General features: G+C 72.8%; 56 protein-coding genes and 1 riboswitch (1 of these 57 cut by a window edge). Of the genes, 32 read left to right on the top strand and 24 right to left on the bottom strand.

What is annotated here, in order from left to right:
- Positions 1–311: the 5' end (the start) of a mycothiol synthase gene (gene mshD, locus ACLJT4_RS38315; protein WP_103377279.1), read on the bottom strand. The gene continues 607 nt to the left of window position 1, outside the view; the window shows 311 of its 918 coding nt (coding positions 1–311); it begins with the start codon at positions 309–311; its stop codon lies beyond the left edge, outside the window.
- 186 nt (positions 312–497) lie between these two features.
- On the opposite strand from mshD, the gene ACLJT4_RS38310 reads away from it, so the two are divergent.
- Together ACLJT4_RS38310 and ACLJT4_RS38305 are read left to right on the top strand one after the other, a co-directional pair.
- Complete coding sequence (locus ACLJT4_RS38310) at positions 498–2345, top strand: bifunctional metallophosphatase/5'-nucleotidase (protein WP_411129680.1); 1848 nt, start codon at positions 498–500, stop codon at positions 2343–2345.
- Positions 2346–2611: 266 nt separating this feature from the next.
- Complete coding sequence (locus ACLJT4_RS38305) at positions 2612–4021, top strand: DUF2993 domain-containing protein (RefSeq protein ID WP_411129679.1); 1410 nt, start codon at positions 2612–2614, stop codon at positions 4019–4021.
- A 46-nt stretch (positions 4022–4067) separates the two neighbouring features.
- On the opposite strand, the gene ACLJT4_RS38300 is transcribed toward ACLJT4_RS38305, so the two are convergent.
- The 7 genes from ACLJT4_RS38300 to ACLJT4_RS38270 all read right to left on the bottom strand — a co-directional run bounded on the left by ACLJT4_RS38300 (position 4068) and on the right by ACLJT4_RS38270 (position 14401).
- The gene (locus ACLJT4_RS38300) at positions 4068–5639 is read right to left on the bottom strand and encodes a sensor histidine kinase (RefSeq protein ID WP_411129678.1); all 1572 of its coding nucleotides are present in this window, start codon (positions 5637–5639) and stop codon (positions 4068–4070) included.
- Positions 5636–6376, bottom strand: a complete 741-nt coding sequence (locus ACLJT4_RS38295; RefSeq protein ID WP_411129677.1) for a response regulator transcription factor — start codon at positions 6374–6376, stop codon at positions 5636–5638. The genes ACLJT4_RS38300 and ACLJT4_RS38295 overlap by 4 nt, the downstream gene beginning before the upstream one ends.
- 214 nt (positions 6377–6590) lie before the next feature.
- Positions 6591–7712, bottom strand: a complete 1122-nt coding sequence (locus ACLJT4_RS38290; protein ID WP_411129676.1) for a S1C family serine protease — start codon at positions 7710–7712, stop codon at positions 6591–6593.
- A 166-nt stretch (positions 7713–7878) separates the two neighbouring features.
- Positions 7879–8904, bottom strand: a complete 1026-nt coding sequence (locus tag ACLJT4_RS38285; RefSeq protein WP_016573422.1) for a LacI family DNA-binding transcriptional regulator — start codon at positions 8902–8904, stop codon at positions 7879–7881.
- A 24-nt stretch (positions 8905–8928) separates the two neighbouring features.
- Positions 8929–9753, bottom strand: a complete 825-nt coding sequence (locus ACLJT4_RS38280; protein WP_411129675.1) for a winged helix-turn-helix domain-containing protein — start codon at positions 9751–9753, stop codon at positions 8929–8931.
- Positions 9754–10637: 884 nt separating this feature from the next.
- Positions 10638–12671 carry an ABC transporter ATP-binding protein gene (locus ACLJT4_RS38275; protein ID WP_411129674.1) on the bottom strand — a complete coding sequence of 678 codons (2034 nt, stop codon included), beginning with the start codon at positions 12669–12671 and terminating at the stop codon, positions 10638–10640.
- Positions 12668–14401 (bottom strand): ABC transporter ATP-binding protein, encoded by a 1734-nt coding sequence (locus ACLJT4_RS38270; RefSeq protein ID WP_411129673.1) that lies wholly within the window; start codon positions 14399–14401, stop codon positions 12668–12670. Before ACLJT4_RS38270 ends, ACLJT4_RS38275 begins: the two co-directional genes overlap by 4 nt.
- A gap of 186 nt (positions 14402–14587) precedes the next feature.
- Here ACLJT4_RS38270 and ACLJT4_RS38265 point away from each other — a divergent pair, with 186 nt between their 5' ends.
- From ACLJT4_RS38265 to ACLJT4_RS38235, 7 genes are all read left to right on the top strand, one after another.
- A complete protein-coding gene (locus ACLJT4_RS38265) occupies positions 14588–14833 on the top strand; it encodes a MoaD/ThiS family protein (protein WP_016579057.1) in 246 nt (81 codons plus the stop codon).
- 10 nt (positions 14834–14843) lie between these two features.
- Entirely contained in the window at positions 14844–16082 is a 1239-nt protein-coding gene (locus tag ACLJT4_RS38260) for a hypothetical protein (protein ID WP_411129672.1), read from the top strand.
- Positions 16083–16288: 206 nt separating this feature from the next.
- Positions 16289–16990, top strand: coding sequence for a DUF2993 domain-containing protein (locus tag ACLJT4_RS38255; RefSeq protein ID WP_411129671.1), 702 nt, complete (start codon positions 16289–16291; stop codon positions 16988–16990).
- Positions 16991–17223: 233 nt separating this feature from the next.
- Positions 17224–17331 (top strand): Ms5788A family Cys-rich leader peptide, encoded by a 108-nt coding sequence (locus tag ACLJT4_RS38250; RefSeq protein ID WP_351473977.1) that lies wholly within the window; start codon positions 17224–17226, stop codon positions 17329–17331.
- 211 nt (positions 17332–17542) lie between these two features.
- Positions 17543–18388, top strand: coding sequence for a sulfurtransferase (locus ACLJT4_RS38245; protein WP_411129670.1), 846 nt, complete (start codon positions 17543–17545; stop codon positions 18386–18388).
- A gap of 40 nt (positions 18389–18428) precedes the next feature.
- The gene (locus ACLJT4_RS38240) at positions 18429–18716 is read left to right on the top strand and encodes a DUF1416 domain-containing protein (protein ID WP_016579053.1); all 288 of its coding nucleotides are present in this window, start codon (positions 18429–18431) and stop codon (positions 18714–18716) included.
- Positions 18717–18894: 178 nt separating this feature from the next.
- A complete protein-coding gene (locus ACLJT4_RS38235; protein WP_411129669.1) occupies positions 18895–19194 on the top strand; it encodes a DUF3099 domain-containing protein in 300 nt (99 codons plus the stop codon).
- Between the two features lie 42 nt (positions 19195–19236).
- Here ACLJT4_RS38235 and ACLJT4_RS38230 read toward each other — a convergent pair whose 3' ends face one another.
- Positions 19237–19602 carry a DsrE family protein gene (locus ACLJT4_RS38230; protein ID WP_016574259.1) on the bottom strand — a complete coding sequence of 122 codons (366 nt, stop codon included), beginning with the start codon at positions 19600–19602 and terminating at the stop codon, positions 19237–19239.
- A 348-nt stretch (positions 19603–19950) separates the two neighbouring features.
- Here ACLJT4_RS38230 and ACLJT4_RS38225 point away from each other — a divergent pair, with 348 nt between their 5' ends.
- The 6 genes from ACLJT4_RS38225 to ACLJT4_RS38200 all read left to right on the top strand — a co-directional run bounded on the left by ACLJT4_RS38225 (position 19951) and on the right by ACLJT4_RS38200 (position 25269).
- Positions 19951–20538, top strand: a complete 588-nt coding sequence (locus tag ACLJT4_RS38225; protein WP_016574257.1) for an FABP family protein — start codon at positions 19951–19953, stop codon at positions 20536–20538.
- Positions 20539–20615: 77 nt separating this feature from the next.
- A riboswitch (cobalamin riboswitch) is annotated at positions 20616–20701 on the top strand.
- Positions 20702–20876: 175 nt separating this feature from the next.
- Positions 20877–21920, top strand: a complete 1044-nt coding sequence (locus ACLJT4_RS38220; RefSeq protein ID WP_233658647.1) for a FecCD family ABC transporter permease — start codon at positions 20877–20879, stop codon at positions 21918–21920.
- Positions 21920–22714, top strand: coding sequence for an ABC transporter ATP-binding protein (locus ACLJT4_RS38215; RefSeq protein WP_411129668.1), 795 nt, complete (start codon positions 21920–21922; stop codon positions 22712–22714). The genes ACLJT4_RS38220 and ACLJT4_RS38215 overlap by 1 nt, the downstream gene beginning before the upstream one ends.
- A 17-nt stretch (positions 22715–22731) precedes the next feature.
- Positions 22732–23781: an ABC transporter substrate-binding protein gene (locus ACLJT4_RS38210; RefSeq protein WP_411129667.1), complete on the top strand. Its 1050-nt coding sequence runs from the start codon at positions 22732–22734 to the stop codon at positions 23779–23781.
- A gap of 21 nt (positions 23782–23802) precedes the next feature.
- Positions 23803–24258, top strand: coding sequence for a Fur family transcriptional regulator (locus tag ACLJT4_RS38205; RefSeq protein ID WP_044370803.1), 456 nt, complete (start codon positions 23803–23805; stop codon positions 24256–24258).
- 30 nt (positions 24259–24288) lie between these two features.
- Positions 24289–25269, top strand: a complete 981-nt coding sequence (locus tag ACLJT4_RS38200) for a YgfZ/GcvT domain-containing protein (RefSeq protein ID WP_411129665.1) — start codon at positions 24289–24291, stop codon at positions 25267–25269.
- A gap of 77 nt (positions 25270–25346) precedes the next feature.
- Here the strand turns inward: ACLJT4_RS38200 and dtd are convergent, their stop codons facing one another.
- Positions 25347–25772: a D-aminoacyl-tRNA deacylase gene (dtd, locus tag ACLJT4_RS38195; protein WP_233658652.1), complete on the bottom strand. Its 426-nt coding sequence runs from the start codon at positions 25770–25772 to the stop codon at positions 25347–25349.
- A gap of 386 nt (positions 25773–26158) precedes the next feature.
- On the opposite strand from dtd, the gene ACLJT4_RS38190 reads away from it, so the two are divergent.
- From ACLJT4_RS38190 to ACLJT4_RS38170, 5 genes are all read left to right on the top strand, one after another.
- Complete coding sequence (locus tag ACLJT4_RS38190; protein ID WP_037633333.1) at positions 26159–26704, top strand: hypothetical protein; 546 nt, start codon at positions 26159–26161, stop codon at positions 26702–26704.
- Between the two features lie 53 nt (positions 26705–26757).
- A complete protein-coding gene (locus tag ACLJT4_RS38185) occupies positions 26758–27783 on the top strand; it encodes an asparaginase (RefSeq protein ID WP_374206823.1) in 1026 nt (341 codons plus the stop codon).
- Positions 27784–28006: 223 nt separating this feature from the next.
- The gene (locus ACLJT4_RS38180; RefSeq protein ID WP_016571812.1) at positions 28007–28438 is read left to right on the top strand and encodes an ankyrin repeat domain-containing protein; all 432 of its coding nucleotides are present in this window, start codon (positions 28007–28009) and stop codon (positions 28436–28438) included.
- Between the two features lie 126 nt (positions 28439–28564).
- A complete protein-coding gene (locus ACLJT4_RS38175) occupies positions 28565–29134 on the top strand; it encodes an NADPH-dependent FMN reductase (RefSeq protein ID WP_016571811.1) in 570 nt (189 codons plus the stop codon).
- Between the two features lie 95 nt (positions 29135–29229).
- Positions 29230–29589 carry a winged helix-turn-helix transcriptional regulator gene (locus ACLJT4_RS38170; RefSeq protein ID WP_233658655.1) on the top strand — a complete coding sequence of 120 codons (360 nt, stop codon included), beginning with the start codon at positions 29230–29232 and terminating at the stop codon, positions 29587–29589.
- Between the two features lie 53 nt (positions 29590–29642).
- Here ACLJT4_RS38170 and ACLJT4_RS38165 read toward each other — a convergent pair whose 3' ends face one another.
- Complete coding sequence (locus tag ACLJT4_RS38165; RefSeq protein ID WP_411129661.1) at positions 29643–30065, bottom strand: VOC family protein; 423 nt, start codon at positions 30063–30065, stop codon at positions 29643–29645.
- 234 nt (positions 30066–30299) lie between these two features.
- Here ACLJT4_RS38165 and ACLJT4_RS38160 point away from each other — a divergent pair, with 234 nt between their 5' ends.
- Positions 30300–30881 carry a TetR/AcrR family transcriptional regulator gene (locus ACLJT4_RS38160; protein ID WP_411129691.1) on the top strand — a complete coding sequence of 194 codons (582 nt, stop codon included), beginning with the start codon at positions 30300–30302 and terminating at the stop codon, positions 30879–30881.
- Positions 30882–31099: 218 nt separating this feature from the next.
- On the opposite strand, the gene ACLJT4_RS38155 is transcribed toward ACLJT4_RS38160, so the two are convergent.
- Positions 31100–32086 (bottom strand): aldo/keto reductase, encoded by a 987-nt coding sequence (locus ACLJT4_RS38155; protein WP_411129659.1) that lies wholly within the window; start codon positions 32084–32086, stop codon positions 31100–31102.
- 563 nt (positions 32087–32649) lie between these two features.
- On the opposite strand from ACLJT4_RS38155, the gene ACLJT4_RS38150 reads away from it, so the two are divergent.
- A complete protein-coding gene (locus tag ACLJT4_RS38150) occupies positions 32650–33537 on the top strand; it encodes a putative protein N(5)-glutamine methyltransferase (RefSeq protein ID WP_411129657.1) in 888 nt (295 codons plus the stop codon).
- A gap of 34 nt (positions 33538–33571) precedes the next feature.
- Here ACLJT4_RS38150 and thrS read toward each other — a convergent pair whose 3' ends face one another.
- From thrS to ACLJT4_RS38120, 6 genes are all read right to left on the bottom strand, one after another.
- Complete coding sequence (thrS, locus tag ACLJT4_RS38145) at positions 33572–34807, bottom strand: threonine--tRNA ligase (RefSeq protein WP_411129655.1); 1236 nt, start codon at positions 34805–34807, stop codon at positions 33572–33574.
- A 196-nt stretch (positions 34808–35003) separates the two neighbouring features.
- Positions 35004–36188, bottom strand: a complete 1185-nt coding sequence (locus ACLJT4_RS38140; protein ID WP_411129653.1) for a glutathionylspermidine synthase family protein — start codon at positions 36186–36188, stop codon at positions 35004–35006.
- Positions 36189–36195: 7 nt separating this feature from the next.
- Positions 36196–36546, bottom strand: coding sequence for a hypothetical protein (locus ACLJT4_RS38135; protein WP_411129651.1), 351 nt, complete (start codon positions 36544–36546; stop codon positions 36196–36198).
- 140 nt (positions 36547–36686) lie between these two features.
- Entirely contained in the window at positions 36687–37634 is a 948-nt protein-coding gene (locus ACLJT4_RS38130) for an SDR family NAD(P)-dependent oxidoreductase (protein ID WP_411129649.1), read from the bottom strand.
- A gap of 121 nt (positions 37635–37755) precedes the next feature.
- Positions 37756–38667, bottom strand: a complete 912-nt coding sequence (locus ACLJT4_RS38125) for an RNA polymerase sigma-70 factor (RefSeq protein WP_411129647.1) — start codon at positions 38665–38667, stop codon at positions 37756–37758.
- A complete protein-coding gene (locus ACLJT4_RS38120; RefSeq protein ID WP_411129645.1) occupies positions 38664–39887 on the bottom strand; it encodes an NAD(P)/FAD-dependent oxidoreductase in 1224 nt (407 codons plus the stop codon). The genes ACLJT4_RS38125 and ACLJT4_RS38120 overlap by 4 nt, the downstream gene beginning before the upstream one ends.
- 174 nt (positions 39888–40061) lie before the next feature.
- Here ACLJT4_RS38120 and ACLJT4_RS38115 point away from each other — a divergent pair, with 174 nt between their 5' ends.
- The 3 genes from ACLJT4_RS38115 to ACLJT4_RS38105 all read left to right on the top strand — a co-directional run bounded on the left by ACLJT4_RS38115 (position 40062) and on the right by ACLJT4_RS38105 (position 41692).
- Complete coding sequence (locus ACLJT4_RS38115) at positions 40062–40517, top strand: helix-turn-helix domain-containing protein (RefSeq protein ID WP_016578749.1); 456 nt, start codon at positions 40062–40064, stop codon at positions 40515–40517.
- 32 nt (positions 40518–40549) lie between these two features.
- Entirely contained in the window at positions 40550–41188 is a 639-nt protein-coding gene (locus ACLJT4_RS38110) for a hypothetical protein (RefSeq protein ID WP_411129643.1), read from the top strand.
- 159 nt (positions 41189–41347) lie between these two features.
- Positions 41348–41692, top strand: coding sequence for a DUF2516 family protein (locus tag ACLJT4_RS38105; protein ID WP_411129641.1), 345 nt, complete (start codon positions 41348–41350; stop codon positions 41690–41692).
- Positions 41693–41740: 48 nt separating this feature from the next.
- Here the strand turns inward: ACLJT4_RS38105 and ACLJT4_RS38100 are convergent, their stop codons facing one another.
- Both ACLJT4_RS38100 and ACLJT4_RS38095 read right to left on the bottom strand, forming a co-directional pair.
- A complete protein-coding gene (locus tag ACLJT4_RS38100; protein ID WP_411129639.1) occupies positions 41741–43264 on the bottom strand; it encodes a SpoIIE family protein phosphatase in 1524 nt (507 codons plus the stop codon).
- A gap of 460 nt (positions 43265–43724) precedes the next feature.
- The gene (locus tag ACLJT4_RS38095) at positions 43725–44810 is read right to left on the bottom strand and encodes an NlpC/P60 family protein (protein ID WP_411129637.1); all 1086 of its coding nucleotides are present in this window, start codon (positions 44808–44810) and stop codon (positions 43725–43727) included.
- 465 nt (positions 44811–45275) lie between these two features.
- Here ACLJT4_RS38095 and pstS point away from each other — a divergent pair, with 465 nt between their 5' ends.
- The 4 genes from pstS (at position 45276) to pstB (ending at position 49381) form a co-directional block, all read left to right on the top strand.
- Positions 45276–46403, top strand: a complete 1128-nt coding sequence (pstS, locus tag ACLJT4_RS38090) for a phosphate ABC transporter substrate-binding protein PstS (protein ID WP_411129635.1) — start codon at positions 45276–45278, stop codon at positions 46401–46403.
- Positions 46404–46502: 99 nt separating this feature from the next.
- Positions 46503–47495 carry a phosphate ABC transporter permease subunit PstC gene (pstC, locus tag ACLJT4_RS38085; RefSeq protein ID WP_411129633.1) on the top strand — a complete coding sequence of 331 codons (993 nt, stop codon included), beginning with the start codon at positions 46503–46505 and terminating at the stop codon, positions 47493–47495.
- Positions 47492–48571, top strand: coding sequence for a phosphate ABC transporter permease PstA (gene pstA / locus ACLJT4_RS38080; RefSeq protein ID WP_411129631.1), 1080 nt, complete (start codon positions 47492–47494; stop codon positions 48569–48571). Before pstC ends, pstA begins: the two co-directional genes overlap by 4 nt.
- A 33-nt stretch (positions 48572–48604) precedes the next feature.
- Positions 48605–49381 carry a phosphate ABC transporter ATP-binding protein PstB gene (gene pstB / locus ACLJT4_RS38075; RefSeq protein WP_016570946.1) on the top strand — a complete coding sequence of 259 codons (777 nt, stop codon included), beginning with the start codon at positions 48605–48607 and terminating at the stop codon, positions 49379–49381.
- A gap of 116 nt (positions 49382–49497) precedes the next feature.
- Here the strand turns inward: pstB and ACLJT4_RS38070 are convergent, their stop codons facing one another.
- Complete coding sequence (locus ACLJT4_RS38070) at positions 49498–50496, bottom strand: inorganic phosphate transporter (RefSeq protein ID WP_016570947.1); 999 nt, start codon at positions 50494–50496, stop codon at positions 49498–49500.
- A gap of 9 nt (positions 50497–50505) precedes the next feature.
- Positions 50506–51126 (bottom strand): DUF47 domain-containing protein, encoded by a 621-nt coding sequence (locus ACLJT4_RS38065; protein WP_411129628.1) that lies wholly within the window; start codon positions 51124–51126, stop codon positions 50506–50508.
- Between the two features lie 203 nt (positions 51127–51329).
- Between ACLJT4_RS38065 and ACLJT4_RS38060 the strand changes: the two genes are divergently transcribed.
- Positions 51330–51746 carry a metal-sensitive transcriptional regulator gene (locus ACLJT4_RS38060; RefSeq protein ID WP_020963595.1) on the top strand — a complete coding sequence of 139 codons (417 nt, stop codon included), beginning with the start codon at positions 51330–51332 and terminating at the stop codon, positions 51744–51746.
- A 20-nt stretch (positions 51747–51766) separates the two neighbouring features.
- Here the strand turns inward: ACLJT4_RS38060 and ACLJT4_RS38055 are convergent, their stop codons facing one another.
- Together ACLJT4_RS38055 and ACLJT4_RS38050 are read right to left on the bottom strand one after the other, a co-directional pair.
- The gene (locus ACLJT4_RS38055; RefSeq protein WP_411129626.1) at positions 51767–51970 is read right to left on the bottom strand and encodes a hypothetical protein; all 204 of its coding nucleotides are present in this window, start codon (positions 51968–51970) and stop codon (positions 51767–51769) included.
- 117 nt (positions 51971–52087) lie between these two features.
- Positions 52088–52948, bottom strand: a complete 861-nt coding sequence (locus ACLJT4_RS38050) for a hypothetical protein (RefSeq protein WP_411129624.1) — start codon at positions 52946–52948, stop codon at positions 52088–52090.
- Positions 52949–53119: 171 nt separating this feature from the next.
- Here ACLJT4_RS38050 and ACLJT4_RS38045 point away from each other — a divergent pair, with 171 nt between their 5' ends.
- Positions 53120–53305: a hypothetical protein gene (locus ACLJT4_RS38045; RefSeq protein ID WP_411129622.1), complete on the top strand. Its 186-nt coding sequence runs from the start codon at positions 53120–53122 to the stop codon at positions 53303–53305.
- Positions 53306–53534: 229 nt separating this feature from the next.
- Positions 53535–55118: an FAD-binding oxidoreductase gene (locus tag ACLJT4_RS38040; protein ID WP_411129620.1), complete on the top strand. Its 1584-nt coding sequence runs from the start codon at positions 53535–53537 to the stop codon at positions 55116–55118.
- Positions 55119–55336 lie beyond the last annotated feature (218 nt).

Below are 55336 nucleotides of genomic sequence, written 5' to 3'. Positions count from 1 at the left end.
CCCAGCGCCCGGCCGTGCCCGCGGCCGCGGTGACCCGGGTGGACGACCAGCTCGGCGGCCGGCGCCTCCACCGGGTCGGTGTCCTCCAGCTGCCCGTACCCGACCAGTTCCTCGCCGCCCTCCCCCGGCGCGAACACCAGCAGATGCCGCACGCCGTCCCGCCGGCCGCCCCGCAGTTGGAGCCGGCCCTGCTCGGACACGGCCGGTTGCCCGTCCGTCCGTGCGGCCCGTTCGATCAGCTCCAGGACGGCCGCGGCCCCGTCCGGCGCGAGCTCGTCGACCACCTGGATCCTGCGGCCGGTCCGACCCATCTCCTGTGCAGCGTCAGTCATGTCTGAAGCGTACGACGCGGTCGCGGCCGCACGCGGGTACCGCGGACGCCGGCGCGATCCCCACGGCCACCGGACGGCCACCGAGCCGTCACCGCGGACCCCTATCCCTCTACGCGCGTCGACAATATGCTGCCGTCCGCTCAGCACCATCCACGGAGGGGAACCATGCCACCTGCACCTCAACGGGGCCGTCTCGCCCGAAGATTGGCGGCCTGCGCGGCCGTGCTCGCCACCGCCACGGGCGTCGCCCTGACCGCCACCGCGCCGCCCGCCGGCGCCGACGGCGCCCGCCGCCCCGCCGGCACGGTCGACGTCCAGTTGCTCTCCTTCAACGACTTCCACGGCAACCTCGAACCGCCGCAGGGCTCCTCCGGCACCGTCGAGGAGCTCCAGGCCGACGGCACCAAGAAGACCATCCCGGCCGGCGGCGTCGAGTACCTGGCGCAGTCCCTGCGCACCGCCCGCAAGGGCCACCCCTACTCCGTCACCGCGGCGGCCGGCGACATGATCGGCGCCAGCCCGCTGCTGTCCGGCCTCTTCCACGACGAGCCGACCATCGAGGCGATGAACGGGCTCGGCCTCGACGTCACCTCCGTCGGCAACCACGAATTCGACGAGGGCCGCACCGAGTTGACGCGGATGCAGCGCGGCGGCTGCCACCCCAAGGACGGCTGCTACGAGAAGGGCAAGACCTTCCGGGGCGCGGACTTCCCGTACCTGGCGGCCAACGTCACCGACGACAGGACCGGCAAGCCGATCCTCAAGCCGTACACCGTCTGGCAGCACAAGGGTGTCAAGATCGGCTTCATCGGCGTGACGCTCAAGGGCACCCCGGACATCGTCAACGCCGACGGCGTCAAGGGCCTGACCTTCCACGGCGAGGTCGAAACGATCAACAAGTACGCCAAGGTCCTCGACCGCCAGGGCGTCAAGGCGATCGTCGCCCTCATCCACGAGGGCGGGATGCCCGCCTCCACGTCGTACAACGGCGACTGCGACAGCCCCGGTCCAGGGTGGGGGTCCCCCCGGTCGAGCGAAGCCGAGACTGGGGGAGGCATCTCGGGGCCGATCGTCGACATCGCCAAGCGCGTCAGCCCCCAGGTCGACGCCCTCGTCACCGGCCACACCCACCAGTCCTACACCTGCACCATCCCCGACCCGGCCGGCCACCCCCGCACGGTCACCTCGGCCGCGTCCTACGGCCGCCTCTACACCGACACCACCCTCACCTACGACCGCCGGAGCCACGACATCGTGCGCACCGCGGTCCACGGCCCGCACGCGGTCAACCACGTGGTGGACCGCACCCAGCCGAAGGCCACGGACATGACGTCCCTGATCGGCCGCTGGAACAAGCTGGCCGCCCCGATCGCCGACAAGCCCGTCGGCTACCTCTCCGCCGACATCAACGGCCGTGGCGCCGGCACCCCCGAGGAGCCCCTGGGCGACCTCATCGCCGACGCCCAGTTGGCGGCCACCCAGGACCCCGGCAAGGGAGGCGCCCAGCTCGCGCTGATGAACCCCGGCGGCATCCGCTCCGACCTCGCCTACAAGGCGTCGGGCGGCGAGGGCGACGGCGTCGTCACCTATGCCGAGGCGTTCACCGTCCAGCCGTTCACCAACATGACCAACGTCGTCGACCTGACCGGCGCCCAGTTGCTGACCGCCCTCCAACAGCAGGTCAGCGGCCCCAACGAGGCATCCCCCAAGATCCTCCAGATCTCGCATGGCCTCACCTACACGCTCGACATGACCAAGACCGGCGCCGCCCGCGTCGTCGCCGACTCCGTCAAGCTCGACGGCGCCGCCCTGGACCCCGCCAAGACCTACCGGGTCGCCATGAACGAGTTCCTGGCCGGCGGTGGCGACGGCTTCCCCGCCCTGAAGCAGGGCACCAACAAGTACGTCGGCCCGTCCGACCTGGACGCCCTCACCGCCTACCTCACGGCGCACTCCACCCCGACCAGCCCGCTGGCACCGCCCACAGCGGACCGGATCACGCTCGTGAAGTGACGCCCGCGCGGCCGTCGTCCCGCGGCCGGCGACGCCCCCGTACCGCGTGCGGGGGCGTCGCCGTCGGGAGTTGACGAGCCGGACGGCCGCCCGTCGGCGGACACGAACGAGGGGCGGCGGGACCCCACCAGCGTGTCTGACGGCGGTTCAGCGGCGTCCAAGGGCGCGGCAAGATTTCGCCAAGGACGGCGGGACGTCTTTCGCGTTCCTCACATTCCGCGGGCGGGACTTGCGCCGCCGGGTCCTGCTCGTGGTGGGATGTGCGGATGCGAACCCCCACACGCATAGCTTCACCCTCGTCCCCGCCCGCCCGTCCGACCGGCTCCGCCCCCGAGGCCGGCGACCGGCCCCACATAGCCGGCCGGCCGGACGATCCGCAGGGTGACACCCGAGAGCTGCCGTCGGTCAACTCCGGCAATCCGTACGCGGATCTGGCCTCGCTCGCCGATCCGGAGCCGGCCCCCGAGCCTCCCGGCGCCGCACCGGCGGACGCGGAGTACGCCCCGTCGCCGGCGCGACGCGGCTACCTCAACGAGCGGGACGCCACCGACGATCCGCTGGGCCTGGGCCTGCGCTCGGACGAGGACGACGAGGACGCCTGGGCGCCGCCGAACCACCGGAAGACGAGACGGGGCATCAGTCGCTTCGCGGCCGTGCCGCGCACCGTCAAGGCGCTGGTCGCCCTGGCGGCCTGCGCGGGAACGCTGGCGCTCGCCGACCGGTTCGCCGTGCTGTACGCGCAGAACAAGGCCGAGGAGCAGGTCAAGACCGCTCTGCACCTGCATGCCCGGCCCGAGGTGGACATCCACGGCTTCCCGTTCCTCACCCAGGTCTTGGACAAGCGGCTCGACCGGGTGGACGTGGTGATCCCGGACGTCGCCGCGGACCGGGTCTCGCTGGCGAAGGTGGCGGCCACCGCCCGGAACATCCAGCTCGACGGCGACCTGCCGTCCGCCATCAAGGGCGCCACCATCGGCCAGATGCACGGCAGCGTGCTGCTCGCCTTCGACGACATGAACCGCGAACTCGGCGCCTCGCAGGTCAAGTTCAGCGGGGTGGGAAACAACGGGGTACGCGCGGTCGGCGAGCTGCCGATCGCCGGGCACACCCTGCGGGTCCGGGCCGAAGCGCGCATCCAGCGCAACGGCGAGCGGGGGATCTCCACCGACATCGGGCAGATGCAACTGGACATCGGCGGCGTCGCGATCTACCGCCCGGGCACCGGCGAGGAGGAGGGCCTGCGGCTCACCCGCAAGGGCGCGGCCGAACTCAGCCGGCAGGCCGCCAAGGTCAAGTCCATGCTCAGCATCCCGGCCATCGCCGAGCGGATCGGCATCCCCAAGGAGTACATCGACGACGCCCTGCGCAGCGACGACAAGCTGCACGAGCTGATCGGTTCGCCGCGCTTCGTCCACCAGCTGATGAACGTCAACCTCGTCGACGTGGTGATGGACCACCCGTGGCTGCTCCAGAAGGTCGGCATCGACGCGAAGATGCTCGGCGCCCTCACCGAACTGACGAAGCCTCAGCTCGCCGACCGGCTGTCGCTCTCCTTCCAACTCCCCAAGACACCGGGTGACGTGCGGCTGCGCAACATCACCGTGGAGAGCGACGGCATCCACGCCGACCTGACCGGCTCGAACCTGCCGTTCGGCGACGCGGCGAAGGGGAAGTAGACCGGCGGGAACCGGCTCCCCGGCGGGCCCGCCGGGGAGCCCGGGCCTATCCCTCCGGCGTCCCCGGGCCCCCCGGCGCGGCGTCCGGCCCGGTCTCCCCCGGCGTCGCCGACCGGCCCGCCGCACCTCCCGCACCGGCCTCGCCCGCCGGCACGTCCGGGGGCGGCGTGGCCGCGCCCGGCAGGGTCAGCAGGGCCTCCGTGCCGCCGCCGGGGGCGTTCCGCAGGCGCACGCCGCCGCCGGACTGCTCGGCGGTGCGGGCCACGATGGACAGGCCCAGTCCGCTGCCGGGGAGGCTGCGGGCGGAGGGGGAACGCCAGAAGCGCTCGAAGACGTGCGGGAGTTCGTCCGGCGGGATGCCGGGACCGTGGTCCCGGACGGTCAGCGCGCCACCGGCCAACCGCACCTCGACCGTGCCACCGGACGGGCTGAACTTCACCGCGTTGTCGAGGAGGTTGACCACCGCGCGCTCCAGGGCGGCGGGCTCGGCCCGGACGTACCAGGGGGCGAGCTCGGCGGTGATGGTGAGGGACGGGCCGCGCAACCGGGCTCGTTCGAGGGCGGTGCCGACGGTGTCGTGGAGGGCGACCACCCGGAGGTCCGACGCGCTGCCGGAGCCCGTCTCCGGCGTGCGGGAGAGCACCTGGAGGTCGCCGATCAGCGCCGCCAGCTCGCCCATCTGGGCCTTCACCGAGGTGAGCAGGGCCTCCTTGTCGGCGGCCGGGATCGGACGGCCGGAGCGCTCGCTGCGCTCCAGCAGGTCGATGTTGGTCCGCAGCGACGTCAGGGGCGTGCGGAGCTCGTGTCCGGCGTCGGCGATGAGCTGCTGCTGGAGGTCGCGGGAGGCGGCCAGCGCGGCGGTCATCGCGTTGAACGACCGGGACAGCCGGGCGATCTCGTCCTCGCCGTCGGTGGGGATGCGGATGGTCAGGTCCTGGGTGCGGGCGACGTGCTCGACGGCGGCGGTCAGTCGGTCGACGGGCTTCAGGGCCGCCCGGGCCACCCACAGGCCGGCGGTCGCCGCGCCCAGCACCCCCACTCCGGCGACCACCAGCAGCACCAGCGCGAGCTGGTTGAGCGGGTCGGTGACCTGGTCCATCGGCGCGGCGACGGAGATCGCCAGCCGGTTGCCCTGGGCGTCGGCGATCGGGCCGCGGTAGGGGACGGTCGAGACCCGCATCGAGGCGCCGTGCTCGTCCTTGGTGGTGTGCACGGCGCTGGCCAGCCGCCCGTCGGCGACCGCCTGGTCCACGCGCTGTGCGGGGATGGACGCCTTGTTGGGCGAGGTGCAGACGTAGCCGCTGGGCGACACCAGCTGGATGGTGTACGGCGTGGGCTGGAAGCGGACGTTCAGCGGGCTGCCGGCGCAGAGCGCGCTGATCGCCTGGACGTAGTCGGAGTTCACCTCGACGGTGCTCAGGCTGGTGTCGAGCTGCTCGGTGAGCCGGTCGCGGGTGATCAACCAGCAGGCGGCCGCCGACAGCGCCACCGCGAAGGCGACCGCGACCGCGATGAGCAGCGCCAGCCGGGAGCGCAGCGGCAGTTGGTGGAACCTGGTCAGGCCGGACGCCGGCGGCGTGGCGTCGGGCCGCGCGGGGGCGTCGCCGGGGGCGCTCATTCCGCGCCGCCTTCCAGGCGCAGGACGTAGCCCACCCCGCGCACGGTGTGCACCAGCCGCGGCTCGCCGCCCGCCTCCGTCTTGCGGCGGAGGTACATCACGTACACGTCGAGGGAGTTCGAGGTCGGCTCGAAGTCGAAGCCCCAGACGGCCTTGAGGATCTGCTCGCGGGTGAGGACCTGCCGCGGATGGGCCAGGAACATCTCCAGCAGCGTGAACTCCGTGCGGGTCAGATCGACCGGGCGGTGGCCGCGGGTCACCTCGCGGGTGGCGAGGTTCATCCGCAGGTCGGCGAAGGTCAGCAGCTCGCTGTCGTCGGGCGGGACGGCGCCGGCCGCCGCGGCGTACGAGCTGCGGCGCAGCAGGGCGCGGATCCGGGCCAGCAGTTCGTCCAGCTCGAAGGGTTTGACGAGGTAGTCGTCGGCGCCGGCGTCCAGGCCGGTGACCCGGTCGCCGACGGTGTCCCTGGCGGTCAGCATCAGGATCGGGACGGTCACCCCGGACGCCCGCAGCCGGCGGGCGGCGGTCAGGCCGTCCATCCGCGGCATCAGCACGTCCAGCACGATCAGTTCGGGGTCGTAGGCGGCGACCTTCTCCACCGCGTCCAGCCCGTCGACGGCCTGCTCGGTTCCGTACCCCTCGAAGGCGAGCGAACGCTGCAGCGCCTCGCGGACCGCGGGCTCGTCGTCGACGATCAGGATGCGGGCGGGGTGATCACCGTGCTCGGCGGGGCTCATGTGCGTGACTACCTCGGGTTGCGTGACGGACGGCCGACTGGGCCTCTTCTGCTTCAGCCTGACACGGATGCCGCACCGGCGGACGCCCTGTGGACAACCGCCGCTGGCGGGCCGCCGCCCGGCGCCGGCCCCGTTTCGAAGGCGCCGTTCGGGCGGCCGCCCGGGTCCCGCGCGCAGGACGGCCGCCGCCCGCCCGGCCCGCGCGCGGGTCCGGTCAGACCCCGCTGTTGCTGCCGCCGCTGCCGCCGCCGCGCAGCGCGGCGAGGTCGGCCTTGACGGTGTTGATCGGTATCGCGAAGCCGAGGCCGACGCTGCCCGCCTGGCTGCTGTCGGAGGAACCCGGCGCGTACATGGCCGAGTTGATGCCGATGATCTGGCCCTGCATGTCGATCAGGGCGCCGCCGGAGTTGCCCGGGTTGAGCGCGGCGTCGGTCTGTATCGCCTTGTAGGTGGTCTTGGACGATCCGGTGTCGCCGTTGTACTGGTTGCCGCCGAACTCGAACGGCCAGCCACCGCCGCCACCGCCGCCGAAGAAGCCGCGGCCCTGACCCTGATCTTGGCCCTGCCCCTGGTCCTGGCCCTGGCCCTGGCTCTGGCCGTCCTCCTTGGGCACCGAGACGTCGCGGTTGAGCGCGGAGACGATGCCGCTGGTCACCGAGCCGGAGAGGCCCTCGGGCGAGCCGATCGCGACGACCGGGTCGCCGACCGCGAGCTTGCTGGAGTCGCCGAGCACCGCGTGGGTCAGGCCCTTGGCGCCGTCGACCTTGATCAGCGCCAGGTCCTTGTCCGGGTCGGTGCCGACGACCGTCGCGGTCTTCTTGCTGCCGTCGCTGAAGGTGACGCTCACCTTGCGGGTACCGGCCACCACGTGGTTGTTGGTGACGATCTCGCCGCTGCTGGTGATGACCACGCCGGAACCGGTGGACTGGCCGCCCTGCGTCCGCGCCTGGATCTCCACGATGGCCGGGCTGACCGCCTTGGCGACCCCGGCGACCCCGGAGCCGTTGCCGGTGTTCTGCCCGGCGTTGACGAGCGGGGTCGAGATGCCGCCGGAGGTGCCGCCCTGCTGGGTGGCGCCGGCGATGAGCGCCGCGCTGCCACCGCCGATCAGACCCGAGGCCAGTGCCACCGCCGCGATCAGCGCGATCGGCCGGCGGGCCCGGCGCCGCGGCTCCGGCGCACCGGCTCCGCCCTGGTCCGCCGCGCCCGGCCCGTACGGGGGCGGCGGCGGTACGTCGCCCCCGTACGCGCCGTGGCCGGTGCCGTGTTCGGTGCCGTAGGCGTACGGCCGGTCCTGGGGCATCTCTTCGCCGCTACGGCGGTAGCTCTCGGTCATGGTCACGACTCTGCGGCCGCTGCATGAGAACCGTCTGAGAACGCCCTGAGAGACCCAACAGAAGTGGGTATGCCCGGTATAAGGAAGCCCCCGCTTCGACGCTGCCGCGCCACCACGCTCCGCCTCGCGCCGTCCCCGGTGGGCGCGCCCGCCGGACGTGCGACGCTCAGCCCCCGCACCCGCAGGACCGCCGCACCACCAGCCGCGACGGGAACTGCCGCAGCCGCTCGCGGCGCGAACCGACCACCCGCAGGCCGTCGTCCAGCACCAGGTCGACGGCCGCCCGGGCCATCGCCTGCCGGTCCGAGGCGACCGTCGTCAGCGGCGGATCGGTGAGCCCCGCCTCCTTCACGTCGTCGAAGCCGGCCACCGCCAACTCGCCCGGTACGTCGATCCGCAGCTCGCGGGCGGCCCGCAGCACACCGATCGCCTGGTCGTCGGTGGCGCACATGATGGCCGGCGGCCGGTCCGGTCCGGCCAGCACCTCCAGCGCCACCCGGTAGGCGTCGTAGCGGTTGTAGGGCGCCTGGAAGTAGCGCCCCTCCGGCGTCCGCCCGGACTCCAGCATGGCCCGCCGCCAGCCCTCCACGTGGTCGGTGACCGGGTCGCCGGACTTCGGGGTCTCCTCGGTGCCGCCCAGGAAGGCGACGTACTCGTGGCCGTGCTCCAGGAGGTGCCGGGTCGCCAGCTGGGCGCCCCAGATGTCGTCGGTCATCACCGCGACGTCGTCGATGGCGTCCGGCCGGCGGTGCAGCAGCACCACCCGGGCGTCCCAGGCGTCGATCTCCGCGGCGGCGTGCTCGCTGGGGCCCTGGCTGATCAGGATCAGCCCGGCCACCCGCATCCCGAGGAACGCACGGAGGTAGTGCACCTCGCGCTCGTCGAGGTAGTTGGCGTTGCCGACCAGCACCATCTTGCCGCGCTCGGAGGCGGCCTGTTCGACGGCGTGCGCCATCTCCGCGAAGAACGGCTGCCGGGTGTCCGGCACGATCAGACCTATGAGGTCCGTGCGACGGGACGCCATCGCCTGCGCGACCCGGTCGGGTCGGTAGCCGAGCTCCTTGATCGCGGCGAGCACCCGCTCGCGCGTGGCCGGGGCGACCGGCCTCGGTCCGTTGTTGATGACGTAACTGACCACGGCGGTGGACGTCCCCGCCAGCTTTGCCACATCATCCCGCGTCACCTTGGCCACGCGCGGCAGTCTACGCGGGTGGTCCTACCGGCCGGCAGGCTGCGCGGGCGCGGATCCCGCACCCGGCGAGGCGGCCCTGGCGGGCGCCCGCCCGTCGGCCCGTTTGGCCCGTGCGCCGTCCTTCGCCGCCTTCGCGGTGTCCTCCTGCGCCTGGGCCTCCGCGGCCGCCCGCTCCACCTTCTCCGGCACCACGAAGCGGTAGCCGACGTTGCGGACCGTGCCGATGAGCGACTCGTGCTCGGGGCCGAGCTTGGCGCGCAGCCGTCGGACGTGCACGTCCACGGTCCGTGTACCGCCGAAGTAGTCGTAGCCCCACACTTCCTGGAGGAGCTGGGCGCGGGTGAAGACCCGACCCGGATGCTGCGCCAGGTACTTCAGCAGCTCGAACTCCTTGAAGGTCAGGTCCAGGACCCGGCCCTTCAGCTTGGCGCTGTAGGTGGCCTCGTCCACCGAGAGGTCACCGGTGCGGATCTCCGTGGGCCCGTTGTCGGTGGTGATCTGCTGGCGGCCCATCGCCAGCCGCAGGCGCGCCTCCACCTCGGCCGGCCCGGCGGTGTCCAGCAGCACGTCGTCGACGCCCCAGTCGGCGGTGACGGCGGCCAGTCCGCCCTCGGTCACCACCAGCACCAGCGGACAGCCGGGCCCGGTGGACCGCAGCAACTGGCACAGGGACCGCACGTGTGGAAGGTCTCGGCGGCCGTCGATCAGTATGACGTCGGCCCCTGGGGTGTCGATCAGGGCCGGGCCCTCGGCGGGGGCGACCCGGACGCTGTGCAGCAGCAAGCCGAGCGCCGGAAGCACCTCCGTCGACGGCTGGAGAGCGTTGGTCAGCAGCAGAAGCGAACTCACTTCCGACCACCTACCCGGTTTCCGACGAGCTTCATCCTGTGCGGCTCGCTGTCCTGCACACTTCGCTTGCCCATGACGTCTGGTTCCTCCTCGGTCCCTGCGACGGGGGCACCACCCGGCTCGGCCGGGGGTCTGCGGCACTGCTTCGTACGGGGTGCTCTCGCTCACACTCTTTGCGCGCGTGAAAGCACAAAAGGATCCGGGGGCGACGCTGCCCGGATCCTTCTTGCCCAGCAGAATAGCTCAGATGAGTTGCGGACCCGAGGCCGATTTTGCGCGTTCTTGTGTTCCGTCGGTCACTTCGAGTGGTCACCGGGCGACGTTGTTGACGGCCGATGACCACCGCGCGGGGGCCACCCGCACCCCGCGGGATCCGCTCCCCGACGCGGATCCCGCGTCCCCGCCCGGGCCCCGCGCCACCCCTCGGCCGGCCGCGCGGGCCGGCCCGCGAGCGGTCGCGGCGGCTCCCCCGAACGGTCCGCGCTCCGCCGTCCCGACCCCGCGTCGTCCCAGCATGCGGACATGATCACGTACCCGGTGCGGCGGGCGGACGGCTCCGGCGGCCGGGGTGGCGTCGACGGTCGCGGGCTCCCCGCCCGGTCCGCGGCCGGCCGCCCGGCCCGCCCCGCAGGACACCACCCACCCCTCGTCGCCGGACGCGGTCCGGGCGGCCCCACGGCCCGCCGCCCGACCGTGCGGGCCGGGCGGTCGGCGGGCCCGGCGCTGCCGGGGGAGCACGGGGAGCGCACGGGTGCGTGCCCGGACGTCGGGCTCGCGCTCAGTGCTCCCGGCCGGGGGTACGGCCGGGGCACGACGGCGGCGGCGCGGCCCCCGCGGCGGGCCGCCGTGCGCCCCCGAGGACGCCCGGCCCGCGGCGCGCGTCGCTACTCCGCCTCCGTGACCGCCTCGGCGAACTGGGCCGCGTACAGGCGGGCGTAGGCGCCGTCGGCGGCCAGGAGCGCGTCGTGGTCGCCCTGTTCGACGATCGAGCCGTCCTCCATCACCAGGATGACGTCGGCGTCGCGGATGGTGGAGAGGCGGTGCGCGATCACGAAGCTGGTGCGGCCGGTGCGCAGCTGCGCCATGGCGTGCTGGATGAGGACCTCGGTGCGGGTGTCCACCGAGCTGGTGGCCTCGTCCAGGACGAGGATCGCCGGTTCCGCGAGGAAGGCGCGGGCGATGGTGATGAGCTGCTTCTCGCCCACCGAGACGTTGCCGCCCTCGTCGTCGATGACGGTGTCGTAGCCGTCGGGGAGGGTGCGGACGAAGCGGTCGACGTGGGTGGCCTTGGCGGCCGCGACGACCTTGTCGAGGGTGGTGCCCTCGGGGGCGCCGTAGGCGATGTTCTCGGCGATGGTGCCGCCGAAGAGCCAGGTGTCCTGGAGGACCATGCCGATGTTGCCGCGCAGTTCCTCGCGGGTCATCCGGGCGATGTCCACCCCGTCGAGGGTGATCCGGCCGCCGCGGACCTCGTAGAACCGCATGAGGAGGTTGACCAGGGTGGTCTTGCCGGCGCCGGTGGGGCCGACGATGGCGACGGTCTGGCCGGGGTGGACGGCGAGCGAGAGGCCGTCGATGAGTGGCTTGTTCTCGTCGTAGCGGAAGGAGACGTCCTCGAAGGCGACCCGGCCGGTGACCTGCTCCGGACGGACCGGCCGCGCCGGGTCGGGGTCCTGCTCCGCGGCGTCGAGGAGCTCGAAGACCCGCTCGGCGGAGGCGACGCCGGACTGGACGAGGTTGGCCATCGAGGCGACCTGCGTCAGTGGCTGGCTGAACTGGCGGCTGTACTGGACGAACGCCTGGACGTCGCCGATGGACAGCGCACCGGACGCGACGCGCAGGCCGCCGACCACCGCCACCAGGACGTAGTTGAGGTTGCCGATGAACATCATCGCGGGCTGGATGATGCCGGAGATGAACTGCGCCTTGAAGCCCGCGGAGTAGAGCGCCTCGTTCTGCTCGCGGAAGAGCTCGGCGGACTCCTTCTGCCGGCCGAAGACCTTGACCAGGGCGTGGCCGGTGTACATCTCCTCGATGTGCGCGTTGAGCTTGCCGGTGGTCCGCCACTGCTGGACGAACTGCGGCTGGGCCCGCTTGCCGACCTTGGTGGCGACCAGGACCGAGACCGGCACGGTGATCAGCGCGACCAGCGCCAGCAGCGGCGAGATCCAGAACATCATGCCCAGCACGCCGACGATCGTCAGCAGCGAGGACACTATCTGGCTGAGGGTCTGCTGGAGCGTCTGCTGGATGTTGTCGATGTCGTTGGTGGCGCGGGAGAGCACCTCGCCGCGCTGCTGCTTGTCGAAGTAGCTCAGCGGCAGCCGGGCCAGCTTCTCCTCGACCTGCTCGCGCAGCCGGAAGACGGTGCGCTGGACGACCCGGGTGGCGATCCGGGCCTGGACGAACCCGAAGACGGCGGACCCGGCGTAGATCAGGGTGACCCAGAGCAGGACGGTGCCGACGGCGCCGAAGTCGATGTGCGGGCCGGGGGCCACCGGCATGCTGGCGACCAGGTCCGCCAGCCCGCCCTGGCCGTGCGCCCGCAGCTGTTCGGCGGCCTGCGCCTTGGTCAGGCCCGCCGGCAGGTGACGGCCGACGATGCCGGCCACGATCAGGTCGGTGGCCCGGCCCAGCACCTTGGGGCCGACGACGGTCAGGGCCACGCTCACCACGCCGAGCAGCAGCGCGACCGCGATGACGCCGCGCTCCGGTCGCATCTGGGCCAGCAGCCGCTTGCCGGAGCCCTTGAAGTTCAGGGACTTGTCGATCGGGCCGCCCATCATGCGGCCCATCGGGCCGCCGCCGGGGGCCGGGCCGCGGCGGGGCGCCGCGGCGGGGGCGTCCCCGCCGGCGCCGGCGGGCGCCTCCCCCGGGGCCCGGTCGGCGGCCGGGCCCTGCTTGTCCGCGGTGGTCATGCCGCCTCCTGCTCGGTGAGCTGGGAGAGCACGATCTCCCGGTAGGTCTCGTTGTCGGCCATCAGCTCCTGGTGGGTGCCGGTGCCCACGACGCGGCCCTCGTCGAGGACCACGATCCGGTCCGCGCCGCGGATCGTGGAGACCCGCTGCGCGACGATCACCACGGTGGCGCGGTCGGTCTCCTGGGCCAGTGCGGCGCGCAGCGCCGCGTCGGTGGCGTAGTCCAGGGCCGAGAAGGAGTCGTCGAAGAGGTAGATCTCCGGCTTGCGGACCAGGACGCGGGCGATGGCCAGCCGCTGCCGCTGCCCGCCGGAGACGTTGGACCCGCCCTGCGCGATCGGCGCCTGGAGGCCGCCGTCCATCCGGGCCACGAAGTCCTCGGCCTGGGCGGTCCGCAGCGCCTGCCACAGCTCGTCGTCGGTGGCGTCGGGGTTGCCGTACCGCAGGTTGCTGGCGACCGTGCCGGAGAAGAGGTAGGGCTTCTGCGGCACCAGCCCGATGACGCCGGCGAGCGTCTCGGGGGCGAGGGTGCGCACGTCCGCGCCGTCGACCAGGACCGTGCCGCCGGTGGCGTCGAAGAGCCGGGGCACCAGCCCGAGGAGGGTGGACTTGCCGGCACCGGTGGAGCCGATGACGGCGGTGGTCTCGCCCGGGAGGGCGCGCAGCGAGATGTCCTTGAGGACGGGCTGCTCGGCACCGGGGAAGCGGAACTCCACGTTCTGCAGCTCCAGTTCGCCGTGCCGGTGCAGTGCGGTGACCGGCTCGGCGGGTGGGGTGACGCTGGACTCGGTGGTCAGCACCTCCTGGATCCGCTCCGCGCAGACCTCGGCGCGCGGCAGCATCATCACCATGAACGTCGCCATCATGATCGACATCAGGATGTACATCAGGTAGCTGAGGAAGGCCGTCAGTGCGCCGATCTGCATCTGCTCGGCGTCGATGCGCAGCCCGCCGAACCAGACCACGGCCACGCTGGAGAGGTTCACGATCAGCATGACCAGCGGGAACATCATCGACATCAACCGGCCGGCGCGGATCGAGATGTCGTACAGGTCGGTGTTGGCCGCGGCGAACCGCTCGCGCTCGTGCCGGTCCCGGACGAAGGCGCGGATGACGCGGATGCCGGTGATCTGCTCGCGCAGCACGCGGTTGACGGTGTCGATGCGCTCCTGCACCCCGCGGAACAGCGGTCGCATCCGGCGCACGATGAGGGAGACGAGGATCCCGAGGATCGGGACGATGACCAGTAGGAGCGCCGAGAGCGGCACGTCCTGGTTGAGCGCCATGACGACGCCGCCGATGCACATGATCGGCGCCGAGACCATCATCGTGAACGTCATCAGGACCAGCATCTGGACCTGCTGGACGTCGTTGGTGGTCCGGGTGATCAGCGACGGCGCGCCGAAGCCGCCCACCTCCCGGGCGGAGAACGACTGCACCCGGTCGAAGACCGCGGCCCGGACGTCCCGACCGAGCGCCATGGCCGTGCGGGCGCCGAAGTAGACCGCGCCGATCGCGCAGACGATCTGGAGCAGCGTCACCGCGACCATGAAGCCGCCGACGCCGAAGATGTAGCCGCTGTCCCCCTTCACGACACCGTTGTCGATGATGTCCGCGTTGAGGGTCGGCAGGTAGAGGGTCGCCAGCGTCTGGATCAACTGGAGCAGGACGATCAGGGATATGGAGCGCCTATAGGGCCGCAGATGCGCCCGCGCGAGTCGGACCAACACAGGCCGGAGCCTATGCGACTGCTTGCCTCCGGCAATCGAATTTCTCCGAACGGTGCAGGAATCATCCCGGATCACCACAAGTCTTTACCCAGACTTGCCCGGATTCGGACCGGCCGCCGCGTACGCCATCATGGAGGCGGCAAGAGCCCCCGAGACGAAGAGGCCGCCGTGACAACAACTGGCACCGTGCGCTACTGGGCCGCGGCCAAGGCCGCCGCCGGCGCGGCAGAGGAGCCGTACGCGGCGGCGACGCTCGCCGAGGCGCTGGACGCGGCGCGCACCGCGCACGCCGCGAACCCGGAGTTCGCCCGCGTCCTGCTGCGCTGCTCCTTCCTGGTGGACGGCGTCCAGGTCGGCTCCCGCGACCACGCGGGGGTGCCGCTGACCCAGGGCGGCACCGTCGAGGTCCTGCCGCCGTTCGCCGGAGGATGAGCAGAGGGTCATGAGCGACAACCAGCCGCAGCACCACAACCCGTACGACGCGTACCCCCAGCCGTCGCCCGACCAGCACCCGTCCGCGGCGCCGCTGCACGACGACCCCTCCCGCTACGCTGCGCCGGCCCCGCACCCGGGGTACGACCAGCAGGCGGCCTACGGCACCCCGTACGGGCAGCAGCCCTACGAGCCCTACGACCCCTATATGCAGCAGCCGCACCAGCAACAGCAGCCACAGACCTACGGGTACGAGGCGTACGGACAGCAGCCGCAGCAGCCGGCCGCCGCCCCCTACGGGCAGGACGGCTACCCGGCCCAGGCCCCCGCGCCGCACCAGAGCACGCCCCCGGCCCCGCACCAGGACGCCGCCCCCTACGGCGTCCCCCCGGGCGCGCAGCAGGGCGCCTACGGGCCCGCGCACGGCGTCACCGCCACCGCCGAACCGGCGCCGGCCGAACCGGCGCCGGCCGAGCCGGCCCCCGCCGCGCCCCTCAAGCCGAACCAGCTCGCCCGCGCCGAGGGCCGTTCGCCGATCATCCCGCCCGGCATCCAGCCGGCCGCGCTGACCGCGCTGCTCGCCCTGCTGCTGGCGTTGGCCGCGCCGGTCGCCCGCCCGCTCCTGGTGGTCCCGGTGGTGCTGCTCCAGGCCGTCACCGCCGCCGGCTGGTTCCGGCTGAACGGCATGTGGCCGGCCCGGCAGGGCATCGCCCTGGCCTTCCTGGGCGGCCTGGCCACCGACGCCGGACTGCTCGCCACCCCGCACGAGGACGCGCCGCTGGTCGCCATCGGCACGCTCGGCGTGTGGTGCCTGCTGGTGATCGTCCTCCAACTGCGCAACCGCGGCAGCGCCGACGAGCGGATGTACGCGCTCACCGCGGGCCTGGCCTCGTCCGCGCTGGCGGTGCTCGCCGCCGGGCACCTGGCCGCCGATCCGGACGCGGTGGTGGTCGGCGCGGCGGCGGTCGCGCTGGCGACGCTGGCCCGCGCACTGCCGCTGCCCGGCCCGCTCTCCCTGGTGCTCGGCCTGCTGGCCGGCGCCGGCGCGGGCATCGCGGCCGGCCAGCTGACCGGTATGGGGACCACCGGCGCGCTGCTCGGCCTGGTCGCCGGCGGTTGCGCCCTGGTCGGCCTGCGGGTGGCCAGCTACGACTACCCCTCCCGCTTCGTGCACATGACGGCGGGCGTCGCCCTGCCGCTGGCCCTGGCCGCCCCGGCGGTCTACGTCCTGGGACGGGCCCTGGGGTAGCCGCGGCCCACGGGTCCGGCACACGGCGCCGCGGTGGCCGCATCGAGCGCGAGGTTCTGCGCTCGGTACGGCCGCCGCTCCCGTTCCACCGAACGGGTCGTTTAGGGTTCCCGGAGCGCGGGCTGGGGGCCCGTGCGTACCGGATCTGGACGAATCGACCGGGGCGGGCCCCGGCCCGGACGGTCACAAGTGGGGGTGGTGGATCGATGCGCGCAATCAAGGTGCTGCTGGTGCTCGTCGTCATATTCGGCGGGCTGTTCGTGGCGGCCGACCGCGTCGCGGTCAATCTCGCCGAGAGCAAGGCCGCGGACAAGCTCCGCAGCATGCAGGGGATCACCTCGACGCCCGAGGTCTCCATCAAGGGCTTCCCGTTCCTCACCCAGGTCGCCGGGCGGAACCTCGACGAGGTCGACGCCGACCTCGACCACGTGGCGGCCCGTTCCGAGGGGCGGACGCTGACCCTCAAACACCTCTCGGCGCAGTTCCGTGACGTGGAACTGACCAGCGACTACACCTCCATCAAGAGCGCCGCCTCGGCCACCGCCACCGCGGAGATCAGCTACGCGGACATGACCAACGCGGCCGGCGGCGGGGTCAAGATCTCCTACGGCGGCGAGAAGAACGGCCGCCCGCAGGTCAAGATCTCCCCGAACATCCCGCTGCTCAGCTCGTTCGACGTCACCGGCACGATCGAGGTCGTCCACGGCGACACCGTGCAGGTGCGGGCCGACGGCATCCCCGGGATGTGCCGTGCGCTGCCCGGCTGCGAGAGCAAGCTGCGCGCCCAGACCGACCACGGTTGGAAGCTGGACCAGCTGCCGGGCAGCCTGAAGCTGGACAAGGTCACCACGACCGCGCAGGGCATCACGGTCGCCGCCTCCGGCACCGACGTGAAGCTGACCGGCTGACCTGCTGACCTGCTGACCTGCCCCGACGGGTGGCGCACCGCCCCACCGGACCGCCACCCGTCCACACCCTGAGACGCTGAAGTCCGTACGCCAGACCCCCCACCTGCGGCGGCGCCCCCACGGGCGGCGCGCGCCCGCTCCTCCGCGGCGCGTATCCCACATCGCGGACAATCACATCTCGGCATTTGACACACCGGTGACATGCCGCGCCCTCCGTCCCTACGATCGGAGCCATGCAGAGCGCATTGAGCGGTCTCCGTCCACGGGGACAAGCGGTACTGACGAAGCGGCGGGCAGTCGACCTGTGCCGCGTCGCCGCCATGCTCTGTCGACCTGCCTGACGGGCCGTTGGCACCCTCCCCGCGCTCCCCAGGAGCCGGGGTCCCACCGCCCCGGCCGGCCGCCCTCACGGCCGTCCTCACGCAATCCCCGCAACAGCGCTGCCCGCCCTGACCGTGCCGCGCCGATCGGGGGTACCCCTGGCCGGAGGCCGGGGGACGCCCGTGCACCCCTCGAAGCCGCCCCCGCAACTGCCCCGGAGGAGAGAACAACATGAGCCGTAGCGACGTCCTGGTAGACGCCGACTGGGTCGAGGCACACCTGGACGACCCGAAGGTCGTCATCGTCGAGGTCGACGAGGACACCTCTGCCTACGACAAGAACCACATCAAGAACGCCGTCCGGATCGACTGGAAGCAGGACCTCCAGGACCCGGTCCGCCGCGACTTCGTCGACCAGGAGGGCTTCGAGAAGCTCCTCTCGGCGAAGGGCATCGGCAACGACGACACCGTCGTCCTCTACGGCGGCAACAACAACTGGTTCGCCGCCTACGCGTACTGGTACTTCAAGCTCTACGGCCACGAGGGCGTCAAGCTGCTCGACGGCGGCCGCAAGAAGTGGGAGCTGGACTCCCGCGACCTGGTCGACGGCTCCGAGGTCCCCACCCGCGCCGCCACCGCGTACAAGGCCAAGGCGCAGGACACCTCCATCCGTGCCTTCCGCGACGACGTCGTCGCCGCGATCGGCGCCAAGAACCTGGTCGACGTCCGCTCCCCCGACGAGTTCAGCGGCAAGCTGCTGGCCCCCGCCCACCTCCCGCAGGAGCAGTCGCAGCGCCCCGGCCACGTGCCCAGCGCCCGCAACATCCCGTGGTCGAAGAACGCCAACGACGACGGCACCTTCAAGTCGGACGACGAGCTCACCGCCCTCTACGAGCAGGAGTCCGTCGACCTGGCGAAGGACACCATCGCCTACTGCCGGATCGGCGAGCGCTCCGCGCTGACCTGGTTCGTGCTGCACGAGCTGCTCGGCCAGAGCAACGTCAAGAACTACGACGGCTCCTGGACCGAGTACGGCTCGCTGGTCGGCGTCCCGATCGAGCTCGGCGCCAACAAGTAACCCCGAGAGCCCCCTCTCTACCCCTCAAGGAAGTACCCCTATGTGTGGAGCACAGGCCGGCGGCCCGGACGCCTCGACCATCAAGCCCGGTGAGACCACCATCCAGGGCAGCGTGACCCGCGACGGCGAGCCCGTCACCGGTTACGTCCGCCTGCTGGACAGCACCGGCGAATTCACCGCCGAGGTTCCCACCTCCGCGACCGGACAGTTCCGCTTCTACGCGGCCGAGGGCACCTGGACCGTGCGTGCGCTCGTCCCGGGCGGCACCGCGGACCGTACGGTCGTCGCCCAGAAGGGCGGGCTGGCGGAGGTCGCCATCGCCGTCTGACGGCACGCGTGACGCGGATCCGTGACCCGGGTCCGTCCGGCCGGAGGGCCGCACCCCAGGGGTTTGGACGCCTTGGCTGAGGGGTGCGGCCCTCCGTGCCGTCCCGGTGCGGCGCGGGGCCTGCACGGGCCCTCCCAGCGGGCTTCTTTCCGGGGCGCCACGGACTTACCGTGGACTTATGCACGCGCATGCGCACCACCACCCCACCCCGCCGCAGCGCCGCCACCGCCGGTACTTCGTCCTCATGGGCGTGTGCCTGGTGCTGTTCGTGCTGGCGTGGAGCGTGGTGCGGCTGTGGTCGGTGCCGGCCGCGGTGGCGATGTGCGTGGTCGCCATGGTCATCCCGCCCGTCGCGGCGGTCGTCGGCAACCGCCGGGAACCGGGCGAACGCTGGTGGGACGAGTCCGGCGACCCGGAGTCCGACCGCTGGTGGCGCGAGCTGGACGACCGCGACGACGACGACCGTCGCCGGCGCTGACGCCCGCCCGCGCGCCCCGACCCGCACCGCGGGCCCGCCGCCTCAGTAGACGAGCGCCTGCACGCCGTCCGGCATGATCTCGCTGACGAACAGCTGGGAGCCGGCGATGCCCGCCCCCTCGATCAGGTCCTTCTCCTCGATCCCGCGGCGCGCCGCGCACTGCGTGCACACCGTGATCGCCCCGCCGCCCGCGCGAATCCCCTCGATCAGCTCCGGCAGCGGAGCCGCGTGCGGCAACTCGAACTCCGCCGCCCGGCCCGGCAGCGCGAACCACACCGACTCCCCGGTCAGCCACAGCGACACCTCGACGCCGCTGGCCACCGCCACCGCCGCCACCGTGAACGCCTGCGAGCACCGTTCGGGCGCGTCGGCGCCCGCCGTCACCTTGATCACCAGCTTCTTCGCCATGGGCCCAGCGTAGGCGCGGTCGGGCGGCCCGGCCGTGCACGCCCTGCGGGAGTCCGGCGACCGGACGCACCACCGCGGCGGACCTCACAGCGCCGGCGCCCGGGGCGCCGACTAGACTCTCAGGCGGTCCGTAACCACCTCACCTCCGCCCAAGGAGCGCGCTCGTGCTTGAGGCATTCTTCACCACCCTGCTGGTCCTGGTCGCCGTCGGCGTGATCGCGTTCGCCGGGCTGACCTGGAAGAAGCTGTACCAGGGCCAGCGCTGACCGCCAGCCTTCCCGTCTCCCGCCGCCCTTCGCAGGAGCGCTTCGCGCGTCGCCTCCGGAGCACTACAGATCGCCTGAGCTCATGATCGAGATCCCGTCCGACCTGAACCCGTCGCTGGTGCCGCTCGCCTTCCTCCTCGGCCGCTGGGAGGGCGCGGGCGTCTTCGACTTCCCCGGCGCCGAGAAGTGCAACTTCGGCCAGGAAGTCGTCTTCACCCACGACGGCCGCGACTTCCTCGAATACACCTCGCACACCTGGGTGCTCGACAGCGAGGGCAAGCAGGTCCGCCCGCTGGAGACGGAGACCGGCTTCTGGCGGGTCGACGGGGACCGCAAGGTCGAGGTCGTGATGACCCGCGACCAGGGCGTCGTCGAGATCTGGTACGGCGAGCTGGCCGACCAGAAGCCGCAGATCGACCTGGCCACCGACGCCATCGCGCGGACCGCGGCGGCCGGCCCGTACAGCGGCGGCAAGCGGCTCTACGGCTACGTCAAGGGCGACCTGATGTGGGTCGGCGAGAAGGCGACCCCCGAGGTCCCGCTGCGCCCCTACATGTCCGCGCAGCTGAAGAAGGTCGCCGACCTGAAGGAGTGGGCCGAGAGCCTGCCCGACGACATGCCGGACGGCGTGTCGTTCTTCCGCCCGGACGGCACGCCCTACGAGGGCTGAGCCCGCCCGGCCAGGGGCTCCGGCCCCACCCCGGCGGACCGCCCGGCCCGCCGCACAACTCCATGACGCGCCCCGCGGGGGAAGTCCGGTGAGAGTCCGGCGCTGACCCGCAACGGTAAGCGGACGCCCCGCACAGGGGCCCGTTCCGCGAGCCCGATCACCCGCGGCGGCGCCCGATCCTCACCAACTCGCCGTGGACTGCGAGGGGATGCCGCGTGGGGCCGCCTCCGGCAGCGGCCGGGAACTCCCCGGCCCGGGCCCACCGCTCCTTTCCCCCAAGCTCTCAAAGGAGCAGGGGGACCCCACGCACCCGGCCCGAGCCGAAGGTCTGACCACCCTTGGCACGTCCCGCCCGCACCCTTCCCCTGGCCACGGTGCTCGCCGTCGTCCTGCTCGGCTCCCTGCTGTGCGGGACCGGCCTCGGCGCCGCCGGCATCGGCTGGCCGCAGGTCCTGCGCTATCTCGGCGCCGGCCTGACCGGCGGCACCATCCGACCCGACGAGGTCGCCGCCTACACCATCGTGTGGGAGCTGCGCTTTCCCCGCGCGGTGCTCGCCGCCGTGGTCGGCGCCGGGCTCTCCGCCATCGGCGTCGCCGTCCAGGCCCTGGTCCGCAACGCCCTCGCCGACCCGTTCGTGCTCGGCATATCCTCCGGCGCGGCGGTCGGCGCCAACGCCGTCCTGCTCTTCGGGGCGCTCGGCGCGCTCGGCGTCTGGGCGCTGTCGGTCTCGGCCTTCCTCTCCGCCCTGCTCGCCATGGCCCTGGTCTACGCGGCCGCCCGGACCGCCCACGGGCTCACCCCGATGCGGCTGGTGCTGACCGGCACCGCGATGTACTACGGCTTCTCCGCCCTCACCACCTTGATGGTGTTCACCGCCGACCGCGGCGAGGCGGCCCGTTCGGCGATGATGTGGCTGCTCGGCAGCCTCAGCGGGGCCGGCTGGGGCTCGGTCCCGATCGCCGCGCTGGCCGTCGCCGCGGCCCTCGCCCACCTCCTGCTCTCCGCCGGCCGGTTGAACGCCCTGGCCATGGGCGACGAGACCGCCGCCGCGCTGGGCGTGGACCCCGAGCGGCTGCGCCGGGAACTGTTCGTGGTGGCCGCCGCGGCCACCGGCGCGGTGGTCGCGGTCAGCGGCGCGATCGGCTTCGTCGGGCTGATGGTGCCGCACGCCACCCGGATGCTGGTGGGCGCCGACCACCGCCGGGTGCTGGCCGTCGCCCCGCTGGTGGGCGCGGTGCTGCTGGTCTGGGTGGACCTGCTCTCCCGGGTGCTGATGGCACCGGTGGAACTGCCCGTCGGGGTGATCACCGCGGTGATCGGCGTGCCCTGCTTCGTGCTGCTGATGCGGCGGCGCGGCTACACCTTCGGAGGCGGTGCCTGATGCGACTCGACCTCACCGGAGTGTCGGTGGCGGTGGCCGGGCGAACGCTCGTCCACGACATCGACCTGACCGCCGACAGCGGACGGCTCATCGGGCTCGTCGGCCCCAACGGCAGCGGCAAGTCCACCCTGTTGCGCTGCGTCTACCGCGCCCTGCGCCCGGCCGCCGGCGCGGTCCGGCTGGACGGCACCGACCTGCACGCGCTGCCCGCCCGGGAGGCCGCCCGGCTGCTGGCCGCGCTGCCCCAAGAGGCCGGCACCGACTTCGACTTCACCGCCGCCGAGGTCGTCGCGATGGGGCGGCTGCCGCACCAGCGCGGCTCCGGCCGGGCCAGCGCCGCCGACCGCGAGGTCTGCGCCCGGGCGTTGGACCGGGTGGGCGCCGCGCACCTCGCCGAGCGCGGCTTCCTGGCCCTGTCCGGCGGCGAGAAGCAACGGGTGCTGCTGGCCCGCGCGCTCGCCCAGGAACCGCGGGTGCTGGTCCTCGACGAACCCACCAACCACCTCGACATCGCCCAGCAGTTGGAGGTGCTGGCGCTGGTCCGCGACGGGGCCGGGACCGGGTCCGAAGGGCGCCCGACCGTGCTGACCGCGCTGCACGACCTCAACCTGGCCGCCGTCCACTGCGACGAGCTGTACGTCCTCGCCGCCGGCCGGATCGTCGCCGCCGGCCCGCCGCACGACGTGCTCACCGCCGAGCTGCTGGCCGAGGTCTTCGGCGTCCGCGCGCACCGTGTGCACCACCCCGAAACCGGCGCCGTCCAGCTGCTGTTCGACCGCCTGCCCGCCTCCTGAGCACCCCGAGGACCCCCATGCCGACCGCCCCGACCGCCCCGACCGCCACCCGCCGCCGCGTCCGCCCGGCCGCCCTGCTCACCGCCCTGGCCGTCGCCCTCACCGGCTGCGGCGCCCGGATCGCCGAGGAGCCCGCCGACGCCAAGGACGACCGGGCCGCCGCCCACTACCCGGTCACCGTCACCAACTGCGGCGTTGGGACCACCTATCAGCAGGCCCCGCGCCGCGTGGTCACCAACGACGTCGGCATCACCGAGATCATGTTCGCGCTCGGCCTGGAGGACCGGATGGCCGGTTACGTCATGCCCGACGACAAGGGCGACCTGACCAAGGTTCCCTGGAAGGCCGCCTACGACGAGGTCCCCTGGCTGTCCAAGAAGGCCATCACCAAGGAAATCGCCCTGGACGCCAAGGCCGATCTGGTCTTCGCCGGGTGGAACTACGGCTTCGGCGAGGGCAGCGGCGTCACCCCCGCCTCCCTCGGCAAGCTCGGCATCGGCTCCTACGTGCTGACCGAGTCCTGCCACAACGGCACCGGCGCCGGCGCCCGCGGCGTGATGCCGCCGCTGGACGCGCTCTACACCGACCTCGCCGCCCTCGGAAAGCTCTTCGACGTCGAGGACCGCGCCCAGGCGCTGATCCGCTCGTACAAGAAGCAGGTCGCCGACGCCGCCGCGAAGGTGCCGGCCCACCGCCCGACCGTCTTCCTCTACGACGACGGCCGGGACAAGCCGCTGACCGCCGGCACGTACGCCGCGCCGCACGACATCATCACCAAGGCCGGCGGCGACCACGTGATGAAGGACCTCAAGGACTCCTGGACCACCGTCGGCTGGGAGACCGTCGTCGCCCGCGACCCCGACGTCATCGTCATCAACAACTACGGCGACACCACCGCCGCCCAGAAGAAGGCGTTCCTGGAGTCCTACGCCCCGCTCGCGAACGTCTCGGCGATCAAGCACCACCGGATTTACGTGATGGACTACGCCGAACTCGTCGAAAGCCCCCGCAACCCCACGGCCATCAGCGACCTCGCCCGCTATCTGCGGGGCGTGCACACCGCCTGACCGCCCTCCTACACTGGCCGTGTGGTGACCACCGACTGGCAGAGCGACCTCCGCAGGCGCGGGTACCGCCTGACCCCGCAGCGGCAACTGGTGCTGGAGGCGGTGGACAGGCTGGAGCACGCCACCCCCGACGACATCCTCACCGAGGTGCGGAAGACCGCCGGCGGCATCAACATCTCCACCGTCTACCGCACCCTGGAGCTGCTGGAGGAGCTGGAGCTGGTCAGCCACGCCCACCTCGGGCACGGCGCGCCCACCTACCACCTCGCCGACCGCCACCACCACATCCACCTGGTGTGCCGGGACTGCACCGACGTCATCGAGGCGGACCTGTCGGTCGCCGCGCCGTTCGTGGCCACGCTGCGCGAGCGGTTCGGCTTTGACACCGACATGAAGCACTTCGCGATCTTCGGTCGGTGCGCCGCCTGCACCGACCGGGCCGCGCAGGGCGACGGCGCCACCGAGGGGCCCGGGTAGCACCGCGGCCCCTGGCCGTAGGCTGAGTGCATGCTGCGACATTCATCCGCCAGCCCCCTGCTGTCGCTGCCCGGCGCCGTCCCCGCCGAGGCCCCCGACGACGGCGTCGCCGCGCACTACGGCGACCTGTTCCGGGAGCAACGCGCGCTCGCCGACGGCTCCGGCTTCGTGGACCTCTCGCACCGCGGCGTGGTCACCGTCAGCGGCCCCGAACGGCTCAGCTGGCTGCACCTGCTGCTGACCCAACACGTCAGCGAACTCCCGCCCGGCCGGGCCACCGAGGCGCTGGTCCTCTCCGCGCACGGCCACGTCGAGCACGCCGTCTACCTCGTCGACGACGGCGAGACGACCTGGATGCACACCGAGCCCGGTACGCAGGAGGCGCTGATCGCCTACCTGGAGAGCATGAAGTTCTTCTACCGGGTCGAGGTGGCCGACCGCACCGACGACTTCGCGGTCGTGCACCTGCCGGCCGGCTCCCTCACCGAGGCGCCCGAGGGCACCGTCGTCCGGGAGGTGGCGCACGGCCGCGACCTCTTCCTGCCCCGCGCCGCGCTGGAGTCCTTCGCCGCGGCGCACGGCCCCGCGATCGGCGTCCTCGCCCTGGAAGCCCTGCGCGTCGAGGCGCACCGCCCGCGGCTGGGCCTGGAGACCGACCACCGCACCATCCCGCACGAGGTCGGCTGGATCGGCAGCGCGGTCCACCTCCAGAAGGGCTGCTACCGCGGCCAGGAGACCGTCGCCCGGGTCCACAACCTCGGCAAGCCGCCGCGCCGCCTGGTCTTCCTCCACCTCGACGGCAGCGAGGTCCACCTCCCGCCGCACGGGACGCCGATCCGACTGGCCGCGGACGGCGAGGAGGGCCGCCAGCTGGGCTTCGTCACCACCTCGGCCCGCCACCACGAGCTCGGCCCGATCGCCCTGGCCCTGGTCAAGCGCAACGTGCCGGTCGACGCCCCGCTGATCGCCGGCGGCACCGCGGCGGCCCAGGAGGTCGTCGTCGAGCCGTAAGGGCCCCCAGGGCGCGTCCGCGGGCCGGTGCCGGGCACCGGGGCCGGGCGCGCCCGCGGGAGGGGCTCGACGGCCCCTCAGACCTCCAGCAGCACCGTGAAGGGTCCGTCGTTCGTCAGGGACACCTTCATGTCCGCGCCGAACCGCCCGGTTGCCACCTGCGCGCCCAACGCCCGCAGCTGGGCGACCACCTCGTCGACCAGCGGTTCGGCGACCGGGCCCGGCGCGGCGGCCTGCCAGGTGGGACGGCGGCCCTTGCGCGCGTCACCGTAGAGGGTGAACTGGCTGATCACCAGCAGCGGCGCCCCGTTGTCCGAGCAGGACTTCTCGCCCTGGAGGATCCGCACCGACCACAGCTTCCGGGCCAGCTGCGCGGCCTTCTCCGGGGTGTCGTCGTGCGTGACGCCCACCAGAGCGCACAGCCCCTCCCCGACGATCTCGCCGACCGTCTCGCCGGCCACCTCGACGCGTGCGCCGTTCACCCTCTGCACCACAGCTCGCATACCCGCCATCATGCCGGGCCGCCGCGCCGCCCCGCCGTGGGTACCCCCACAAGGGCCGTTCGAGTGCCATGGCCCTGCACACGGACCGCACAGAGTGGCACGATGCGTGCACGCGGTGCGTTTCACGGACAACATGCCCTGGATGCGGCACCGGACGAGGGGAACGATCCATGACCACACTCGGCGCCGGACAGACACCCGGCCCCGTGCCCACCGCCCGTACGGCACCGGCGGGCAGCCCGCCGCCGGCCCGCCCCACCCCGTCGTCCGGCCGCCCGAGACCGGCCGCCCCGGAGACCCCGCTCGCCCCGGAGACCCCGCACGCCCTGACGACCACCACCCCGGCGCCGGCTCCCGACGAGCCCGCCCGTACCGAGGACGACCCCATGCTCCAGGCAGGCCAGGCATCCACCGCCCGCCCCCCGCAGCAGCGCGACCGCTTCCGACCCGCCGGGCCACCCGAACTGTCCGGGCTGAGCCTGCCCGAGCTGCGCGGGGTGCGCCGCGACTGCCAGCAGCAGGAAGCCGACCTCAGCTACCTGCGGCGCCTGCTCCAGGGGCGGATCGACATCCTCCGCGCCGAGATCGCCCGCCGCACCGGGTCGCACTCGCCGCTGCTCGACCGACTGCCCGAGATCCTCACCGACCTGCCGTCGCGCCAGCGCTCGTCGGCCCGGCACGTGACGCTCGGCACCCCGCACGGCGAGGAGTACCGCCGGCTCGCCGACGAGATGCTCGGCGAGGTCGAGCTCTCGGACCTCACGGCCCGCACGGACGAGGAGCTGCACGACGCGATGGGGCGGCTGATCCGCTACGAGCGGCAGATCTCGCAGCGGCGCCAGTCCCTGCAGCACACGACCGACGATTGCAGTGCCGAAATCGCCCGCAGGTACCGTGAAGGCGAAGCACAAGTAGACGACCTGCTGTCCTGAACGGCCACGAGCCGCCTTCCGGGGAGCGGGTCCCGTTCCCCGGAAGGCCGGCCGTGACCTCGTCGAAGACCTCGTCCTCGTCCTCGTCCACCCCGATACCCGAGCAGTCGTCGTCCGCGGCGGCCGCCGCCGAGTCGGTCCCGTCGCCGGTCCTCGCCGAGGTGGTGCGCTCCGGCTTCGTCGAGGGCCGGCACCGCGGCTCGCTGGTGGTCCTGGCCGCCGACGGGAGCGTCGAGCAGGCCCTCGGTGACGTCACCGCGCCGGTCTTCCCGCGTTCGACGAACAAGCCGATGCAGGCCGCGGCGATCCTGCGGGCGGGGCTGGAGCTGTCCGGGGAGCGGCTGGCGCTGGCCGCGGCGAGCCACTCCGGCGAGGCGTTCCACCTCGACCTGGTGCGGACCATGCTGGCCGAGCACGGGCTCGCCGCCGAGCAGCTCCAGACCCCGCCGGACCTGCCGTTGGACCCGGAGGAGGCGGAGCACTACCTCGCCGCCGGCAACGTCCGGGACCGGCTCACCATGAACTGTTCGGGCAAGCACACCGCGATGCTCGCGGTCTGCGCGCTCAACGGGTGGCCGCTTGGGACGTACCTGGAGCAGGACCACCCGCTCCAGCAGCTGATCCTGGACGTCGTCCGCACCGCGGGCGGCGAGGAGGTCGCCCACATCGGCACCGACGGGTGCGGGGCGCCGCTGATGTCGCTGTCGCTGACCGGGCTGGCGCGGTCCTACCGGCACTTCGTCCTGGCGGAGCCGGGGACGGCGGAGCGGCGGGTGGCCGATGCGATGCGGGCGCACCCGGAGTACGTCGCGGGCACCCGGCGGCCGGACACCTGGCTGATGCGGGCGCTGCCGGGCACGCTCTCCAAGATGGGCGCCGAGGCGGTGCAGGCGTTGGCGCTGCCCGACGGCCGGGCCCTGGCCTTCAAGATCGACGACGGTGCCACCCGCACGCTGGGCCCGGTGCTGGCCCGGGTCCTGCGGGGGCTGGGCGTGGACGATCCGGTGCTGGCGCGGATCGAGGACGTGCCGCTGCACGGGGGCGGCAGCCGGGTGGGCGAGATCCGCGCGGCGTTCTGACGGAGCCGGCGGCGGGGCGGGCGGTGGCTGCCCCGCCGGCCGCGCCGCAGCCGGCGGTCCGGCGGTGGCGTCCGCGGGACCGGCGTTCGTGTCGCACGTGCTGGTCATTGGGGTGGGTTCGGTGGGATCCGCGACCCGGCGTCCGCGGCGTGCGGGGCCGGGGAAATCTAGAGTGGCGGTGCATTCGACACACACTCACCACCACAGCAGGAGGCCGGCGACCATGAGCGACGCGAATTCCGAGCCGCAGGGACCCGAGGCGATCGAGCACGCGCACGACCCCGAGGTGCTGCAGCTCGCGGCCAAGGTGTTCGACCTGGCGCGGCACGGTGACACCGACACCGTCGCCGCCTACGTGGACGCGGGGGTGCCCGCCAACCTGACGAACGACAAGGGCGACTCCCTCGTGATGCTCGCCGCCTACCACGGTCACCCGGACACCGTGGAGGCCCTGTTGCAGCGGGGCGGCGACGCGGACCGCGCCAACGACCGCGGGCAAACCCCCATCGCGGGCGCGGTGTTCAAGGGCGAGGACGAGGTGGTGAAGGTCCTGCTGGCGCACGGGGCCGATCCGGCGGCCGGGTCCCCGTCGGCGATCGAGACGGCCCGGATGTTCCAGAAGGCGGAGTTGCTGGAGCTGTTCGGCGCGCAGTGACGCCCCCGGTCGTGAGGCCCGTCAGGGGGCGGGTCACCCCTCCTCGCCCCCGCGCACTTGACCTCAACTTTAGTTGAGGTTCTACCTTTGGGGTCGTCGCACTCACTCCGCCACGAAGGGCCTCACATGTCCGCAGCGCGCTACACCCTCGCCGTCATCGTCGGGAGCACCCGGGAAGGCCGCTTCGCCCCGGTCGTCACCGAGTGGTTCACCCGGCACGTCGGCGCCTCCCACCCGCACGTCACCGTGGACGTCGTCGATCTGGACGCCGTCCGTCCGTATGAACTCCGGCACGGCAGCGAGGAGTTCATCGCGTACGCCAAGCGCATCGAGCAGGCGGACGCGTTCGTGGTGATCACCCCGGAGTACAACCACTCCTTCCCGGCCCCGCTCAAGCACGCCGTCGACCTGCTGCGCGCCGAGTGGCAGGCCAAGCCGGTCGGCTTCGTCTCGTACGGCGGGATCTCCGGCGGCCTGCGCGCGGTCGAGCAACTGCGGCTGGTCTTCGCCGAGTTGCACGCCACGACGGTGCGCGAGACGGTGAGCTTCGCGCTGACCGCCGGCCCGTTCGACGAGCAGGGGCAGCTGCACGACCCGGCCCCGCCCGCCCAGGCCGCCGACGCCCTGCTGAACCAGTTGGAGTGGTGGGCCGTGGCCCTGCGGGAGGCGCGCACCGCCCGCCCGTACGGCAACTGAAGCCGGCCGCGGGCCCGATCGTCGATACTGGACGCGACGAGGCGCGTGCGGACGCGCCCGGAGGGTGCGTCACGGGGGACGCGGAGGGGGTCGGCGTGAGCGGGCGGAAGGGCCCTTACGAGTGCGGACTGGACGCCGCCGTCGACGTCATCGGCGGCAAGTGGAAGGTCCTGCTCCTGTGGGCACTGGCCCAAGGGCCCCGAAGGTTCGGCCAGTTGCGCCGGGAGCTGCCGAGGATCAGCGAGAAGGTGCTGGCCCAGCAGCTGCGCGAACTGGAGGCCGACGGCATCGTCCACCGCGAGGTGTTCGACCAGGTGCCGCCGAAGGTCGAGTACACGCTGACCGGACTCGGCGCCTCCCTCAACGACGCGCTCGCCCCGCTGGGCGCCTGGGGGCGCACACACCTCGCCCATCTGGAGGCCACCCACCCGCAGCGCCATCCGGACGCCGTGTGATCAGGACGCCGCGCGATCCGGGCGCCGTGTGATCCGGGGCGGGACGGCCGGGGTCAGGGTCCGTCCGCGGGGTCCGTCGCCCCTTGTTGGACGGCCCAGCCGTTCCCGTCCGGGTCGTTGAAGTAGACGAACGAGTTCCAGGCTCCGCCGGGGCCGTCGGTCAGCGCCCCGTCCGCCACGTGCTGGACGGGGCCGACCGGCACTCCGCGGGCGAGCAACTCGCCGCGGGCCGCGGCCACGTCGGGCACCACGAGTTGCACCCCCTGCACGGAACCGGGCCGCACCGGCGTCACTCCGTCACCGACGCCCAGGACGATCGAGCAGCCCGAGCCGGGCGGGGTCAGCTGGACGATCCGTGCGCCGTCGTCGAGCCGGAGGTCGAGATCGACGGCGAAGCCCACCTGCTCACTGTAGAAGCGCTTCGCGCGCTCCACGTCGCTCACCGGAATCGGGACCAGTTCGAGCTTCCATTCCATGGTGCGCCGCCCCTCGGGGTCGTGCCGACCGTCGGAAATCCGGTCGCCGCTCGGCAGTCCGTCGCCTCCCAGAAGTCTAAGGACGGCCCTCCGGGCGCGCCTCCTCCGCACGCCTCATTTACGGAGTGAGTACTCACTCCGTAACGTGGCGGCATGTCCTCACCAACGGCTGCCTCCGAGAACCGGCCCGCCCGCCGCCGGGCGCCCGGCATGAACGTCGAGCAGCGCCGCGCCATGATCGTCGCGGCCGCCCTGCCACTGGTCGCGGAGCACGGGGCGGCCGTCACCACCAGCCAGATCGCCCGCGCCGCCGGCATCGGCGAGGCCACGATCTTCCGCGCGTTCCAGGACAAGGGCGCGCTGTTGGACGCCTGCGTGGCGGAGGCGGTGGGCGTCGACCACGTCCTGCGCGAACTCGCCTCCGTCCCGCTCGACGAGCCGCTGACCGTACGGCTCACCGAGGCCGCCGAGGCGCTCTGCGCCCACCTGGAGCGCATGGGCACCGTCATCGGCAGCCTCTACGCCTCCGGGCACCGCAGCGACCGCCCGCACCCGCCGGCGGCGCGGGCGGACGGCGAGCCCCCCGAGGACGGGCGGACCCGGTCCTTCCGCGTCCTGCAGGACGCCGTCGTCGCACTCATCGAACCGGACCGGGAGCGGCTGCGGCTGGCCCCGGAGCGGGTCGCCGCCGCCTTCCTGGGCCTGCTCTTCAGCCGCCTGCCCGCACGGGGCGGCGCGGGCGGCACCCCGCTCGCCCCCGAGGAGCTCATCTCCGTACTGCTCCACGGGACCCTCGCCGACCCCGGGAGCGCCTGATGCCGGTCGCCCTCAACCACACCATCGTCCCGGCCGCCGACCACCGCGGCGGCCCGACCAACCGGACAACGGCCGGACCGATCACCCGCTGTGCGCCCGCGGGCTGTTCTTCACCGACGCCGACGGCAACCTGTACGAGGCGATGTCGCCGACGTGAGGGCCGACGGCCCCCCGCGGGCGGCCGCGCGCACTGCCCGCGCGGCCCGCCCCGGGCGTCCTCACTTGCTGACGAAGGTCATGTTCTTCGCGTCGTAGCGGGTGCCGGCGACCTCGTCGGCGGGGGCCGCGGCGTCGATGGCGGCGAGCTCCTCGGCGGAGAGCCGCACGTCGAGCGCCGCGAGGTTCTCCTCCAGGTACTTCCGGCGGCGGGTGCCGGGGATCGGCACGACGTCGTCGCCCCGGTGCTGCACCCAGGCGAGCGCCAACTGGCCTGCGGTGACGCCCTTTTCGGCGGCGAGTTCGTCGAGCTTCGCCACGATGGCGAGGTTCTGCTCCAGGTTGCCGTCCGCGAAGCGGGGCTGGGTGCGCCGCACGTCGGACTCCGACAGGCCCTCGACGGAGGTGTACCGCCCCGTAAGGAAGCCCCGGCCGAGCGGGGAGAACGGGACCAGGCCGATGCCCAGTTCTCGGCAGACCGGCGCGATCTCCTGCTCCAGGTCGCGGGTCCACAGCGACCACTCGCTCTGCAGCGCGGCGATCGGGTGGACCGCGTGGGCCCGCCGGAGGGTGTCCGCACCTGCCTCGGACAGGCCGAGGTGGCGCACCTTGCCCGCCGCGACCAGTTCCGCCATCGCGCCGACGGTCTCCTCGATCGGCACGTCGGGGTCGACGCGGTGCTGGTAGTAGAGGTCGATGTGGTCGACGCCGAGCCGGCGCAGCGAGGCGTCGCACGCCTCGCGGACGTAGGCGGCGTCACCGCGGATCGCGGTCGGCTCGCCGAGCCGGTTGGCGAAGCCGAACTTGGTGGCCAGCACCACCTCGTCGCGCCGCCCGGCGATCGCCCGGCCGATCAGTTCCTCGTTGTGCCCCGCCCCGTAGAAGTCGGCGGTGTCCAACAGGCTGACGCCGAGGTCGAGCGCGTGGCGCAGGGTCGCGATCGACTGGTCGTCGTCGGAGGCGCCGTAGCCGTGGCTCATCCCCATGCACCCGAGCCCCTGCGCGGACACCACGAGTCCCCCAAGGCGGCGGGTGGGAATCTCCGTCATGCTGCTACCTCCTGGCACGTACTGCGAACGGGAACGGGTGCCCCGCGACGGGGCGCCTCTTCGGCCCGGGGCGACCGTCCGCCCCTCGACCTGTCCCCGACGGTAGGAGTTGGAGCGCCCTCCAAGTCAACCGTTCGCCATCGCCGGGGAACGGCCGGGGAACGGCCGGGCATCGGCCGAGGTCAGGCGTCGTCGCCGGCTGTCGCCCGCGGGGCCCGGCGGCCGTGCCGCAGGGCGCGTCCCGCCGGCCCCGCACACAAACCTGCTGGTCCGCACCGTGGTTGCGCGTCCTGCGAGGTCCGTGGGGCTTCGGCACCCGGTCCCCACAGGTCCCTCCTGACTCCTGTTCACCAGGTCGGGTACTGTGGCCCCGGCCGCCGGCGGACACCGTGTCGCCGGCCCGCGCCCGTCCGTGCACGCGCCCGCCCAAGGAGGTGAGACCGATTTCCCGCCAGACCAGGCAGGTGCTTCCGTCTCGCGTCCGTGCGTCCACCGGCTCCAGGTGACCGCCCGACATCCGTGACCCGGGAAGCGCCCCTCGGCATCCCGAAAGGCTCACCAGCATGTCGTCACCCCACCCGTCACCCTCCTCCCGTCCCTCCCCCGCGTCCGGCGTCTCGCTCCCGCCGGCGGCACCGTCCCGGGCCGCCGTCGTCGCCAGGCTCCGCGCCGCCGGCTGCGTCTTCGCCGAGGACGAGGCCGCGCTGCTCGTCGCCGCGGCCCGCACCCCCGACGACCTCGCCGCCATGGTGGAGCGGCGGGCGGTCGGCCACCCCTTGGAACACGTCCTCGGCTGGGCCGAGTTCGGCGGTCTGCGCATCGCCGTCGACCCGGGCGTCTTCGTGCCGCGGCGCCGCACCGAGTACCTGCTGGGCCGGGCCGTCGCCCTCGGGCGCCGGGCCGCCGAGCGGACCGGCCGGCGCACCGTGGCGGTCGACCTGTGCTGCGGCTCGGGCGCGGTGGGGGCGGCCCTGGCCACGGCGCTGGGCGAGGTCGAACTGCACGCCTGCGACATCGAACCGGCCGCGGTGCGCTGCGCCCGGCGCAACGTGGCCGCCGTCGACGGGCGGGTCCACGAGGGCGACCTGTTCGCCGCGCTGCCGGGGCACCTGCGGGGGCGGATCGACGTCCTGACGGCCAACGTCCCCTACGTCCCCACCGAAGAGGTCGGCCTGCTGCCCCCGGAGGCCCGCGACTTCGAACCGTTGGTGGCGCTCGACGGCGGCACGGACGGCCTCGACGTGCTGCGGCGGGTGACCGCTGCGGCGCCCCGGTGGCTGGCGCCGGGCGGCCACCTGCTCTTCGAGACCGGCGAGCGGCAGGCCGACCGGGCCGTCGAGGCCGTCCGGCGCAGCGGCCTGCTGGCCGAGGTGGCCACCTGCGACGAGCGCTACGCCACCGTCGTGATCGGCACCCTGCCGTCCGGCCCGGCCGGGGCCGGAAGCAGGTGAGCGCCCCCGACGGCCCGCCGGTCCCCCGGGGGCGTCAGGCGTCCGCCCACAGCGCGCCACCGCGCCCGGCCACCACCGCCGCGATCCGGGCCAGCGCCTCGGCGGCGGGCAGCGGCGCCGGGCGCCGGCCGTCGCGCAGCCGGAGCGCGACGAGGTCGGCGCCGGCCTCGCGGGGACCGATGACCGCCTGGTAGGGGACGTGTCGGGCGGCGCGGACGCGGGCGCCGAGGGTGCCCTGTGCGGGGTCGGCGAGGGCCGCCCGCAGCCCCCGGTCGACGCAGCGCCGCACCAGGGCTTCGGCGGGCGGGAGTTCGGCCGCGGAGAGCGGGAGCACCGCGACCTGCACGGGCGCCAGCCAGGCGGGGAAGGCGCCGCCGTGTTCCTCGATGAGGTGGGCGACGGCGCGTTCGACGCTGCCGATGACGGCGCGGTGGACCATCACGGGTCGGTGGCGGCTGCCGTCGGGGCCCACGTAGGACAGGTCGAAGCGGCGCGGCTGGTGCAGGTCGACCTGGACGGTGGACAGGGTGGATTCGCGGCCGGCGCGGTCGACGACCTGCACGTCGATCTTGGGGCCGTAGAAGGCCGCCTCGCCGCCGGCGGCCTCGTAGGGCACGCCCGAGGCGTCGAGGGCCTCGGTGAGCAGGGCCGCGGCGCGCCGCCACATCGCGGGGTCGGCGACGTACTTGCCGCCCTCCCCCGGGAGCGAGAGCCGGTAGCGGGCGGCGCGGATGCCGAGGTCGGCGTGGGCGCGGCGGATCAGTTCCAGGGCGGCGCCGGCCTCGTCGGCGACCTGGTCGAGGGCGCAGAAGATGTGCGCGTCGTTGAGCTGGATGGCCCGTACGCGGGTGAGCCCGCCGAGCACACCGGACCGCTCCGAGCGGTACATGCCACCCAACTCGGCCAGACGGAGCGGGAGTTCGCGGTAGCTGTGGGGGCGGGAGCGGTAGATGAGGGCGTGGTGCGGACACAGGCTGGGGCGCAGTACGAGCTGCTCGCCGCCGACGTCCATCGGCGGGAACATGTCCTCGCTGTAGTGGTCCTGGTGCCCGGAGATCTCGTAGAGCTCGCGTTTACCCAGGACGGGCGAGTAGACGTGGTGGTAGCCGGCGCGGCGCTCGACCTCGTGGACGTACTCCTCCAGGGCGTGCCGCACCGCCGCGCCGTCCGGCAGCCAGTAGGGCAGTCCGGCGCCCATCAGGGGGTCGGTGTCGAACAGGTCCAGTGCGCGGCCGAGCCGGCGGTGGTCGTGGACCGGGGTGGCGTTCATGGTGGTCTCCTCACGGGTCGCCCTCGGGGCGAGTGACCACACGGCGAAGCCCCGGGGCACTCGCCCCGGGGCTCGATGACTCACAGGTCAGCGGTCAGCGCGCCGGGACGTCCTCCGGCGTCGTCGTGATCCTCTGGCCCGCGCGCTGCATGCGGCCGACCGTAGCAGCGCGTCCCGGTGTGCCGCACCGGGTTTCTCAGGTGATGAGGTGCGGCAGGAACCGCGCGTACTCGTCGGTGACCAGGCCGGTCGATTCGCGGATGCCGAGTCCGGCCGCCTCGTCCGCCACGACCCAGGCGCCGAGCACCACCCGGTTGCCGTCGAAGTCCGGTAGTGGCGCCAACTCCTGGTAGCAGCAGGGTTCGTCGCGCCGGGACGCGGCTTCTCCCGGTGGGTGGACGGTGACGCCCTCGCCCTCCCGGCCCAGCAGGGGCTTGGCGACGTGGCCGGGGCCGGCGGGCAGGTCGCGGGGGCCGTCCAGGTAGGCGGCGAGGAGGTTGGGGTGGCCGGGGAACAGCTCCCAGAGGATCGCCAGCAGCGCCTTGTTGGACAGCAGCATCTTCCAGGCGGGCTCGATCCACAGGGTGGTGCCGGTGGCACCGCCGTTGTCGAGGGTGTCCAGGACGTGCGGGCCGAAGGCGTCGGTGGCCAGCCACTCCCAGGGGTAGAGCTTGAAGCAGGCCCGGATGAAGCGCAGCCGCTGGTCGACGAAGCGGCCCGAGAGCCGGTCCCAGCCGATCTCCTCCACGGTGATCGCCTCGGTCGCCAGGCCCGCCTGCTCGGCGGTCTCCCGCAGGTAGGCGACGGTCATCAGGTCCTCGCCCAGTTCGTCGGCGGCCGAGTGCGCGAAGTGCAGCGGGGCGCCCGGCGGCAGCAGGGGGGCCTGCTGCTTCCAGGCGTCCACCAGCCGCTCGTGCAGCGAGTTCCACTGGTCGGCGGCCGGGAACCGGTCCTCCATCCAGAACCACTGCGGGCTGGCGGCCTCCACCAGGGAGGTGGGGGTGTCGGCGTTGTACTCCAGCATCTTGGCCGGGCCGGTGCCGTCGTAGCGGAGGTCGAAGCGGCCGTACAGGGAGGGCAGTTCGGCGCGGCGGCGCCACGCCTCGGCGACCCGGGCGATCAGTTGCGGGTCGGTGAGGCCGAGGTCGGCGAACCGGTCGTGGGTGACGATGTGCTCGGCGGCGGCCAGGCACATGCCGTGGAGTTCCTCGACGACCCCTTCCAACTCCTCGATCTCGTCGGCCGAGAAGGAGTAGTACGCGCTCTCGTCCCAATAGGGGCGCAGCGAGTCGTCGGGGTACCGGGTCAGCGGGTAGATCAGGCCCTGGGCCTCGACGAGGGACTGCCAGTGGGGGCGGGGCTCAAGGGTGTGGCGGCGCATCGGGCGGTCAGCCGCCCGAGGAGCCGTGCCGGGATCCGGGGCCGGCGCAGCCGAAGCCGCCCCGGTCGACGGCCTGGCTCTTGCTGAACGTGCCGCCGTCGGCGTGCCGGCCGGAACCGCCGGAGCCGTAGTACCAGCGGCCGCCGGTGGTGGACGACCCCGTCGTGGACGAGCACTGCGACGGGCTGAGCACCCGGTACCCCAGGGCACTGTCGTAGCTCTTGGGGTCCACGCAGCGCTTGTCCGGCTCCGAGCCGCACGAGGTGAGGGCCGCGGCGAGCGCGCCCATGCCGCCGAGGATGACGGTGCTGGAGCGCAGCCGTCGCCGTATCTGTTCCGCTTGTGCCTTCCGTGCCATGGTGGCCACCCCCGTGTGTCCGTACGCGAACAAGCTGTGTTGCCCGCCCACCCTAGGTGGCGCACCGCCCGGCCCGTACGGCGGGCGAGCCCCGTCCGCCCCGCCGCCAGGCCCGCTCCCCCGCTCGCGCCGGCCGCCCGCTATCCGAGGGCGTCCCCGGGGTCCACCCCGGTCATCTCACTGCTCGCCGCCCACAGCCGGCCGGCGACGGCGGTGTCCGCCAGGTTGCGCCAGAGCGGTTCGCGCCGCGGTGCGCCGCGCAGCCCGAAGACCCGGGGCCCCCACAGCTGCCCGCCGCCGACGGCCGGATCGAGCACCGCGCGCACCGCGGGCCACGCCCCGGCGTCCTTGCCCTGGAGGACGACGGCGGCGGGCAGGCCGCGCAGCCAGGCGCCGGCGGTCCGTACGTGCACCGGGGGCCGGGTCGGCGTGCGGGAGTCCAGGGCCCCGCCGGGGTGCACCACCACGCTGGTCACGGTGGAGCCGGCCGCGCGCAGCCGGCGGTCGAGTTCGAGTCCGAAGTGCATCTGCGCCAGCTTGGTGCGGCCGTAGCTGCGCTTGGGCCGGTAGTCGTGCCGGGACTGGAGGTCGGCGAGGTCCAGTTGTTCGGTCTTCGCGGCGAAGCTCCCCGTGGTCACCACCCGGCCCGCGGGTGCGGCCGCCAGCAGCGGCAGCAGCCACCGGGTCAGGGCGAAGTGCCCCAGGTGGTTGGTGCCGAACATCAGCTCGTGGCCGTCGCCGGTCTCCCGGCGCGGCGGATCGTCCAGCGCGACGCCGGCGTTGTGGACGACCGCGTCCAGGTGCGGCCCGAGCGACGCCACCGCCGTCCGCAGCGAGCCGAGGTCGGCGAGGTCCAGCCGCACGGCCCGCACCCGCGCCCCGGGCACCCGGGCGCGGAGCACGGCCAGCGCGGCCTCGGCCTTCGCCGGGTCCCGGCTGCCCAGCACGACGGCGGCGCCGGTCGTGGCGAGTTGTTCGGCGACGAAGTACCCGATGCCCGCGTTGCCCCCGGTGACCAGGACGGTGCGGCCGTCGGCGGGCGGCAACCGATGGACGTCCCAGGGCGGGGCGGGCGGTACGGACGGCATCACGGCGGCTCCTCGCTGCGTCGACGAAACGACCGGCCGGCCCGCCGGTGACGACCGGCGGAACGACCTGCCCACACGATCGCAACGGCCGCCGACAGCCCACCGACCGCTCACCGACCGCTCACCGACAGCCGCCCGACACGGACCCCGCGGCCGTCGGCGCCACCCGGGTCAGCTTCTCGGGGTTGCGGACGTAGTAGAGGCCGGTGATGCGGTCGTCCTCGACGCGGCACGCCAGGATGCCGTCGAGCGCGCCGCCCAGCCGCACGACCAGGGCCGGGCTGCCGTTGACCACGGTGGGGTCGAGGGTCGGCGCGGCCGCGGCCTTGCCGATCCCGCCGACGAGGAAGCGGGCCACCTTGTCCGCACCGGTGATCGGCCGGGGCGCGGCCTGCTTGACGCCGCCGCCGTCGCTCACCAGGACGACGTGCGGCGCGAGCACGTCGAGCAGCCGTTGCGGATCCCCGGTGTCGAGCGCGCGGCGGAACGCCTCCAGGGCCGCCCGGGCCGTGCCCGCCGGGACCACCTCGCGGGGGCGGCGGGCCTCGACGTGCCGCCGGGCGCGGTGGGCGATCTGCCGCACCGCCGCGGGGCTCTTGTCGACGGCCGCCGCGATCTCCTCGTAGGCGACGTCGAACACCTCGCGCAGCACGAAGACGGCGCGCTCCGTCGGCGACAGCGTTTCGAGGACGAGCATGAGCGCCATCGACACGCTCTCGGCGAGTTCGACGTCCTCGGCCACGTCCGGCGTGGTGAGCAGCGGCTCGGGCAACCACGGCCCGACGTACGCCTCCTTGCGCCGCGTCAGGGTGCGCAACCGGTTGAGCGCCTGCCGGGTGGTGATCCGCACCAGGTAGGCGCGCCGGTCGTGCACCTGGTCCACCGCGACCTCGACCCAGCGCAGCCAGGTCTCCTGGAGGACGTCCTCGGCGTCGGCGGCCGAGCCGAGCATCTCGTAGGCGACGGTGAAGAGCAGGTTGCGGTGGGCGACGAACGCCTCGGTCGCCGGATCGCCGGCGCGGTCCTCCGTCATCGGTGGCGCTCCCCGCCACCGGTCGGTCCGGCGGGGGCCGGCCGCCCGTCGCGCTCGCCCCGCAGCTCGGCCTGCCGCCGGCCCTCCTTGAACACCTTGTGCAGGCGGTACGCACCGGGCTTGCGCCCCTCGTCCGCCAGTTGCTTGACGGTGCCCTTGCAGATGAACTCCTTGAGCTTCGCGCCCGGCCGGCCACCGAGGTGGTACTTCTTCGCCGTGTCCTCCTTGGTGGCGAACTGGAAGACGCCGACACGGCGCCCCAGGCTGAGGCACTGGCCGGCGAACCCCACGGTGAGGTCCGCGGGCCGCTGCCCCGCGAGCCGGCTGAGCACCGTGTCGGCGGCGTGCGCGCCGAGCGGACCGGCGGCCTGGCAGCTCATCCGCAACGGCCGGTCCGACGGCGCCGCGGCGTCCCCGGCCGCGACGATGCGCGGGTCGTCCACGCTGGTCAGCGTCTCGTCCGTGAGCAGGCGCCCCAGGGCGTCGGTGCGCAGGCCGCTGCGCACGGCCAGGTCCGGCACGCCGAACCCGGCGGTCCAGATGGTCACCGCGCTCGGCACGGTGCGGCCGTCACCGAGCCGTACGGCATCACGCGTCACCTCCGCCACCTTCGCGCCGGGGCCGTCCAGGACCCGCACCCCGAGCGCGGCCAGCCGCCTGGCGACCGAGCGCCGGCCCCGCGGGTGCAGGTACGGGCCGAGCTGCCCGCCGCAGACCAGGGTGACGGCGCGGCCGAGCTCGGCCAGCTCGGCGGCGGTCTCGATGCCGGTCGGCCCGCCTCCGACGACCGTCACCGCGGTCGCCGCCGGCACGGCGTCGACGAGCGGCCGCAGGCGCCGCGCCTCCTCCAGCGTGGCGATCGGGTGGGCGAACTCGGCCGCGCCGGGCACCCGCGGATCGGCGCTGCCACTGCCCACCGCGTAGACCAGGTAGTCGTAGCCGACCGTGCCGCCGCTCGCCAGCACCACGCCGTGCCCGGCGGCGTCGATCCTCGTCACGGTGTCGACCACCAGCCGGACGCGGGCGCCCAGGACCGCCGCGTAGCCGACGACCGCGTCGTGGGACCCGCCCACCACCTGGTGCAGGCGGATCCGCTCGACGAAGGTCGGGCGCGGGTTGACCAGCGTCACGGTCACGTCGTCGCGCTGGGTCAGACGGTTGGCGGCCATGACGCCGGCGTACCCGCCGCCGACCACGACGACCTCGGTGTTCACGCTCACGGTGCCTCCTCCGGTTCAAGGGGTTCGGCCTCAAGACACCGCAGGCCCGCCGACTGTGACGCGGTGTGACACAGCTCACCGCGCGCGCCGCCGGGCTCCCGCCCCGACACCCCAACGCACCACTCCTGCTAGCGCTTGCTTGCAATAGTTAGCGCTACCGTGCAGTATCGAGGTATGGCATCACTCAATGTCGGCAACCTCGGCGAGTTCCTGCGGGAGCAGCGGCGCACCGCGCAGCTGAGCCTGCGGCAGCTGGCGGATGCCGCGGGGGTGTCCAATCCGTACCTCAGCCAGATCGAGCGCGGGCTGCGCAAGCCGAGCGCGGAGATCCTCCAGCAGCTGGCCAAGGCGCTGCGGATATCCGCCGAGACGCTGTACGTCCAGGCCGGGATCCTGGACGAGCGGCGCGGCCCGGACGGCGCCGGGGTGCAGACCGCGATACTCACCGACCCGTCGTTGAACGAGCGGCAGAAGCAGGTCCTGCTGCAGATCTACGAGTCCTTCCGCAAGGAGAACGGGCTCGGCGGCAGCACCCCGGACGACGACGCCGCACGGCGGTCCGGCGACGGACCCGAGGACGGGGGCCACCCCCATGAGACAGAGGCCGACGGCGGCCCGCACGCCACCTGACGCAACCCATCGTTTCCAGGAGGAACCACGTCATGGCCATCACCACCGATGACCTCCGCAAGGCCCTGACCGACGCGACCCCGCTGTACGCCCTGGCCGGTACCGCCGACCTGGCCGCCGAGAAGCTCGGCGAGGTGCCGCAGCTGGTCGAGAAGATCAAGTCCGAGGCGCCCAAGCACTTCGAGTCGGTCCGCAGCACCGACCCCAAGGACATCCAGTCCCTGGTCACCAAGCAGGCGAAGGAGGCCCAGGAGAAGCTGACCGACCTGCTGGGCTCGCTCGACGGGGACCTGAAGAAGTTCCGCGACCAGGCCCAGGAGCTGGCACTGCGCGGCGTCGGCCGGGCCGCCGAGGTCGCCGTGCAGGCCCGGGAGACCTACGACGAGCTGGCCGAGCGCGGCCGCGGCGCGGTGCAGAACTGGCGCGGCGGCGCCGCCGAGCAGGTCGAGGAGCTGGCGGTGGCGATCGAGCCGGAGCCGAAGGCCGAGGCGAAGAACGGCACCGAGACCGGCGGTCGCGCCAAGACCGTGCCGGCCAACGGGACCCGCCCCGAGGCCAAGGCCACCGCCTCGACCGAGCCGAGGACCGCCACGGCGAAGAAGCCGGCCGCCGCGCGCAAGCCCGCCGCCGGCCCGGCGAAGAAGAGCACCCCGCCGCCGTCTGCGAAGTGAGCCGCCGGTGAGCGGCGGTCATCACACGGGCCGGGCACTCCCCACGTGTCCGGCCCGTTGTCCGGGTACGGTGGGGCCCACGGGAGCCGCACGGACCGAGATGACAGACCGAGTTCCCTGGCGAACTGCGAAGCGAACGGCTAACGGGTGGTGGACGGCGTGCTGATCTACGGGTTCCAGAGCGTTCTGAGCTGGGTGCAACTCGCCCTCGGCATCTACTCCGCAGTGATGCTGATCGACGCGGCGGTGCGCCGCGACGACGCCTACCGCGCGGCCGACAAGCAGAACAAGGCCATGTGGCTGATCTTCCTCGGCGCCGCGACGGCGCTGCTGTTCCTGCTGCCGCTGCTGTCGTTCTTGCCGATCATCGGCATGATCGCGGTGATCGTCTACACCGTCGACGTCCGGCCCGCACTGCGCACGGTGGCCGGCGGTGGCGGCCGCGGCCCCCGCCGCGGCTCCAGCTCGGACGGCCCCTACGGACCGTACAACGGCGGCCGCTGAGGCCCGACGGGCCCGTCTCCGCCCCGGGCCCGGACGGGCCCCGGCGCCCTACCGCCGGTCCAGCAGCAGGACCGCCACGTCATCCGTGAGCTCCCCGCCGTTCAGGGCGCGGACCTCGCGCACCGCGGCCTCCAGCAGTTCGTCGCCCGTCAGGCCGCTCGCCATCTGGCGGGCGACCAGCTCGGTCATCCCGTCCTGCCCCAGCCGGGCGGTGCCCTCGCCGATGCGCCCCTCGATGAGGCCGTCGGTGTACATCAGCAGGCTCCAGGCGGCGCCCAGCTCGACCTGGCGGCGCGGCCAGCGGGCCTCCGGCAGCAGGCCGAGCGCCGGACCGCCGAACTCGTACGGCAGCAGCTCCGGTTGCTCGCCGGCGCGGGCCAGCAGCGGCGCGGGGTGGCCGGCCAGGCACACGCCGGCGCGGTGTCCGTCCTCGGAGATGTCGACGGTGCACAGCGTCGCGAAGATCTCGTCGTCGGAGCGCTCGTTCTCCAGCACCTTCTGCAGGGTGGCCAGCAGTTCGTCGCCGTACAGCCCGGCGAAGGTCAACGCGCGCCAGGCGATGCGGAGTTCGACGCCGAGCGCGGCCTCGTCGGGGCCGTGGCCGCAGACGTCGCCGATCATGGCGTGCACGGTGCCGTCCGGGGTGCGGACGGTGTCGTAGAAGTCGCCGCCCAACAGGGCGCGGCTGCGGCCGGGCCGGTAGCAGGCCGCGAAGCGCAGTTCGGAGCCGTCCAGCAGCGGTGTGGGCAGCAGGCCGCGCTCCAGGCGGGCGTTCTCCTGGGCGCGCAGCCGGGACTCGGTGAGCTGGCGCTGGGCCAGGTCGGCGCGCTTGCGTTCCACGGCGTAGCGCACCGCGCGGCTGAGGACCTTGCCGTCCAGCTCGTCGCGGAAGAGGTAGTCCTGGGCGCCCACCCGCACCGCCTCGGCGGCCCGCTCGGCGTCCGTCTCGCAGGTGAGCACGAGGACGGCCTGTGCCGGCGCCATGCGCAGCACGGCGCGCAGCGCGGCCAACTCGTCTCCGCCCCTGCCGCCGGTGCCGTCGCCCCGGGCCGGGTCGCGGTCCTCGCGGCCGGTCGGCTCGGCGGGGGTGAGGTCGAGCAGGATGCAGTGCACGTCGTCGGTGAGCAGCCGCTCGGCCTCGGTGAGGTTGCGGGCGGTGCGCAGCCGGACCTTGCGGCCGGCCCAGTCCCACATCTCCGGGACGTGACTGTTCGGGTCCTCGCCGATGAGGAGCAGGGTCAGTCCCTGGGCCGGGGGCTCGGGCCTCGGCTCGACGGCGGCGACCGAGGAGAACTCGGCGGCGGGCGCCTCGGACGTGGCGGAGGTCACCGGCTCGGTCGTGGCGCCGGGCGCATGGTCGGCCGGCGGACGGGCAGCGGTCCGACCGTCCACGACCGGGCGCGGCAGCTCGGCCGCCGGCAGGTCGCGGGGCAGCGGGCCGGCCCCGGAGCAGCCCCCGTGCGCGGGCATGCCGACGGCGGCGGCGCGGGCGGTCTCCGCGCAGCCGGAGTCCGCCGGTCCTGCCTGGTGCGGCAGCACGGCCGTCCGCGGGTGCGGTACGGGTACGGGCATGGGTCTGCTTCCTTCCCTCCCCCCGAGGGGTACGGCGACGGGCCGACCGGCACGTCACCGTGCCCAGCTCCACCCTGCTCGTCGGTCAGCCGAGCGGGGGGCGCTACCGGGCATCGAATGGCGACCATAGCGCCCGGACCGCGGCACGCGGAATGCCCTTTGTCACGCGGCGTTCGTCATATGCCAGGGCTGATAGGCCATTTCACCTGGGGTGCCCGGGGCGGGGAATGACGAACATCACCCCGGTCGAGCGCATTCCGCTACCGGATCGCTACCGGAGGCCGGCCGTCGAGCGGCTTGCGGACCGCGGGAAGGAAAACAATGCGTGCGCGGTGGCGCCGCCCGACGCCACCGCCATTTCACCCGCACGACACCGGATGACATTTCGCCCGCACGGTACGGAATACGCGCCCAGAAAATGTCCGGAAACGCTCCGCCCCGGCCGCGGACCCGCGCCGGCTCAGCCGGCGGGCTCCCCGTCCGGCCGGACGACGCCCAGGATCGGCATCGAGCCGGCGCCCGTGATCGTCACCTGCCGGCCCGGGCGCGGTGCGTGCACGATCGCGCCGTCGCCGAGGTACATCCCGACGTGGCTGGCGTCCGAGAAATAGATGACGAGGTCGCCCGGGCGCATATCCTTGAGCGCCACCCGGGGCAGCTGTCGCCACTGCTCCTGCGAGGTGCGCGGAATCGTCCGGCCGGCGGCCTGCCAGGACCGCAGGGTCAGTCCGGAACAGTCGAAGGTGTCCGGTCCGACGGCGCCCCAGACGTAATCCTTGCCGATCTGCGAAGTGGCGTACGAAATCGCCTTCTTGCCCTGGTCGGAGGCTTTGTTGGTGATCTCTTTGAGTACGCCGGAGTCAAGCCATTTCTGCTGGGCGAGCAGCGCCTGGTCGTCCTCCAGTTTCCGCAGTCGTTCCTTTTCCTTGGCGGCCAGTCGGGATTCCAGCTTTTTCGCCGCGTCGATCCTGTCGTTGATCTCCTTGCGGGCGTCGTCCTTCTTCTTGCGGTTGGCTTCCAGTTCCTCCCAGCGGCGACTGGCGTCCTGGGCGTAATTCTCCAAGTCGCTCTTGAGGTGCGTGAGTTGACTGATCACGCCCTTGACGGCCTGCTGTCCCTTGCGGGCCAGATCGACATTGAAGAGGAAGGCTTCCGGGTCGGTGCTGAGCATCAGCTTCGCCTCGGGCGGGATGCCTCCGGTGCGGTACTGGGCGCTGGCCAGCGCACCGGCTCGGCGCTTGAGGGTGGCCAGCCGGCGCTGTGCGGCGTCGATGGTGCGGGCCAGCTCGACGATCTTCTTCTGCTGGAGCTGGACCTGCTCCTCGGCGGCGTTGTAGTCCTCGGTGGCCCGCTCCGCCGTGCGGTAGAGGCCCTCGATCTCCTTGCGGACCTCTTCGAGGTGGCGGGCGTCGCCCCCGGGTGACGGGGTCGGGGTGGGCGTGCGCTGCACCGCCGTCGCCGTCCCGCCGAGCAGGCCCGTCGCACAGAGCACGACCGCGGTGCACACCGCCAGCCGGCCGCCCCGTACGCCCCACCCCGCACCCACGCCCCGAACGCCCTGTTGTGCCCCCTGGCTCCCCACCAGTCACCTCCGGTCGTTCCGCACCGATTCGTGTGCGCGCTCTCGGCGCGGATGCTGCCATACCGACTGGTAATTCGACAGGGCGACGGGCCGTTTCCCGGTGGAGAACGGGTGGTTCGACCCGGAACCCGGCGCTCCGGGGCGGCGCCGCGCACCGGAACCGGGCGCTCCGTCACGGCGCGTCCCGACCGCGCCCGCGGCCCCCGTCCGCGCCCCCGAGCCGGCCGACCGCGCCCGACGACTCCGCACTCAGCTGACGGCCGAGGTTCACCGTGCGTTCACTCCGCTCCATCGGCTGCTTCACCTGATCTGCCTAATTTCGGCCGTACCGAGGGCGTCGGCCCGCCGCCAGGCAACGCGGCCGCACCCCTTTCCGTCACCACTCCGCACGCCGAGGAAACGGCGCGCACCAGGAAGGAACTCTCGACAGTGAAGCTTCAGCGCAAGAACCGGGTTCGCGCCCTCGCCGTTGGCGCTCTCGCCGTCTCCGGTGCCCTGGCCCTGACCGCGTGCGGCTCCGACAACACCACCGGCGGCAGCGGCGGCGGCAGCTCCGCCAAGGCCGCCAACGTCAAGTGCGACGGCAAGGGCAAGCTGCTCGCCTCCGGCTCGTCGGCGCAGAAGAACGCCATGGACGTCTGGGTGCAGAACTACTCCGGCGCCTGCCAGGGCACCGAGATCAACTACCAGCCCACCGGCTCCGGCGCCGGCGTCACCACCTTCCTCCAGGGCCAGACGGCCTTCGCCGGCTCCGACTCGGCGCTCAAGCCCGAGGAGATCGCCAAGTCGAAGACGCTCTGCAAGGGCGGCCAGGCGATCGACCTGCCGATGGTCGGCGGCCCGATCGCGGTCGGCTACAACGTCCCCGGCGTGGACAACCTCGTCCTCGACGCGCCGACCCTGGCGAAGATCTTCGACTCGCAGATCACCAACTGGAACGACGCCGCGATCAAGAAGCTGAACCCGGGTGCCAAGCTCCCCGACCTGAAGATCCAGGCGTTCCACCGCTCCGACGACTCGGGCACCACCGACAACTTCACCAAGTACCTCAAGGCCGCCTCCGGCGGTGCCTGGAAGCACGAGCCGGCGAAGAAGTGGGAGGGCACCGGCGGCCAGGCGGCGTCCGGCTCGGCCGGCGTCTCCTCGCAGGTCAAGCAGACCAGCGGCGCGATCTCCTACTTCGAGCTGTCCTACGCGACCTCCGGCAAGATCCCGACGGTCAAGATCAACACCGGTGCCCAGGCCCCGGTCGAGGCCACCGTCGAGAACGCCTCCAAGGCGATCGCCGAGGCCAAGCCGGCCGGCCAGGGCGCCAACGACCTGGCGCTGAAGCTCAACTACGCCACCAAGGCCGAGGGCGCGTACCCGATCACCCTGGTGACCTACGAGATCGCCTGCGACAAGGGCAACAAGGCCGACACCCTGCCGGCCACCAAGTCCTTCCTGACCTACGTCTCCAGCAAGGACGGCCAGGACGCCCTCAAGGCCCTCGGCTACGCCCCGCTCCCGACCGAGATCGCCGACAAGGTCCGCAAGACCGTCGCGACGCTCTCCTGACCCGCCGGGCGGCGGTCCCGACGACCCGCCGGGACCGCCGCCCATCCGGTGCACCGCCGCGCAGGAGCCCCCGCAGGGCTCCGCAGACCGGAGAAACCCATGGACTACTCACCCCACCCGACAACCGCACCGTCCCCGCCACCGGCCACCGGATCGGTCTCCGGCAAGGCGGTCCGCCCCGGTGACCGGATCTTCCTCGGGCTCTCCCGGGGCTCCGGCATCGCCCTGCTGGTGATCATGGCCGCCATCGCGGCCTTCCTCACCTACCGCTCGGTCCTCGCCATCTCCGGGGACAAGAGCAACTTCTTCACCACCCTGGACTGGAACGCCGTCGGCACCGAGCCCAAGTTCGGCATCGCGGTGCTCGCGTTCGGCACCCTCGTCAGCTCGGTCGTCGCGATGCTCATCGCGGTGCCGGTCGCGGTCGGCATCGCCCTGTTCATCTCGCACTACGCGCCGCGCAGGCTGGCCTCGCCGCTGGGCTACGTCATCGACCTGCTCGCCGCGGTCCCCAGCATCGTCTACGGCCTGTGGGGCGCGCTCTTCCTCGTCCCGCACCTGAGCGGCCTCTACGGCTGGCTGAACGACTTCCTCGGTTGGACCGGGATCTTCAGCTACAGCAACGGGGCCGCCCGTTCGCTGTTCACCGTCGGCATCCTGCTCGCGATCATGATCCTGCCGATCGTGACCAGCGTCAGCCGCGAGGTCTTCCTCCAGGTCCCGCGGATGCACGAGGAGGCCGCACTGGCCCTCGGCGCCACCCGCTGGGAGGTCATCCGGATGTCGGTGCTGCCGTTCGGCCGCTCCGGCGTCATCAGCGCCTCCATGCTGGGCCTGGGCCGGGCACTGGGCGAGACGATGGCCGTCGCCACCGTCCTCTCCCCGAGCTTCCTGATCAACGCCAGCCTGCTGGACCCGGGCGGCGGCACCTTCGCCCAGAACATCGCCAGCAAGTTCAGCGAGGCCGACACCTTCGGCCAGGACGCTCTGATCGCCTCCGGCCTCGTCCTCTTCGTGATCACCCTGCTCGTCAACGGCGCGGCCCGGCTGATCATCGCCCGCCGCAAGGAGTACTCGGGGGCCTCCTCATGACCGTCGCCACCAGCCACCGCCACCGCAAGGTCGCCGAGCCGCGCACCCCGCTCGCGCTCAAGCAGTCCCGGCTGCCGCGCTGGACCCTGCCGGTCCTCGCCCTGGTCGCCGTCGCCGCCGGCTGCGGCACCGGCCTGGCCGCCGGCCTGGACTCGGCCGTCCAGTGGGGACTGATCGCCGCACTGCTCTTCGTCGTCGGCACGTTCCTGCTGACCGCGGCCGTCGAGGGCGGCCGACAGGCCAAGGACCGGCTGGCCACCACCGTCGTGTGGACCGCCTTCCTGCTCGCCGTCGTCCCGCTCGCCTCGCTGCTGTGGGAGACCGTCGACCGTGGCCGCAAGGTCCTCAACGGGTACTTCCTGTCCCACTCGATGGGCACGCTGCCCGACGCGTTGCCCGGCGGCGGCGTCTACCACGCGATCATCGGCACCCTGGAGCAGGTGGGCCTGGCGACCCTGATCGCCGCCCCGCTCGGCCTGCTGACCGCCATCTACCTCGTCGAGTACGGCCGCGGCACGCTCGCGAAGGTCGTCACCTTCTTCGTCGACGTGATGACCGGCATCCCCTCGATCGTCGCCGGCCTGTTCGTCCTCTCCGTGTGGATCCTGATCCTCGGCTTCGGCCCGTCCGGCTTCGCCGGTTCGATGGCGCTGGCGATCCTGATGATGCCGGTCGTGGTCCGCTCCACCGAGGAGATGCTCAAGCTCGTCCCGAACGAGCTGCGCGAGGCGTCCCTGGCCCTCGGCATCCCGAAGTGGCGCACGATCCTCAAGGTCGTCCTGCCGACCTCGATCGGCGGCATCACCACCGGCGTGATGCTCGCCATCGCCCGCATCACCGGCGAGACCGCCCCGGTGCTGCTGCTGGTCTGGGGCGCCAAGACGATCAACAACAACCCCTTCGACGGCGCCCAGCAGTCCCTGCCGCTCTACGTCTTCCAGCAGTGGCAGCAGGGCTCCGACGCCTCCTACGACCGGGCCTGGGCCGCGGCACTCGTGCTGATCGCCTTCGTCATGGTCCTCAACCTGGTGGCCCGCGGCATCGCCCGCTGGAAGGCCCCCAAAGCCGGCCGCTGACCGAGCCGCGAACAGAAAGAAGCAGTGATTTCCATGGCCAAGCGAATCGACGTCAGCGGCCTGAACGCGTACTACGGCGCCCACAAGGCCATCGACGACATCTCCATGACCGTCGAGCCGCGCTCGGTGACCGCCTTCATCGGCCCCTCCGGCTGCGGCAAGTCGACCTTCCTGCGCACCCTGAACCGGATGCACGAGGTCACCCCCGGCGGCCGCGTCGAGGGCAAGGTGATGCTGGACGACGAGAACCTCTACGGCTCCGGCGTCGACCCGGTCGCCGTCCGCCGCACCGTCGGCATGGTCTTCCAGCGCCCCAACCCGTTCCCCACGATGTCGATCTTCGACAACGTCGCGGCCGGGCTGCGCCTGAACGGCAAGTACCGCAAGAGCGAGCTCAAGGACGTCGTCGAGCGCTCCCTGAAGGGCGCCAACCTCTGGAACGAGGTCAAGGACCGCCTGAACAAGCCCGGCTCGGGCCTCTCCGGCGGCCAGCAGCAGCGGCTGTGCATCGCCCGCGCCATCGCGGTCGAGCCGCAGGTGCTGCTGATGGACGAGCCCTGCTCGGCGCTCGACCCGATCTCCACCCTCGCCATCGAGGACCTGATCGGGGAGTTGAAGGAGCGCTTCACGATCGTCATCGTGACGCACAACATGCAGCAGGCCGCGCGGGTCTCGGACCGCACCGCGTTCTTCAACCTGGCGGCCGTCGGCAAGCCCGGCAAGCTCATCGAGATCGACGAGACCGAGCGGATCTTCTCCAACCCGTCGGTCCAGGCCACCGAGGACTACATCTCCGGCCGCTTCGGCTGAGCCGTCGGCCGCCCCCGGTGTCCTGCGGTGCTGCATGGCGGTGCCACCACAGGACGAAGGGCCCGCCCCTCACCCGGGGGCGGGCCCTTCACCATCTGCGGACCGGGGACCGGTCGTCAGCCGAACGCCAGCTTGATCAGCCAGAACACCAGGGCGGCGACGAGCGCCGCGGCCGGCATCGTGATGAACCAGCCCATCACGATGTTCTTGGCCACGCCCCAGCGCACCGCACGCGGGCGCTTGGTCGAGCCGACGCCCATGATCGAGGCGGTGATGACGTGCGTGGTGGAGATCGGCGCGTGGAACAGGAACGACGCCACGTACATCACCGAGGCGGACGTGGTCTCCGCGGCGAAGCCCTGCGGCGGGTCCAGCTCGATGATCCGCCGGCCCAGGGTCCGCATGATCCGCCAACCGCCCGCGTACGTACCGAGCGACATGGTGATCGCGCAGGCCAGCTTGACCCACAGCGGAATGGCGTCGTCGGCCGTCTCGACGTCGGCGATGACCAGCGCCATCACCACGACGCCCATGGTCTTCTGGGCGTCCTGGAGACCGTGCCCGAGCGCCATGCCCGCCGCCGAGACGGTCTGCGCTATGCGGAAGCCGCGCTTGGCCTTGTGCGGGTTGGCCTTCCGGAACAGCCAGAGGATGGCCACCATCACCAGGTAGCCGAGCACCAGCCCGATCACCGGCGAGATGAACATCGGCAGGACGACCTTCTCGATCACGCCGGACCAGATCACCTGCGTCCCGCCGGCCAGCGCCGCGCCGACCAGGCCGCCGAAGAGCGCGTGCGAGGACGAGGACGGCAGGCCGAAGTACCAGGTGACGAGGTTCCAGACGACCGCGCCGAGCAGCCCGGCGAAGAGGATGCCCATCCCCTTGCTGCCGTGCGGGGTCGCGATCAGCCCCTCGCTGACCGTCTTGGCGACGCCGCTGCCCAGGAAGGCACCGGCGAGGTTCATCACGGCCGCCATCGCCAGCGCGGCCCGCGGGGTCAGGGCACGCGTCGAGACCGAGGTCGCGATCGCGTTCGCCGAGTCGTGGAAGCCGTTGGTGTAGGTGAATCCGAGCGCGACCGCGATGGTCACGATGAGCGCGAAGGTGTCCATGGCCGGCGCTCAGGACTCCTTGACCGCGATGGTCTCGACCGTGTTGGCGACGTGCTCGAAGGCGTCCGCCGCCTCCTCCAGGATGTCCACGATCTGCTTGAGCTTGAGCACCTCGATGGCGTCGTACTTGCCGTTGAAGAGGTGGGCCAGCAGCTTGCGGTGGATCTGGTCGGCCTGGTTCTCCAGGCGGTTGACCTCGATCCAGTACTCGGTGAGGTTCGCCATCGTGCGGAGGTTCGGCATCGCCTCGGCGGTCAGCTCCGCCGCCCGCGCCAGCACCTCGATCTGCTGCTCGACGCCCTTGGGGAGTTCCTCCACCTTGTAGAGGACGACCAGGTCGACGGCCTCCTCCATGAAGTCCATGATGTCGTCGAGCGACGAGGCGAGGGCGTAGATGTCCTCGCGGTCGAACGGCGTGATGAACGAGGAGTTCAGCTGGTGGAAGATCGCGTGCGTCGCGTCGTCCCCTGCGTGCTCGGCCGCGCGCATCCGTTCGGCGATCTCGGCCCGTGCGGAGGAGTCCGCCCCGAGCATTTCCATCAGGAGTTTGGAGCCGGTGACGATGTTGTCGGCGGACGCCGCGAACATGTCATAGAAGCTCGTCTCCCTGGGGGTCAGACGAAAGCGCACGTGAAATCCTCGGGGTGCATCGGATTCGGTCGAGTTGATGCTAGGCGCATCATCCAGCCACAGCTAACCCAGCTAACCGGCATTCCCTCAGTGTCGCCCATCGGGCAGCATGCTCTGCACGGGGTACCGCGAGTGCCCGAAAATTTCGGTACGATATACCCGCCGGGGGTATACGGATCGCTTCAATACCACGGGAGATGGCCATGACGACCACGGACGCGGGCACCAGCGGCGGCACCGCAGCCGCCGCGGCCTGCCACGGCTCCCCGCCGGAAACCGCCCCCCGCACCGCCCCCGGATCTGTGACCGATAACGCTGTGGGGACTCCGGCGCCGGGCGGTCACGGCTACGCCAAGCAAAAGGACGCGCACATCAAGCGACTGCGCCGCATCGAGGGCCAGATCCGCGGTCTGCAGCGCATGCTCGAAGAAGACGTCTACTGCATCGACATACTCACCCAGGTCTCGGCCAGCACGAAGGGCCTGCAATCCTTCGGCCTCCAACTGCTGGAGGAGCACCTGCGGCACTGCGTCGCCGACGCCGCCGCCCAGGGACCGGACGCCGTCGACGCCAAGGTCCAGGAGGCGACCAAGGCGATCGAGCGGATGCTGCGCAGCTGACCGCCGCGCGGCCGGGCCCGTCAGGGCGCGTCCGGCGCCTGTCGATCGGGCCGGTCCCCGCGCAGGGCGCCGGCCACGTGCAGGAGCTCGTCGATCCGGTCGGTGCTGAGCCGGTCCTCGCTCGCGGCCGCCGCCGCGATCATCAACTCACCGGTGAGGTCGATCTCGGTGAGGGCGACCTGGTCCTGAACCGTCGGATGGCGATGGGCGGGCACGTCCGACACCTCCTCCCTTCGAGCGCCTTCCCACGCCGTGGTGGTTACCGCCAGGGTAAGGAGGGCCACCCGCCCCGCACATGACACGGAAGGACCATTTCCGCGCCCCGGCCCGCGCCGTCGCGCCTACGCGGACGCCGCGGAGATCTTCCCGGTGAAGATGTCGCGCCGGTCCGGCAGCCGCACCACGACCGGGCTGCCGAACGCGTAGAGCTCGGTCGTGGAGGTCACCGACGCCCCCGCCGGCACCCCGTTGGCGAACCGGAACCGCTGGCGCACCTTGCGCAACCGCCCGGCATCGTCCACGTAGGCGTCGAACGGCACCACCATGGTGGTGAACCCTTTTTCCGCCGCCACCAGCGCGGGCCGGGTCCGCGCCGACGCCCGCCCGGCGGCCGCCGCCAGATCGGTCGTACCGCGGTAGTGCCGCACCGGCACCCCGCCCCACCGCTCCTGCCCCTGGAACGTCACCTCCCGCACGCCGCGCAGGAGTTCGGCGGCGGCCAGCGGATCCGTCGCCCCGCCGGTGACGAGGTTCCCGTCGGGCAGCGTCGCGGTGTCCACCCGCACCCACTTGTCGGCCGGCACCCCCGCCCCGCGGTTCTTCATGAACAGCGCACCGGGCGCCAGGACCTCGGTGATCGGCTGGTTGCCGCCGCTGGGCTTGCCCTTCAGATCCGGCAGTACCAAGCGCAGTTGCCCGCTGGCGGTCGCGAAGTCGTAGCCGCCCGCCCCCCGGATCGCCACCAGCGTCCCGCCGCTGACCGTCTCCATCGCCGTCCGCACCCTGGCCGTGCCGGCCCGCAGCAGCGCCTCGACGCTGCGCCGCAGTTCCACCGCGGCCGGCGCCCGCGCGGGCGCCACCTGGTCGTCCGCCGCCGCGCCGTTCGGGGAACAGCCCGCCGTCGCCAGCAGCCCCGCCATCAGTCCCGTCCCGCACACCACGGCCGCGGCGACCGCGCCACCTCGCCTGTCCTGCACCACCATGCGTACGAGCCCCCTCGGCCGCCGTGCTCGGGACCGCCTGGGCCGGCCGGTCCGCTCGGGACGGTCGGACGTCCCGCCCCCGACTCGTCTGACGGTGCGTCGACCGCACCGTTCAACGACCGTGACGGGGCCCCGTCACGCAACGACACCTGGGGCGCGTAGCGTGGCCGGGTGCCCGAACCAGCCCCGCACCGCACCTCCACCACCGAGCGCGGCTCCTTCTGCCTGGCCCGCTGCGACTGCGGCTGGACCGGAATGGCCCGCCGCGCCCGCTCCCAGGCCCGGACCGATGCCGAGCGTCACGCGGCGGCTGCGCACGGCGGTCCCGACGCCGTGGTGGACCGCCCCGTGGAATGACCCGGTCCGTTCCGGGAACCCGTCACCCCCCGCGCCGCATCTGGGTAATGAGGGGCACAACAGCACCACGCGGTAACGGACTTCACTCGCGTACCGGACGACACGGAACAACGGGAGCGTTACCGGCCGACCCACAGGTGCGATGCCCCGGCACACCCCCCGCGCCCACCGGCCGGACGACCGGCGGGCCGGGACCGGACCGTACGACAACCAAGGGGGATCCATCCCAGTGAAGCGGCGCACACTCCTGACGGCCGGCGGCGGACTCGCGGCCACCTCCCTCGCCTGGACCACCGGCTGCGAGGCCCCCGGCGGCCCCACCGCGGCGGCCTCCTCCAGCGGGACCACAGGCGCCATGAACAGCGCGGCGGCCGCCAGAACCCCCGCCACCCAAACCGCCTGGAACGCACTCGGCAAGGGCCTCGACGGCGATCTGATACGCGCCTCAGACGCCTCCTACGCCACCGCCCGCCGCCTGTACAACACCCGCTTCGACACCCTGAAGCCGTCCGCCATCGCCTACGTCAAACACCCCGGCGACATCGCCGAGTGCCTCGCCTTCGCCCGCCGCTACGACGCCCCCGTCGCCATCCGCAGCGGCGGCCACTCCTACGCCGGCTTCTCCAGCGGCAACGGCAAACTCATCATCGACGTCTCGGCGCTCGACAAGGTCGGCGCACCGACCGGCGGCACCACCCGGATCGGAGCCGGCGCCAAACTCATCGACGTCTACGAGGGCCTCGCCCCGCACGGCGTCACGGTCCCCGGCGGCTCCTGCCCCACCGTCGGCATATCCGGCCTCACGCTCGGCGGCGGCCACGGCGTGGTCTCCCGCGCGTACGGACTGACCTGCGACAGCCTGGTCGGCGCCACCGTCGTCACCGCCGACGGCAAGACCGTCGACTGCGACCAGGACCACCACCCCGAGCTCTTCTGGGCCCTGCGCGGCGCCGGCAACGGCAACTTCGGCGTGGTCACCGAACTCCGCTTCCGCACCCACCCGGCGCCCCGCGCGGTAATGGCATACATGACCTGGCCATGGGCCAAGGCCGCCGCGGTGCTCGGATCCTGGCAGAAGTGGGGCCCGGACCAGCCCGACGAGATATGGTCCACCGCCCACTTCGACGCCCGCCCCGGCGGCACCCCGGCAGTCTCCGTCGCGGCCTTCTCCCTCGGCAGCCACCACGACCTGCAGAACGCCGTCGACAAACTCGCCGACCAGCCCGGCGGCCCCGGCCCGGCCACCCGCGTCCACCTCACCCCGATCGGCTACCTGGACGCCATGGAGGCATACGCGGGCTGCTCCTCGAAGTCCACCGCCCAGTGCCACATGCCGGGCACCCTGCCCGGCCACACCGGCGCCGGATCACTCGGCCGCGAAACCTACGCCGCCCGCTCGCACTTCTTCGACCGCAACCTGTCCGCGGCCGGCGTCCAGAGCCTCCTGGCCCAGATCGAAAGCGGCGGCCACAAGGGCGTCACCGGCAACGTCGCACTGACCGCACTCGGCGGCGCGATCAACCGCGTCGGCACCGCCGACACCGCGTTCGTCCACCGCCGCTCCCGCTTCCTCGCCCAGTACCTGACCTCCTGGCCCGCCGGCGGCTCCGGCGCCGCCGGCACCGCATGGCTCGACGCCTTCCACAGCGCGATGCAGCGCCACTCCTCGGGCGCCGCCTACCAGAACTACACCGACGCCGGCCTGGCCAACTGGAAGTCCGCCTACTACGGGACCGCCACCACCCGCCTCGACAAGGTCAAGCAGACCTACGACCCACAACGACTGTTCAGCACGTTCGCGCAGGCGCTCTGACGGGGTTTGCGTTGCTTCCCACGTTGTCGGCTTTCCCGCCGTGAGGGTTGCCGTTTGCGCCTGGCGGCGCGGGCGTGGTCGGCTGTCCCGCCGTGGGGGTTGCCGTTTTTGCGCCTGCGGCGCGGGGCGTTGTCCGCTGCGCGGGGCTGTTGGGTGCCGGTGGCGGGCCGGAGGGGGTGGTGTGCAGGACTGCTGCGCTTTACGTCCTGCACACCACC

Source organism: Streptomyces sp. x-19 (genome assembly GCF_046549115.1).
Classification (GTDB): Bacteria; Actinomycetota; Actinomycetes; order Streptomycetales; family Streptomycetaceae; genus Streptomyces; species Streptomyces albulus_C.
The sequence above is the reverse complement of the archived record's forward strand: the minus strand, read 5'-3'. Positions and strand labels throughout refer to the sequence as shown.

Bases quoted from the DNA above. Each gene is read 5' to 3' on its own strand.
- ACLJT4_RS38235 (WP_411129669.1), top strand. From the start codon at position 18,895: ATGCACGCGCATGCGCACCACCACCCCACCCCGCCGCAGCGCCGCCAC.
- ACLJT4_RS38160 (WP_411129691.1), top strand. From the start codon at position 30,300: ATGATCGTCGCGGCCGCCCTGCCACTGGTCGCGGAGCACGGGGCGGCC.
- thrS (WP_411129655.1), bottom strand. From the start codon at position 34,807: ATGAACGCCACCCCGGTCCACGACCACCGCCGGCTCGGCCGCGCACTG.
- ACLJT4_RS38100 (WP_411129639.1), bottom strand. From the start codon at position 43,264: ATGCCCGTACCCGTACCGCACCCGCGGACGGCCGTGCTGCCGCACCAG.
- ACLJT4_RS38290 (WP_411129676.1), bottom strand. From the start codon at position 7,712: ATGACCGAGAGCTACCGCCGTAGCGGCGAAGAGATGCCCCAGGACCGG.
- ACLJT4_RS38305 (WP_411129679.1), top strand. From the start codon at position 2,612: ATGCGAACCCCCACACGCATAGCTTCACCCTCGTCCCCGCCCGCCCGT.
- ACLJT4_RS38300 (WP_411129678.1), bottom strand. From the start codon at position 5,639: ATGAGCGCCCCCGGCGACGCCCCCGCGCGGCCCGACGCCACGCCGCCG.
- ACLJT4_RS38260 (WP_411129672.1), top strand. From the start codon at position 14,844: ATGAGCGACAACCAGCCGCAGCACCACAACCCGTACGACGCGTACCCC.
- ACLJT4_RS38200 (WP_411129665.1), top strand. From the start codon at position 24,289: ATGCTGCGACATTCATCCGCCAGCCCCCTGCTGTCGCTGCCCGGCGCC.
- ACLJT4_RS38150 (WP_411129657.1), top strand. From the start codon at position 32,650: ATGTCGTCACCCCACCCGTCACCCTCCTCCCGTCCCTCCCCCGCGTCC.
- pstB (WP_016570946.1), top strand. From the start codon at position 48,605: ATGGCCAAGCGAATCGACGTCAGCGGCCTGAACGCGTACTACGGCGCC.
- ACLJT4_RS38155 (WP_411129659.1), bottom strand. From the start codon at position 32,086: ATGACGGAGATTCCCACCCGCCGCCTTGGGGGACTCGTGGTGTCCGCG.
- ACLJT4_RS38225 (WP_016574257.1), top strand. From the start codon at position 19,951: ATGATCGAGATCCCGTCCGACCTGAACCCGTCGCTGGTGCCGCTCGCC.
- ACLJT4_RS38140 (WP_411129653.1), bottom strand. From the start codon at position 36,188: ATGCGCCGCCACACCCTTGAGCCCCGCCCCCACTGGCAGTCCCTCGTC.
- pstA (WP_411129631.1), top strand. From the start codon at position 47,492: ATGACCGTCGCCACCAGCCACCGCCACCGCAAGGTCGCCGAGCCGCGC.
- ACLJT4_RS38295 (WP_411129677.1), bottom strand. From the start codon at position 6,376: ATGAGCCCCGCCGAGCACGGTGATCACCCCGCCCGCATCCTGATCGTC.
- ACLJT4_RS38245 (WP_411129670.1), top strand. From the start codon at position 17,543: ATGAGCCGTAGCGACGTCCTGGTAGACGCCGACTGGGTCGAGGCACAC.
- ACLJT4_RS38125 (WP_411129647.1), bottom strand. From the start codon at position 38,667: ATGACGGAGGACCGCGCCGGCGATCCGGCGACCGAGGCGTTCGTCGCC.
- ACLJT4_RS38215 (WP_411129668.1), top strand. From the start codon at position 21,920: ATGCGACTCGACCTCACCGGAGTGTCGGTGGCGGTGGCCGGGCGAACG.
- ACLJT4_RS38210 (WP_411129667.1), top strand. From the start codon at position 22,732: ATGCCGACCGCCCCGACCGCCCCGACCGCCACCCGCCGCCGCGTCCGC.
- ACLJT4_RS38310 (WP_411129680.1), top strand. From the start codon at position 498: ATGCCACCTGCACCTCAACGGGGCCGTCTCGCCCGAAGATTGGCGGCC.
- ACLJT4_RS38165 (WP_411129661.1), bottom strand. From the start codon at position 30,065: ATGGAATGGAAGCTCGAACTGGTCCCGATTCCGGTGAGCGACGTGGAG.
- ACLJT4_RS38115 (WP_016578749.1), top strand. From the start codon at position 40,062: ATGGCATCACTCAATGTCGGCAACCTCGGCGAGTTCCTGCGGGAGCAG.
- ACLJT4_RS38070 (WP_016570947.1), bottom strand. From the start codon at position 50,496: ATGGACACCTTCGCGCTCATCGTGACCATCGCGGTCGCGCTCGGATTC.
- ACLJT4_RS38060 (WP_020963595.1), top strand. From the start codon at position 51,330: ATGACGACCACGGACGCGGGCACCAGCGGCGGCACCGCAGCCGCCGCG.
- ACLJT4_RS38240 (WP_016579053.1), top strand. From the start codon at position 18,429: ATGTGTGGAGCACAGGCCGGCGGCCCGGACGCCTCGACCATCAAGCCC.
- pstC (WP_411129633.1), top strand. From the start codon at position 46,503: ATGGACTACTCACCCCACCCGACAACCGCACCGTCCCCGCCACCGGCC.
- ACLJT4_RS38135 (WP_411129651.1), bottom strand. From the start codon at position 36,546: ATGGCACGGAAGGCACAAGCGGAACAGATACGGCGACGGCTGCGCTCC.
- ACLJT4_RS38190 (WP_037633333.1), top strand. From the start codon at position 26,159: ATGCTCCAGGCAGGCCAGGCATCCACCGCCCGCCCCCCGCAGCAGCGC.
- ACLJT4_RS38180 (WP_016571812.1), top strand. From the start codon at position 28,007: ATGAGCGACGCGAATTCCGAGCCGCAGGGACCCGAGGCGATCGAGCAC.
- ACLJT4_RS38230 (WP_016574259.1), bottom strand. From the start codon at position 19,602: ATGGCGAAGAAGCTGGTGATCAAGGTGACGGCGGGCGCCGACGCGCCC.
- ACLJT4_RS38130 (WP_411129649.1), bottom strand. From the start codon at position 37,634: ATGCCGTCCGTACCGCCCGCCCCGCCCTGGGACGTCCATCGGTTGCCG.
- ACLJT4_RS38175 (WP_016571811.1), top strand. From the start codon at position 28,565: ATGTCCGCAGCGCGCTACACCCTCGCCGTCATCGTCGGGAGCACCCGG.
- ACLJT4_RS38050 (WP_411129624.1), bottom strand. From the start codon at position 52,948: ATGGTGGTGCAGGACAGGCGAGGTGGCGCGGTCGCCGCGGCCGTGGTG.
- ACLJT4_RS38255 (WP_411129671.1), top strand. From the start codon at position 16,289: ATGCGCGCAATCAAGGTGCTGCTGGTGCTCGTCGTCATATTCGGCGGG.
- ACLJT4_RS38275 (WP_411129674.1), bottom strand. From the start codon at position 12,671: ATGACCACCGCGGACAAGCAGGGCCCGGCCGCCGACCGGGCCCCGGGG.
- ACLJT4_RS38250 (WP_351473977.1), top strand. From the start codon at position 17,224: ATGCAGAGCGCATTGAGCGGTCTCCGTCCACGGGGACAAGCGGTACTG.
- dtd (WP_233658652.1), bottom strand. From the start codon at position 25,772: ATGCGAGCTGTGGTGCAGAGGGTGAACGGCGCACGCGTCGAGGTGGCC.
- ACLJT4_RS38110 (WP_411129643.1), top strand. From the start codon at position 40,550: ATGGCCATCACCACCGATGACCTCCGCAAGGCCCTGACCGACGCGACC.